The 57,671-nt window shown below is 71.3% G+C and carries 42 protein-coding genes and 1 pseudogene (2 of these 43 running past the window's edge); 12 read left to right on the forward strand and 31 right to left on the reverse strand.

The genetic code is table 11. From position 1 onward, the window contains the following. Positions 1-2,236 carry the 3' portion of a DNA gyrase/topoisomerase IV subunit A gene (locus tag ACZ7N4_RS16965; RefSeq protein WP_471359078.1) on the forward strand. It extends 224 nt beyond the left edge of the window, so only the last 2,236 of its 2,460 coding nucleotides appear in the window; its start codon lies beyond the left edge, outside the window; the stop codon is at positions 2,234-2,236. A 16-nt stretch (positions 2,237-2,252) separates the two neighbouring features. Here the strand turns inward: ACZ7N4_RS16965 and ACZ7N4_RS16970 are convergent, their stop codons facing one another. Continuing rightward, positions 2,253-3,338 (reverse strand): CobW family GTP-binding protein, encoded by a 1,086-nt coding sequence (locus ACZ7N4_RS16970; protein WP_471359170.1) that lies wholly within the window; start codon positions 3,336-3,338, stop codon positions 2,253-2,255. A 181-nt stretch (positions 3,339-3,519) separates the two neighbouring features. Between ACZ7N4_RS16970 and ACZ7N4_RS16975 the strand changes: the two genes are divergently transcribed. From ACZ7N4_RS16975 to ACZ7N4_RS16990, 4 genes are all read left to right on the forward strand, one after another. Then, on the forward strand, positions 3,520-4,776 hold the full coding sequence (locus ACZ7N4_RS16975) for a citrate/2-methylcitrate synthase (RefSeq protein WP_471359080.1): 1,257 nt from the start codon (positions 3,520-3,522) through the stop codon (positions 4,774-4,776). Positions 4,777-4,830: 54 nt separating this feature from the next. Further along, positions 4,831-5,772, forward strand: a complete 942-nt coding sequence (locus tag ACZ7N4_RS16980) for a sucrase ferredoxin (protein ID WP_471359082.1) — start codon at positions 4,831-4,833, stop codon at positions 5,770-5,772. Between the two features lie 101 nt (positions 5,773-5,873). Beyond that, positions 5,874-7,553: an ATP-binding protein gene (locus tag ACZ7N4_RS16985; protein ID WP_471359084.1), complete on the forward strand. Its 1,680-nt coding sequence runs from the start codon at positions 5,874-5,876 to the stop codon at positions 7,551-7,553. Then, positions 7,550-8,230 (forward strand): response regulator, encoded by a 681-nt coding sequence (locus ACZ7N4_RS16990; protein ID WP_471359085.1) that lies wholly within the window; start codon positions 7,550-7,552, stop codon positions 8,228-8,230. The genes ACZ7N4_RS16985 and ACZ7N4_RS16990 overlap by 4 nt, the downstream gene beginning before the upstream one ends. Positions 8,231-8,296: 66 nt before the next feature. Here the strand turns inward: ACZ7N4_RS16990 and ACZ7N4_RS16995 are convergent, their stop codons facing one another. From ACZ7N4_RS16995 to ACZ7N4_RS17005, 3 genes are read right to left on the reverse strand one after another with little or no spacing between them, the layout of a single operon-like run. Further along, entirely contained in the window at positions 8,297-9,349 is a 1,053-nt protein-coding gene (locus tag ACZ7N4_RS16995) for an ABC transporter substrate-binding protein (RefSeq protein WP_471359086.1), read from the reverse strand. A 59-nt stretch (positions 9,350-9,408) separates the two neighbouring features. Then, on the reverse strand, positions 9,409-10,272 hold the full coding sequence (locus ACZ7N4_RS17000) for an ABC transporter permease (RefSeq protein ID WP_471359087.1): 864 nt from the start codon (positions 10,270-10,272) through the stop codon (positions 9,409-9,411). After that, positions 10,262-11,077, reverse strand: a complete 816-nt coding sequence (locus tag ACZ7N4_RS17005; protein ID WP_471359088.1) for an ABC transporter ATP-binding protein — start codon at positions 11,075-11,077, stop codon at positions 10,262-10,264. The genes ACZ7N4_RS17000 and ACZ7N4_RS17005 overlap by 11 nt, the downstream gene beginning before the upstream one ends. A 157-nt stretch (positions 11,078-11,234) precedes the next feature. On the opposite strand from ACZ7N4_RS17005, the gene ACZ7N4_RS17010 reads away from it, so the two are divergent. Next, the gene (locus ACZ7N4_RS17010) at positions 11,235-11,927 is read left to right on the forward strand and encodes a response regulator (RefSeq protein WP_471359089.1); all 693 of its coding nucleotides are present in this window, start codon (positions 11,235-11,237) and stop codon (positions 11,925-11,927) included. Between the two features lie 18 nt (positions 11,928-11,945). On the opposite strand, the gene ACZ7N4_RS17015 is transcribed toward ACZ7N4_RS17010, so the two are convergent. From ACZ7N4_RS17015 to ACZ7N4_RS17040, 6 genes are all read right to left on the reverse strand, one after another. Beyond that, positions 11,946-13,538, reverse strand: coding sequence for a solute symporter family protein (locus tag ACZ7N4_RS17015; RefSeq protein WP_471359090.1), 1,593 nt, complete (start codon positions 13,536-13,538; stop codon positions 11,946-11,948). Further along, positions 13,535-14,080, reverse strand: a complete 546-nt coding sequence (locus tag ACZ7N4_RS17020; protein WP_471359091.1) for a DUF485 domain-containing protein — start codon at positions 14,078-14,080, stop codon at positions 13,535-13,537. Before ACZ7N4_RS17020 ends, ACZ7N4_RS17015 begins: the two co-directional genes overlap by 4 nt. A 69-nt stretch (positions 14,081-14,149) precedes the next feature. Then, positions 14,150-14,839, reverse strand: a complete 690-nt coding sequence (locus tag ACZ7N4_RS17025) for a response regulator transcription factor (RefSeq protein WP_471359092.1) — start codon at positions 14,837-14,839, stop codon at positions 14,150-14,152. Further along, the gene (locus ACZ7N4_RS17030; protein WP_471359093.1) at positions 14,836-15,987 is read right to left on the reverse strand and encodes a sensor histidine kinase; all 1,152 of its coding nucleotides are present in this window, start codon (positions 15,985-15,987) and stop codon (positions 14,836-14,838) included. The genes ACZ7N4_RS17025 and ACZ7N4_RS17030 overlap by 4 nt, the downstream gene beginning before the upstream one ends. Beyond that, complete coding sequence (locus ACZ7N4_RS17035) at positions 15,984-16,505, reverse strand: DUF1453 domain-containing protein (RefSeq protein ID WP_471359094.1); 522 nt, start codon at positions 16,503-16,505, stop codon at positions 15,984-15,986. Before ACZ7N4_RS17035 ends, ACZ7N4_RS17030 begins: the two co-directional genes overlap by 4 nt. 853 nt (positions 16,506-17,358) lie before the next feature. Next, entirely contained in the window at positions 17,359-19,482 is a 2,124-nt protein-coding gene (locus tag ACZ7N4_RS17040) for a DNA gyrase/topoisomerase IV subunit B (RefSeq protein WP_471359095.1), read from the reverse strand. A 441-nt stretch (positions 19,483-19,923) separates the two neighbouring features. Here ACZ7N4_RS17040 and ACZ7N4_RS17045 point away from each other — a divergent pair, with 441 nt between their 5' ends. Then, on the forward strand, positions 19,924-20,154 hold the full coding sequence (locus tag ACZ7N4_RS17045) for a DUF7455 domain-containing protein (RefSeq protein ID WP_471359096.1): 231 nt from the start codon (positions 19,924-19,926) through the stop codon (positions 20,152-20,154). Between the two features lie 98 nt (positions 20,155-20,252). Here ACZ7N4_RS17045 and ACZ7N4_RS17050 read toward each other — a convergent pair whose 3' ends face one another. The 7 genes and pseudogenes from ACZ7N4_RS17050 to ACZ7N4_RS17080 form a co-directional block, all read right to left on the reverse strand. Continuing rightward, positions 20,253-21,113 (reverse strand): S1 family peptidase, encoded by an 861-nt coding sequence (locus ACZ7N4_RS17050; protein WP_471359097.1) that lies wholly within the window; start codon positions 21,111-21,113, stop codon positions 20,253-20,255. Positions 21,114-21,233: 120 nt separating this feature from the next. Then, complete coding sequence (locus ACZ7N4_RS17055; protein ID WP_471359098.1) at positions 21,234-22,775, reverse strand: RNA polymerase sigma factor; 1,542 nt, start codon at positions 22,773-22,775, stop codon at positions 21,234-21,236. A gap of 435 nt (positions 22,776-23,210) precedes the next feature. Next, a complete protein-coding gene (locus ACZ7N4_RS17060; protein ID WP_471359099.1) occupies positions 23,211-24,098 on the reverse strand; it encodes a FadR/GntR family transcriptional regulator in 888 nt (295 codons plus the stop codon). Positions 24,099-24,260: 162 nt separating this feature from the next. After that, positions 24,261-26,963: an ABC transporter ATP-binding protein gene (locus tag ACZ7N4_RS17065; RefSeq protein WP_471359100.1), complete on the reverse strand. Its 2,703-nt coding sequence runs from the start codon at positions 26,961-26,963 to the stop codon at positions 24,261-24,263. 153 nt (positions 26,964-27,116) lie between these two features. Continuing rightward, entirely contained in the window at positions 27,117-27,875 is a 759-nt protein-coding gene (locus ACZ7N4_RS17070) for an NUDIX hydrolase (RefSeq protein ID WP_471359101.1), read from the reverse strand. A 153-nt stretch (positions 27,876-28,028) separates the two neighbouring features. After that, positions 28,029-28,558 (reverse strand): annotated as a pseudogene (locus tag ACZ7N4_RS17075) (glycogen debranching N-terminal domain-containing protein); the annotation flags it as partial. A 304-nt stretch (positions 28,559-28,862) separates the two neighbouring features. Then, positions 28,863-30,515 carry a DUF4192 domain-containing protein gene (locus tag ACZ7N4_RS17080; protein WP_471359102.1) on the reverse strand — a complete coding sequence of 551 codons (1,653 nt, stop codon included), beginning with the start codon at positions 30,513-30,515 and terminating at the stop codon, positions 28,863-28,865. A 140-nt stretch (positions 30,516-30,655) separates the two neighbouring features. Here ACZ7N4_RS17080 and ACZ7N4_RS17085 point away from each other — a divergent pair, with 140 nt between their 5' ends. Together ACZ7N4_RS17085 and ACZ7N4_RS17090 are read left to right on the forward strand one after the other, a co-directional pair. Then, complete coding sequence (locus ACZ7N4_RS17085) at positions 30,656-32,821, forward strand: RecQ family ATP-dependent DNA helicase (RefSeq protein ID WP_471359103.1); 2,166 nt, start codon at positions 30,656-30,658, stop codon at positions 32,819-32,821. Between the two features lie 391 nt (positions 32,822-33,212). Next, positions 33,213-33,833, forward strand: a complete 621-nt coding sequence (locus ACZ7N4_RS17090) for a hypothetical protein (protein ID WP_471359104.1) — start codon at positions 33,213-33,215, stop codon at positions 33,831-33,833. Positions 33,834-34,281: 448 nt separating this feature from the next. On the opposite strand, the gene ACZ7N4_RS17095 is transcribed toward ACZ7N4_RS17090, so the two are convergent. The 5 genes from ACZ7N4_RS17095 to ACZ7N4_RS17115 form a co-directional block, all read right to left on the reverse strand. After that, positions 34,282-34,911, reverse strand: a complete 630-nt coding sequence (locus tag ACZ7N4_RS17095) for a hypothetical protein (RefSeq protein WP_471359105.1) — start codon at positions 34,909-34,911, stop codon at positions 34,282-34,284. A 68-nt stretch (positions 34,912-34,979) separates the two neighbouring features. After that, complete coding sequence (locus tag ACZ7N4_RS17100; RefSeq protein WP_471359106.1) at positions 34,980-35,681, reverse strand: ribonuclease HII; 702 nt, start codon at positions 35,679-35,681, stop codon at positions 34,980-34,982. A 1,156-nt stretch (positions 35,682-36,837) separates the two neighbouring features. Further along, complete coding sequence (locus ACZ7N4_RS17105; protein ID WP_471359107.1) at positions 36,838-37,743, reverse strand: ADP-ribosylglycohydrolase family protein; 906 nt, start codon at positions 37,741-37,743, stop codon at positions 36,838-36,840. 12 nt (positions 37,744-37,755) lie between these two features. After that, entirely contained in the window at positions 37,756-38,415 is a 660-nt protein-coding gene (locus ACZ7N4_RS17110; protein WP_467923659.1) for a histidine phosphatase family protein, read from the reverse strand. A 183-nt stretch (positions 38,416-38,598) separates the two neighbouring features. Further along, positions 38,599-39,204: a YdbC family protein gene (locus tag ACZ7N4_RS17115; protein ID WP_471359108.1), complete on the reverse strand. Its 606-nt coding sequence runs from the start codon at positions 39,202-39,204 to the stop codon at positions 38,599-38,601. A 152-nt stretch (positions 39,205-39,356) separates the two neighbouring features. Between ACZ7N4_RS17115 and ACZ7N4_RS17120 the strand changes: the two genes are divergently transcribed. Beyond that, positions 39,357-39,890 carry a TerD family protein gene (locus tag ACZ7N4_RS17120; protein ID WP_471359109.1) on the forward strand — a complete coding sequence of 178 codons (534 nt, stop codon included), beginning with the start codon at positions 39,357-39,359 and terminating at the stop codon, positions 39,888-39,890. 252 nt (positions 39,891-40,142) lie between these two features. On the opposite strand, the gene ACZ7N4_RS17125 is transcribed toward ACZ7N4_RS17120, so the two are convergent. Both ACZ7N4_RS17125 and nrdR read right to left on the reverse strand, forming a co-directional pair. Continuing rightward, positions 40,143-43,031, reverse strand: a complete 2,889-nt coding sequence (locus ACZ7N4_RS17125; RefSeq protein ID WP_471359110.1) for a vitamin B12-dependent ribonucleotide reductase — start codon at positions 43,029-43,031, stop codon at positions 40,143-40,145. 165 nt (positions 43,032-43,196) lie between these two features. Continuing rightward, positions 43,197-43,748: a transcriptional regulator NrdR gene (gene nrdR / locus ACZ7N4_RS17130; protein ID WP_471359111.1), complete on the reverse strand. Its 552-nt coding sequence runs from the start codon at positions 43,746-43,748 to the stop codon at positions 43,197-43,199. 585 nt (positions 43,749-44,333) lie between these two features. Between nrdR and lexA the strand changes: the two genes are divergently transcribed. Next, entirely contained in the window at positions 44,334-45,113 is a 780-nt protein-coding gene (lexA, locus tag ACZ7N4_RS17135) for a transcriptional repressor LexA (RefSeq protein ID WP_471359112.1), read from the forward strand. A 283-nt stretch (positions 45,114-45,396) separates the two neighbouring features. Here the strand turns inward: lexA and ACZ7N4_RS17140 are convergent, their stop codons facing one another. The 4 genes from ACZ7N4_RS17140 to ACZ7N4_RS17155 form a co-directional block, all read right to left on the reverse strand. Then, a complete protein-coding gene (locus tag ACZ7N4_RS17140; RefSeq protein WP_471359113.1) occupies positions 45,397-47,388 on the reverse strand; it encodes an ATP-dependent DNA helicase in 1,992 nt (663 codons plus the stop codon). A gap of 448 nt (positions 47,389-47,836) precedes the next feature. Next, positions 47,837-48,613: a GNAT family N-acetyltransferase gene (locus ACZ7N4_RS17145; protein WP_471359114.1), complete on the reverse strand. Its 777-nt coding sequence runs from the start codon at positions 48,611-48,613 to the stop codon at positions 47,837-47,839. Positions 48,614-48,735: 122 nt separating this feature from the next. Then, on the reverse strand, positions 48,736-50,877 hold the full coding sequence (locus ACZ7N4_RS17150; protein WP_471359115.1) for an IucA/IucC family protein: 2,142 nt from the start codon (positions 50,875-50,877) through the stop codon (positions 48,736-48,738). Between the two features lie 273 nt (positions 50,878-51,150). Beyond that, a complete protein-coding gene (locus tag ACZ7N4_RS17155) occupies positions 51,151-52,608 on the reverse strand; it encodes a diaminobutyrate--2-oxoglutarate transaminase family protein (protein WP_471359116.1) in 1,458 nt (485 codons plus the stop codon). Between the two features lie 354 nt (positions 52,609-52,962). On the opposite strand from ACZ7N4_RS17155, the gene ACZ7N4_RS17160 reads away from it, so the two are divergent. Then, positions 52,963-54,192: a trypsin-like serine peptidase gene (locus ACZ7N4_RS17160; RefSeq protein ID WP_471359117.1), complete on the forward strand. Its 1,230-nt coding sequence runs from the start codon at positions 52,963-52,965 to the stop codon at positions 54,190-54,192. Between the two features lie 66 nt (positions 54,193-54,258). On the opposite strand, the gene hflX is transcribed toward ACZ7N4_RS17160, so the two are convergent. The 3 genes from hflX to ACZ7N4_RS17175 form a co-directional block, all read right to left on the reverse strand. Further along, on the reverse strand, positions 54,259-55,749 hold the full coding sequence (gene hflX, locus ACZ7N4_RS17165) for a GTPase HflX (protein ID WP_471359118.1): 1,491 nt from the start codon (positions 55,747-55,749) through the stop codon (positions 54,259-54,261). Between the two features lie 204 nt (positions 55,750-55,953). Continuing rightward, the gene (locus ACZ7N4_RS17170) at positions 55,954-57,480 is read right to left on the reverse strand and encodes a M1 family metallopeptidase (RefSeq protein WP_471359119.1); all 1,527 of its coding nucleotides are present in this window, start codon (positions 57,478-57,480) and stop codon (positions 55,954-55,956) included. An 82-nt stretch (positions 57,481-57,562) separates the two neighbouring features. Beyond that, positions 57,563-57,671: the 3' portion of a RelA/SpoT family protein gene (locus ACZ7N4_RS17175; RefSeq protein ID WP_471359120.1), read on the reverse strand. 2,240 nt of this gene lie beyond the right edge of the window; 109 of the gene's 2,349 nt are visible here — the last part of the coding sequence; the start codon falls outside the window, past its right edge — the gene reads right to left on this strand; its stop codon occupies positions 57,563-57,565.

Consider the following 57,671-nt stretch of genomic DNA (forward strand, 5'->3'; position numbering starts at 1 on the left):
GAAGTGCGCGCGTGTCGTCGGCGAGGTCATGGGCAAGCTGCACCCGCACGGCGACTCGTCGATCTACGACGCCCTGGTGCGCATGGCGCAGCCGTTCTCCATGCGCGTGCCGCTGGTCGACGGCCACGGCAACTTCGGCTCGCTGGGCAACGACGACCCGCCCGCCGCCATGCGGTACACCGAATGCCGGATGGCCGAGGCGACGAGCCTGATGACCGAGTCGATCGACGAGGACACGGTCGACTTCGCACCGAACTACGACGGCCAGGAGCAGGAGCCGGTGGCGCTGCCCGCCGCCTTCCCGAACCTGCTGGTCAACGGCTCCTCCGGCATCGCGGTCGGCATGGCGACGAACATGCCGCCGCACAACCTGCGCGAGGTGATCAACGCCGCGCGCCACCTCATCCGGTTCCCGAACGCCGACCTGGACGCGCTGATGAAGCACGTCCCGGGCCCCGACCTGCCCACGGGCGGCCGGGTCGTCGGCCTGGACGGCATCCGGGACGCGTACGCGACCGGTCGCGGCACCTTCAAGATGCGCGCGACGGTCTCGATCGAGACGGTCACGGCCCGTCGCAAGGGTCTGGTCGTCACCGAACTGCCGTTCACGGTCGGCCCCGAGAAGGTCATCGCGAAGATCAAGGATCTGGTCAACGCGAAGAAGGTCCAGGGCATCGCCGACGTCAAGGACCTCACCGACCGCGAGCACGGCCTGCGTCTGGTCATCGAGATCAAGAACGGCTTCGTGCCGGAGGCGATCCTGGAGCAGCTGTACAAGCTGACCCCCATGGAGGAGTCCTTCGGCATCAACAACGTCGCCCTGGTCGACGGCCAGCCGCTCACCCTGGGTCTGAAGGAGCTGCTGGAGGTCTACCTGGACCACCGCTTCGAGGTGGTCCGGCGCCGCAGCGAGTTCCGCCGGGGCAAGAAGCGGGACCGGCTGCACCTGGTCGAGGGCCTGCTGACCGCGCTGGTCGACATCGACGAGGTCATCCGGATCATCCGGTCCAGCGAGAACTCCGCGCAGGCCAAGGAACGCCTGATGGAGCGCTTCTCGCTGAGCGAGGTGCAGACGCAGTACATCCTCGACACGCCGCTGCGCCGGCTCACCAAGTACGACCGGATCGAGCTGGAGGCGGAGAAGGACAGGCTCACCGCGGAGATCGAGGAGCTGACCCGGATCCTGGAGTCGGACACGGAGCTGCGCAAGCTGGTCTCGGCCGAACTGGCCGCGGTGGCGAAGAAGTTCGGCACCGACCGGCGCACGGTCCTGCTGGAGTCCGGAGCCGCCCCGGTGGCCGCCGTGCCGCTGCAGGTGGCCGACGACCCGTGCCGGGTGCTGCTGTCCTCGACGGGGCTGCTGGCCCGTACGGCGACCGCCGGCCCGTTCCCGGAGGCGACGTCCGCCCAGCGCGTCAAGCACGACGTGATCGTCTCGGCGGTGCCGACGACCGCGCGCGGGGTGATCGGCGCGGTGACCTCGGCGGGCCGGCTGCTGCGGATCAACGTGGTCGATCTGCCGCAGCTGCCCGAGTCGGCGACGGCCCCGAACCTCTCCGGAGGCGCCCCGCTGGCGGAGTTCGTCTCCCTGGAGGACGACGAGACGGTGGTCTGCCTGACCACGCTGGACGAGTCGTCCCCGGGTCTGGCGCTCGGCACCGAGCAGGGTGTCGTCAAGCGGGTGGTACCCGACTACCCGTCCAACAAGGACGAGTTGGAGGTCATCACCCTCAAGGAGGGTGACCGGATCGTCGGCGCGGTGGAGCTGCGCACCGGCGAGGAGGACCTGGTGTTCGTCACGGACGACGCGCAGCTGCTGCGTTTCCAGGCCTCGATCGTCCGTCCGCAGGGCCGCCCGGCGGGCGGTATGGCGGGCGTCAAGCTCACCGAGGGCGCGAAGGTGATCTCCTTCACGGCGGTCGATCCGGCCGTTGACGCGGTGGTGTTCACGGTGGCGGGCTCACGCGGCACGCTGGACGACTCGGTGCAGACGACGGCCAAGCTGACCCCGTTCGACCAGTACCCCCGCAAGGGCCGCGCCACGGGCGGTGTGCGCTGCCAGCGGTTCCTGAAGGGCGAGGACTGCCTGTCGCTGGCCTGGGCGGGCCCGACGCCCGCGCTCGCCGCGCAGAAGAACGGCACTCCGGTGGAGCTGCCGGAGGTGGACCCGCGCCGGGACGGCTCGGGCACGTCGCTGCCGAAGACGGTGTCCGTGGTGGCGGGCCCGGTCCTCTAGGCGGGCGGCCCGTGTCCTAGGCGGGCGGATCCTCCAGGTCGGCTTCCGCCTCGTCGGGACCCTGTACGTAGCGCAGGACGCCCCACATGCCGTGCTCGTCGGCGTGTGGGGCGCTGTCCCTGCACCCCCGCAGTTCCTTGCCGAGGGTGTCGGCGTCGATGCCGGAGCCGATCAGCACGAGCTGGGTGAGGCGGGCCTCGCGGGCTGTCCAGGGCTCCGGGTAGAAGCGCAGGAACCGGCCGACGGCGTGGACGGCGTACCGGTTGAGCGGGTCGTACGGCCCGAAGTCGACGTACCCCTTGATCCGGTACAGCCCCTCGGGCCGGCTGTCCAGGAAACGCATGAGCCGACGGGGCTCCAGCGGCACGTCCGAGGTGAAGGACAGGCTGTCGTAGCCGGTGTGCAGGTGCCCGGCGTGGTCGTGTCCCTCCCGCCCGTGCTCGTGCAGGTCGTCGAAGGACAGCTGCCCGACGCGTTCCTCGCTCGGGCGGCAGTCGAAGAGGAATTCGGGGTCGATGCGGCCGTAGGTGGCGGGGACGACGGCGGCGCGGTCGGTGAGCGAGCGGACGATCCCCAGGGTCCGGTCGGCGTCGTCGGCGCGGTCGACCTTGTTGACGACCACCAGGTCGGCGAGGGCGAGGTGCCGGTCGATCTCGGGGTGCTTCGCCCGCGTCTCGTCGAACTCGGCGGCGTCGACCACCTCGACCAGGCCGCCGTAGACGATGCCGGGGTGCTCGCTGGCGAGGACCATCCGCACGAGTTCCTGCGGTTCGGCCAGCCCGCTCGCCTCGATGACGATCACGTCGATGCCGGCGGCGGGTGCGGCGAGCCGGTCCAGGTAGAGGTCGAGTTCGCTCGCGTCGACGGCACAGCACAGGCAGCCGTTGCCGAGGGAGACGGTCGAGTCGCCGAGGGCGCCCGCGACGGCCATCGCGTCGATCTCGATGGCCCCGAAGTCGTTGACGATGGCCCCGATCCTGCTGCCTCCGCTGCGGTGCAGCAGATGGTTGAGCAGTGTGGTCTTCCCGGAACCCAGGAATCCGGCGAGCACGATCACCGGGACCTGCCGCGGACTGCCGCTGCCTCCCGTGCTGTTCCCCAACGTGACGACCTCTTCCCTCTCTCCCACGGTGTCCGGGGACCAGGATAGGAGCGGGAGAAACGCGGCGGAGTGACCCTCTCCGCACGATTGATCATGCCGTCCATGAGCGACTCGCTCACATCAACATTGACTGCGTCAAGACAGACGCGTCCATGTATGCAGGGCGACTACGGTGACCTCCATGCGCGATCACGACACCGCTCCCCACCGTCCCGGGCGCCGGCTGACCACCAAGGAGACCGCCGAACTCCTCGGCGTGAAGCCCGAGACGGTCTACGCGTACGTGAGCCGCGGCCTGCTCAGCAGCAGACGCGAGCCCGGCGGCCGGGCCAGCACCTTCGAGGCGGCCGAGGTCGAGGCCCTCGCCCGCCGCAACCGGCGGGAGGCTGCCGGGACTCCGGGGTCCGGCGGAGACCTGTCCGTCCGCACCCGGATCACGCTGATCGACCAGGACCGGTACTACTACCGGGGAGTCGACGCCGTCGAACTGGCCACCCGTCACTCCTACGAGGAGGTCGCCGAGTGGCTCTGGACGGGCCGGCCGGCCCCCGGGGTGGGTTTCGCCGCGCCCGAGGACACCGTCGAGGTCGCCCGGCGCGCCGTGGGCGCCCTGTCCGAGCACGCCTCCCCCGTCGACCGGCTGAGGGTGGCGGCGATCGCCGCGGCGGCCGAGGACCCGCTGCGCTTCGACCTGTCCGAGGAGGCCGTGCTGAACACGGCGCGCATCCTCATCCCGACCCTCGTCGCCGCGCTGCCGCCGGCCGCGCACCAGCGCCAGGACGACGGCCCGCTGGCCCACCGCCTGTGGTACCGGCTGACCGGCCGCCCGGCCGACGAGGCCTCCCTGCGCGTGCTGGACACCGCGCTCGCGCTGCTCGCCGACCACGACCTGGCCGCCTCCACCCTGGCGGTGCGCGTCGCCGCATCGGCCCGGGCGCACGCGTACGCGGCCGTATCGGCGGGGCTCGGCGTGCTGGAGGGGCCGCTGCACGGCGCCGCCAGCGGCCTGGCCCACCGGATGCTCCTGGACGTGCTCGACCAGGGCACGGCGGTTCCGGTGATCGCCGCCGAGCTGCGCGCGGGCCGTCGCGTGCCCGGCCTCGGCCACCGGCTGTACACGGGCGAGGACCCCCGCGCGCGGGTGCTGTTCGGCCTCCTGGAGCAGATCCCGGGCGCGGAGTCCGCGCTGCTGGCGGCCCGGGACATCGTCGCCACCACCGCCCGGCACACCCCGCTGCACGCCAACGTGGACCTGGCCCTGGCGGTGTTCACCGCGTCCTCCGGCATGCCGGCCACGGCCGGGGAGACGATCTTCGCGGTCGCCCGGACCGCGGGCTGGATCGCCCACGCCCTGGAGGAGTACGGCGAGCGCCCGCTGCGCATGCGCCCCAGTGGCCACTACGTCGGTGCGCGCCCGCCCCAAACCCTCCCGGAGTAGGACACGGCAGGGGCCGGAAGTCGCCCTGGGGGAACTCAGGTTAGGCTCACCTCTGTGAGTAGGTGTGCGACCGTCTCCCGGAGCCTCGACGAGCCGATCTCCGGTACGGCTGCCACGGCGACGACGTGGCTGCTGCTGGAACAGCCCGGCCCGTGGGGTGCCAGGGCGCTGATCTCCAGCCACCTGGACCCCGCGCTGGGCCGGGCCCTGGAGGCCGCCGCCGACGGGACCGGCGTGCGGATCGCGCTCATCCGGCATCCCGGGCGCCATGCGGACCCCGGCACGCCCCCGATCCGGCAGGTGTACGCCGCACACACCGTTCCGGGACGCGTGTGGCTGCACAGCGCCACCACCCGTGATCCGCGGCGGCTGCTCGACCTGGACTTCGCCGGCCTCGGGAGCGGCGACCACCGTTCCTTCGGCGCGGTGCTCGACGGACGACCGCACCAGGGCGACCCGCTGGCGCTCGTGTGCACCAACGGCAAGCGCGACCGCTGCTGTGCCCTGCTCGGCCGCCCCCTCGCCACCGAGCTGGTCTCCTCCGGGGTGCGCGGCGTCTGGGAGGTCACCCATCTGGGTGGACATCGCTTCGCGCCGACGGTGCTCGTGCTGCCGTACGGCTACGCCTACGGCCGTGCCGAGGCGCACACCGTCAAGGAGGCTCTGCAGGGCGTGCGGGAGGGGCGTGTGGTCGTGGAGGGGTGCCGGGGGTGTTCCGCGTGGGAGCGGCCCGGCCAGGCGGCGGAGCTGGCCGTGCGGTCGGCCGCGCAGGAGTACCGGACCGGTGTGCTCAGCGTCGCACGGACCGACGGCGCGGCTCCGCGCTGGGAGGTCACCGTCGGCCACACCGACGGCCGCCGGTGGCGGGTCACCGTGGCGCAGGGGGCGTCGTTGCCGCCCCGCCCGGAGAGCTGTGGCGCGACCGCGCTCGGCGCGCCGGCGCGGATGGACGTGGTCGAGGTACGCGAGCTGAGGCCGACGGCGCTGGCGAGCTAGCCGGACGGCACGCGCCTCCCCTCATCGATCAACAGGTGGATCAAGAGATCCACACCACACCCGCTGGGGCGCCTGCGGACGGCCCACGTACCGTCGTGGGTATGAGCCCCACTCCCCCCGCCCGCCGACTGCGCCTCGGACTGCCCCGGCGGATGTTCTCGCAGGTGCTGCTGATGCAGGTGGCGATCGCGGCGGGAGTCGCGGTGCTCGCGACCGGGCTCTTCCTCGCCCCGCTGAGCAAGCAGCTGGACCAGGAGGCGATGCGCCGCGCGCTGGCCATCGCCGAGACCACCGCCCAGGACCCGCAGATCGCCGAGGGTGTCGCCACCACACCGCCGTCCAGGAACGGCCCGGTGCAGCGGGAGGCCGAACGGATCCGGCGGGCCACCCACGCCGAGTACATCGTGGTGCTGAACCGAGACTGGGTGCGCTGGTCGCACCCCACGCCCTCGGAGATCGGCCGCCGCGTCTCCACCGACCCCACCGACGCCCTCGGCGGCCAGGAGGTCATGGAGATCGACAGGGGCACCCTGGGGCGCTCGGCACGCGGCAAGGTGCCGCTGTACGACGCGGGCCACCACATCGTCGGCGCGGTCTCGGTCGGCATCGCCTACGACAGCGTCCGGGCACGGCTGATCAGCGCGATCCCGGGGCTGTTCGCGTACGCCGGGGGCGCACTCGCGGTGGGCGCGCTGGCCGCCTGGCTGATCTCGCGCCGGGTCCAGCGGCAGACCCGGGACCTGGCCTTCTCCGACATCTCCGCGCTGCTCGCCGAACGCGAGGCGATGCTGCACGGCATCCGGGAGGGCGTGGTCGCGCTCGACCGGACCGGTCGCGTCCGGCTGCTCAACGACGAGGCGCGACGGCTGCTGGGCATCGGCGACGAGGCCGTCGGGCGGAGCCCCGACGAGGCGCTCGGCGCGGGCCGCACGACGGATGTGCTGGCAGGACGGGTGACCGGCACCGACCTGCTCACCGTGCGCGGCCAGCGCGTCCTGGTCGCCAACCGCATGCCCACCGGGGACGGCGGCGCCGTGGCCACCCTGCGCGACCGCACGGAACTGGAGCAGCTGGGGCGCGAACTCGATTCCACACGCGGGCTGATCGACGCCCTGCGCGCCCAGGACCACGAGCACGCCAACCGCATGCACACCCTGCTGGGGCTGCTGGAGCTGGAGATGTACGACGACGCCGTGGAGTTCGTCGGCGAGGTGGTCGGGGACCACCGGGCCACCGCCGAGCAGGTCACCGAGAAGATCCAGGACCCGCTGCTCGCCGCGCTGCTGGTCGGCAAGGCGACGGTGGCGGCCGAGCGCGGGGTCGCCCTGTGGGTGTCGGAGCGGACCCGGCTTCCGGACCGTCTGATCGACCCCCGGGGGCTGGTGACGGTCGTGGGCAACCTCGTGGACAACGCCCTCGACGCGGTCGCGGGCACCCCGCACGCGCGCGTGGAGGTCGAGTTGCGCGCGGAGGGCCGCACGGTCGTCCTGCGGGTGCGCGACACGGGCCCCGGTATCCCGGAGGAGCAGCGGGAGGTGGTCTTCACGGAGGGCTGGTCCACCAAGAAGCCGCCGGCGCACGGCAAGCGGGGTATCGGGCTGTCCCTGGTGCGCCGGCTCGCCGAGCGGCAGGGCGGGCACGCGACCGTGGGCACGGCGGCCGGCGGTGGCGCGGAGTTCACCGTGGTCCTGCCCGAGGCGCTGACCGAGCCGGAACGGGAACCGGCCGTGTCCGACGTGTCCTTGGAGACCGCCGCCGTCGCCGAGGAGGAGGCGCGATGATCGAGGTCCTGGTCGTGGACGACGACACGCGCGTCGCCCGCGTGAACGCCGCCTACGTCGAGAAGGTGCCCGGCTTCCGGGTGGCCGGCGAGGCCCACAACGCGGCCGAGGCGCTGCGCCTGGTGGAGAGCCTGCCGCGGCTCGATCTCGTGCTGATGGACCACTACCTGCCCGACGACACGGGTCTCGCGGTCGTCCAGGAGATGCGCCGGCGCGGCCACCAGACCGATGTGATCATGGTGACGGCGGCACGGGACGTGTCGACCGTGCAGGCGGCCATGCGGCAGGGGGCGTTGCAGTACCTGGTGAAGCCGTTCGCCTTCGCCGGTCTGCGGGCCAAGCTGGAGGCGTACGCCGAGCTGCGGCGCACCCTGGACGGCGGCGGCGAGGCCGAGCAGGCGGAGGTCGACCGCATCTTCGGCGCCCTGTCCGCCTCCTCGGAGCCCGGGCTGCCCAAGGGGCACTCCCCGACGACGGCCGAGCTGGTGCGCCAGGCACTGCTGAGCGCCGACGGCCCCCTGTCCGCCCAGGAGATCGCCGAGCGGACCGGGGTGAGCCGGCAGACCGCCCAGCGGTACCTGAAGCTTCTGGAGCGCACGGGCCGGGCCCGGCTGACCCTCAAGTACGGCGACGCGGGCCGCCCGGAACACCGTTATGTGTGGGCGACCCGCGCTTGAGGACTCACGCTGCGGGGTTCACGCGGCGGACCGTGCAGGGTTGACGCAGCGGGATTCATGTACGGGTCACTTGACCGCCTTGACGAACTCTGTCGTGTACGTCTTGCTCAAGTCGACCTTCGCGTTCTTGATGTTGGGGTTGAACGCCTTGAGCACCTTCTCGACGGTCTCGGGGCCGCCCTGGGGCATCACCCCGTCGTCGGTGAACATCGGAAGGGTGCTCTTGACGGCCTGCGCGTACAGGGCCTTGTTGCCCTGTGAGTAGTCGGCGGGCATCTTGGCGGCGATCTCGTCGGCGCTGTGCGTGGACATCCACTTGAGCGTCTTGACCAATGCGTTGACCAGCTTCTGGACGGTGTCCTTGTGTCCGTTCACCCAGTCCGTCTGCATGTACAGACTTGACGAGGGGTACGGCCCGCCGAGCGCCTCCCGAGAACCCTCGGGGGTCCGCATGTCGAGCAGGATCTTCCCTGCCTTCTTGTCCAGGATCGTCGCCACGGTCGGATCGGTGGTCATGCCGGCGTCTATCGCCCCCTTCTGGAGCGCCGCGATGAACGTCGGCCCCGCGCCCACCGCGACCGGCGTGAACTCGCTGATCGGCACGCCGTTCTCGACCGCCAGGTACTTGGTGAGGAAGTCGGTCGAGGATCCGAGGCCGGTCACGCCGAGTTTGCGGCCCTTGAAGTCCTTGGGCGAGGTGAGGTCGCCGGCGGCCTTGTCCGAGACGACCTCCACCTCGCCGGGAGCGTGCGAGAACTGCACGACCGACTCCACCGCCTTGCCCTTCACCTGCAGGTCGAGCGTGTGGTCGTAGAACCCGACCGCGCCCTGCACCTGGCCGGAGACGAGCGCGGTCTCGGCCTGGACGCCGGCGGGCTCGCTGAGGAGCTGGACGTTCAGCCCCTCGGCCTGGAAGTAGCCGAGGCGCTGGGTGAGCATCGCGGGGAGGTAGATGACCTTGTCCAGGCCGCCGACCATGATCTTGACGCTCTCACCCTTGCCGCCGCCGCTGCCGGTGTCGGCCGTGGAGCTCGCCGCGTCGTTGGCGCAGGCGGTGAGGGAGGAGAGGGCGAGGAGTGCGGCGGCGGCCAGGGAGGCGTGTCTGGCGGTCTTGCGCATGCGGTTCACGTCCTTGTGAGAGGGCGGTACGGGGGTGGGTGAGGAGGCCGGGGGTCCGGTCAGCTGTCGGAACCGGAGGACTTCCAGCGGAAGATGCGGCGCTCGGCGAAGGTCAGCAGCCCCTCGGCGACGAGGGCGACGACGGCGAGGATGACCATCGCGGCGTACACCCCCGCCGCGTTGAAGGTGTTCTGCGACTGCGCGACGAGCAGGCCGATCCCCTTGGTCGCGCCGATGTACTCGCCGACGATGGCGCCGATGAGCGCGAAGCCGAAACTGACGTGGAGGCTGGTGAAGATCCAGGAGGTGGCGGACGGGATGACCACCTGGAGGGTCACCCGGCGGTCGCTCGCGCCCAGGATCCGGGCGTTGGCCACGAGGTTGCGGTCCACTTCGCGGGCGCCCTGGAAGGCGTTGAAGAACACCGGGAAGAAGACGAGCACCACGGCGGAGGCCACCTTGGAGGACGGCCCCAGGCCGAACCAGATCAGGAAGATGGGCGCCAGCACGATCCTGGGGATCGAGTTGAGCACCTTGATGTAGGGACCAAGGACCTCGGCGAGCAATCTGATCCTCCCGAGCGCGATGCCGAGGACCACACCGGCGACCACGCCGATGACCCAGCCGAGCAGCGCCTCGTACAGCGTGTACCAGATCTGTTCGCCCAGGGAGCCGAGCGCTGTCCCGTGGGCGACCCAGGTGTCGATCTGGTCCCAGATCTGTGAGGGCATCGAGAAGTTGAACGGGTCGATGACCTTGGCCCGGGAGAGTGCCTCCCACAGTCCGAGGACGGCGACCAGGACCACCACGCGCGCCGCGTTGACGAACACCTTGCGCCGGCGTGCGGCCTGGGCTCGGGTCTGCGCGCGACCGGGTGCCTTGGCGGTGTCGACGACCGGCGTGCCGAGGACCTCAGGCGACATGGGCGGCACCCCTCTCGCGGGTGATGCGGACCTCTTCGCCGAGGGACTCCCAGATCTCGCGGTAGATCTCGATGAACCGCGGCTCAAGTCGCACCGACTCGACTTTCCGCGGGCGGGGGAGATCGATGGCGAAGACCTGCTTCACGGTCGCGGGTCCGGCGGTCATCACGACGACCTTGTCCGCCAGCGCGATGGACTCCTCCAGGTCGTGGGTGACGAAGACGACGGAGGCGCCGGTGCCCTCCCACAGCTCCAGCAGCTCGTCCGACATCAGTGCCCGGGTCTGCACGTCGAGCGCCGAGAACGGCTCGTCCATCAGCAGGATCTCGGGGTCGTTGACGAAGGTGGCCGCCAGGGCGACGCGCTTGCGCTGACCGCCGGAGAGCTGGTGAGGATAGCGGTCCTCGAAGTCGGCGAGTCCCACCCGGGCCAGCCATTCACGGGCCTTCCGCCTGGCCTCCGCCTTGGACACACCCCTGAAGCGCGGGCCCGCCATGACGTTCGACAGGACCGTCCGCCAGGGGAAGGTGGCGTCCTGCTGGAAGACGAAGCCGACCTTGTCGCCGACGCCGTCGACCGGCTCACCGGCCACCAGCACCTCGCCCTCGGTGGGCTCCTCCAGGCCGCTGACGAGGGTCAGCGTGGTGGACTTCCCGCACCCGGTCGGCCCTACGACGGCCACGAACTCGCCGCGCCCGACGGTGAGGTCCAGACCGCGCACGGCCGTGTGCAGCCCCCCGGACGGGGTTCTGAAAGTCTTGCTCGCGCCCCGTAGCTCGATGGCGGGGCCGGTGTGTGCGCTCATGGGCCGGGACGGTAGGTGTGGCCCCGGCCACAGCAGCAGTCTTGTGAGCACAAGCCGTTCTTTTGCTCGCAAGAACCTGTTGTGCTCGTTTAGCTCGCGCTACAACTGCGGAGCCGAACACGGGCTGCACGCTCGGCGGCCTTGAAGGAGAGGCCTGATGATTGACGTCCTGGTGGTCGACGACGACTTCCGTGTCGCCGAGATCAACGCCAAGTATGTGGGAAAGGTTCCCGGCTTCCGGGTGGCCGCCCGCGCGCACAGCGCCGCGCAGGCCCTGACCGCCGTCGAGCGCGGCACCATCGACCTGGTCCTGCTCGACCACTACCTGCCGGACGGGACCGGCCTCGAGCTGGTGCACCGCATGCGCGAGCAGGGGCACGGCACCGACGTCATCATGATCACCGCGGCCAGTGATGTGACGACCGTCCAGCAGGCGATGCGCCTGGGCGCCCTGCACTACCTGGTCAAACCGTTCACCTTCGCCGCCCTGCGGACCCGCCTGGACTCCTACGCCGCCCTGCGGCGCACGGTCGACCGGGTGGGCGACCGCGGCCTGACGGGTCAGGAGCAGGTCGACCGGATCTTCGGCGCCCTGCGCACCGCTCCCGCGCCCTCCGCACCCGGCCTGCCCACCGGCCACTCCGAGCCCACGACCGACCTCATCTGCGGTGTCCTGCACCGCGCCGACCATCCGCTCTCGGCCCACGAGGTGGCCACCCGGACCGGCCTGAGCCGCTCCACCGCCCAGCGCTACCTCCGCCACCTGGAACAGGCGGGCCGGCTCCGCCTCTCCCTGAAGTACGGCGACACCGGCCGCCCGGAGCACCGGTACGCCTGGGTGACGCCCTGACCCCACCGGCGACCGGTGCTAGACGGCTCCGGCCCCGGTCAGCGAACGCACCTCCGTCTCGGCGAACTTGGCCTCGTCCGCGACCTCGTCCGAGGTGACCGTGCCCAGCCAGCCGGCGAGGAAGCCGAGCGGGATGGAGACGATGCCCGGGTTGTCCAGCGGGAAGTACTGGAAGTCGACGGTCGGGAAGAGGGAGTCCGGGCCACCGGACACCACCGGCGACAGCAGCACCAGCCCGAGCGCCGGAAGCAGCCCGCCGTACACCGCCCACACCGCTCCACGCGTCGTGAAGCCGCGCCAGAAAAGCGAGTAGAGCAGGACCGGCAGGTTCGCCGACGCGGCGACGGCGAAGGCGAGGCCGACCAGGAAGGCGACGTTGAGATCGCGGGCCAGCAGGCCGAGCGCGATCGCCACGACACCGATACCGACCGCCGCCCACCGGGCCACGGCCACCTCACCGCGCGTATCGCCGTGCCGGCGGCGCAGCGAGGCGTACAGATCGTGGGCCACCGAGGCCGAGGAGGCCAGCGTGATGCCCGCGACCACCGCGAGGATCGTGGCGAAGGCCACCGCGGCGACCACCGCGAACAGCACGGTTCCACCGGTGGAACCCGCTCCGCCGCCAAGGTCGAGAGCGAGGAGCGGCACCGCCGTGTTCCCCGCCGCGTTGGATCCGCGTACGGCACCCGGCCCCACCACCGCCGCCGCGCCGAATCCGAGGACGATGATCATCAGATAGAAGCTGCCGATCAGACCGATGGACCACACCACGGAGCGACGGGCGGCCCGTGCGGTGGGCACGGTGTAGAAGCGGGACAGGATGTGCGGCAGTCCGGCCGTGCCCAGCACCAGCGCGAGCCCCAGGCTGATGAAGTCGAACCGGGCGGTCCAGTCTCCGCCGTACTTCAGTCCCGGCGCCAGGAACGCCGTCCCGTGCCCGCTGCGCTCCGCGGCCGTGAGCAGCAGCCGGTCGACGTCTCCGTGGAACCTCAGCAGGACGAGCACGGTCAGCACGACCGTCCCCCCGAGCAGCAGCACCGCCTTCACGATCTGGATCCAGGTGGTGGCCCGCATCCCTCCCAACGACACATAGATCACCATGAGCGCCCCGACGCCGATGACCGTCCAGGCCTGCGCCGCGGCGCTCGTCCGCCCCAGCAGCAGCGCCACCAGACTGCCCGCGCCGACCATCTGCGCCACCAGATAGAGAACGGACACCGTGACCGAGGACGTTCCCGCGGCGATCCGCACCGGCCGCTCGCTCATCCGCGCGGCCACCACGTCGGCCAGCGTGAACCGCCCGCAGTTGCGCACCAGTTCGGCCACCAGGAACAGCACGACCAGCCACGCCACGAGGAATCCCACGCAGTAGAGCAGCCCGTCGTACCCGTACAGCGCGATGAGTCCGGCGATCCCCAGGAAGGAGGCCGCCGACATGTAGTCACCCGCGATGGCAAAACCATTCTCCATAGGGGAGAACAACCGCCCGCCGGCGTAGAACTCCTCCGCCGACCCGTGCCGCCGGCGGCTCACCCAGGTCGTGATCCCGAGGGTGACCGCCACGAACCCGATGAACAGCAGCAGTCCCAGCGTCTGGTGGTCACCGGTCACAGGCCCCCTCCCCGGGCACCACGGGCCAGTTCCTGTGTGTCCCAGCGCAGCTCCAGCGCGGCCCGGTCCCGCCGCAGCCGCGCGTGCCGGGCGTATGCCCAGGTCAGCAGAAACGTGGTGAGGAACTGCCCGAGCCCCGCGAGCATCCCCACGTTCACCGCCCCGGCCACGGGCCGGGCCATGAGTCCGGGCGCCGTCGTCGCGGTGACCACGTACCCCACGTACCAGACCAGGAAGCCGACGACCCCCGGCACCACGAACCGCCGGTACCTTCCCCTCACCTCCTGGAACGCCGCACTGCGCTGCACCTCGACGTACACGTCCCGGGCGCGCGCCGCCGTCGCGCCGGGCTCGCCCCGCGCGGGCGGCACGGCCGGCGCCGGCGTCCCGGTGCCGTCGAGTCCGCTCCAGCCCGGAGCCAGCGCGTCATGCCAGGGGTCCTCGAACGTGACGTCGCGGGAGGGCGTACCGCTGTCGTCCTGGTTTCCGGCCGGTCTCTCGGGACCGTCCCCGGCACCGCGGGGACCGTTGCTTGACTGCATGCCCAAGGATGGACAGACCGGAAGGATCCCTGACTTCCCTTCCTCCGGCTCTTCACCCCATCAGGTGACTCACCCCGTGGGTGGCTGCACCAGCCTCTTGCTATAGGCGTACCGCACGGCCTGCGCCCGGTCCTTGAGACCCGTCTTGGCGAAGAGGTTGTTGATGTGTGTCTTCACGGTCGCGGTCGACACATGCAGTCTGCGGGCGATCTCCTGATTGCTGAGGCCTTCGGCGATCAGCACCAGGACCTCGGTCTCGCGCGCGGTCAGCCCGTCGGGGGTCTCGTCGGCCGCGGGGACCGGTTCGGGCTCGGGCTGTGACAGCCGCTCCAGCAACCGTCGCTGCACACTCGGCGACAGCCCCGCGTCCCCCGAGAGCACGCTGTGCACGGCACGTACGATCTCGTCACCACCCGCGTCCTTGGTCAGGTACCCCCGGGCGCCGGCCCGCAGCGCGGGGAACAGCGACTCGTCGTCCGCGAAGGTCGTGAGCACCACCACCTGGGTTCCCGGGTACCGGGCTCGGATCCGCCGGGTGGCCTCCACACCGTCGCAGCGGGGCATCCTGAGGTCCATCAGGACGACGTCGGGGGCGAGTTCGGCGACCAACTGCACCGCCTCCTCGCCGTCTCCCGCGGCCCCGACGACCTCCACGCCCGGCAGCAGCCCGAGCAGCATCACGATGCCCTCACGAACCACGGTCTGGTCGTCGGCCACCACGACCCGCGCCGGCTTCCTCTCCCCTTCCGTCGCCGTCATCCGGGCACCTTCAGCGTCACCACGAACCCCTCCTCGTCCGGACCCGCGTCCAGCGAGCCGCCCAGCAGTTCGGCGCGCTCGCGCATGCCCAGCAGACCGTACCCGGCTCCGGCTGCGCCCAGGTCGCCCGGCCGTCCGCCCGAGTCCCGGACGTCCAGCGTCACTTCACGCTCGCTGTAGTCGAGCCGTACGGCCACCTTGGCGCCCTGGGCGTGCTTGCGGACGTTCGTCAGTGCCTCTTGTGCGACCCGCCGCACGGCCTGGGACGTCTCGGCCGGCAGGGGCCTGCGTTCACCTGTGACGGTGACCTCGGCCCCGTCGGCCGTGCTGACGAGTTCGGTCAGGAAGTCCTCCAGCGGGGTCAGCTCGCCCCGGAGTGCGGAGAGCGCCTGCCGGGTCTCGGCGAGCCCGTCGCGGGCCATTCCCCGGGCGGCCACCACCCGCTCCAGGATCCGTTCGCGCTCCGCGCCGTTCTCGATCAGCAGCCGGGCCGCCTCCAGGTGCACGAGCTGTGCCGAGAGACTGTGCGCCAGCAGGTCGTGGATCTCCCGTGCGATGCGGGCCCGCTCGGCCAGTGCCGCGGACTCGGCCTCGGCCGCTCGGGCGGCACGCTCCTGGGCGAGCAGCCGCTGCGCACTGCCCCGGGCCTCCGCGTCCAGCCGCAGGACGTACCCGGCGAGGGCCATACCGGCCACGGTCGCGGCCGTGGTCAGCCAGACGTCGTTGTTGAACGCGGAGTACGAGGCCAGCGCCACCGACGTCACGGGCACCGCGGCGCCGAGCGGCAGCCGCTCCAGCGCTGCGACTCCGCAGCCGCACCAGATCAGGAGCGCGGGGCCGGTGAATCCGCCGGCCTCGGCCGCGACCGCGATGGCCAGGAGGGCCGCTATGAGCAGGAGGGACGGCACCAGCCGGTGCTCGTAGGTGGTGCGGAAGAAGGCCCAGGCGACGAGTCCGGCGGCGATCACTCCCGCCGCTGCCGCGAGCGTTCCCCACAGGCCGACGTGCCGCTGGGTGAAGGCGCCCCACAGGAGCAGGGCCAGCGCGAGCAGTCGCACGATCCAGGCGAGCAGTCGGCGGGGCCGGGGCGTTCCCGTCCGGCCGAGCGCTTCGCGGGACGGCCAGCGTGTCCAGGCGTTCTCGGTCACACGCGCTCCTTCCAGGCCGGCTGCACGCCGCCACCGTACGCGGGGGCGGGGACACTCATGGTGCCGAGGGCCTGGGCCCGCCAGACCAGGATCCCGCCTCGGACCAGCAGGGTGCAGGCGAGCCCGAGCAGCAACGCCGAGCTGTCCTGGTGGATGCCGAGTGCCAAGCCGAGGGCGAAGGTGCCGACGCGCAGGGCCACGCCCACACCCCACACGGCGATGCTCGCCTTGGTGCTCTTGGTCCATATGACGCCGTCCGACGCCGTCCAGATGCGGGTGGTCCAGCCCCAGCCGGCGCCGGTGGCCAGACCGATGAGCAACTCGACCGTGAGCAGTGCGGCGGATTCGATGCGGTGGTGGGCGTCGAGCACGCCGGGCTCGCGCAGCGCGACGACGGCGAGCACCACGGGCAGAAGCCACCAGCGCCGGTCCGTGTCGATCGCCCGGGCGCGGAACTGTCGGGCGATCACTACGGCGACGACGGCCACGATCACCAGTGCGTTGACGAGCCCGGGCATCGGATCCTCCGTGAGCGAAAGGTGGTGCCGGCAGCGAGCGCTGCCGACGCCTTCGAAACTACGGAAATCCGCAGGCCGGGAGATCGGAGCCGGGGTGGATCAAGGGTGGAACCTCGCAACGGCTCGCCTCCACCCAGGGGTGGAGAGATCGTGCGGACCGGGCCGATGCCGGAGTGGGCGATGGGGTAGCGGGTGGGTGGAGCGGGCGGTGCGGCAGGGCCCCCACGTGAGCGGTGATCAATCGCGGCAGGTCCGACAGCGGCCCTGCCCAGCCCCACTGCGGGCCGCCCGTCACCCGTCTCGTCGCCGCCGGAGCGGGAGCCGGTCTGCCCTCGCTCAGCTATCGGGTACCGGGCAGCGGCTCGTCCCCACGACGACGGCCCACCGTCATGGTGCGACGCCCACTCGGCCAGGCGTCTGTTGGGGCTCGCCTGACGGACAGGTCCGTCGGTGCCTTTCCGTGACCCCAGGGTGACCCGTCGGCCGGCAGCGGGCCGTGGGGTCCGGGCGGGCCCCTCTCCGGTGCCAGGAGTGCAGCCGCGGACGTCCGACCGCAGGCGTCCGGCCCCCAGAGTGCTGACCGCGGGGATCTGGCGCCGACGGACAGGGAAGCCCGCTCACCAGGGCCGGACGGGTTGAGGGTCGGTGCGGAGGGCAGGCGCATGCCGCTGCCAGGCCGGCCGACGCACAGGCTCCCGTACGCGTCGTCCGGCCACCCGGCAGGGCCCGCTCTCGGCGAGGAGCCCGCCTCCGGCGCCGGACGTCCGCAAACCGCACCGTCCCGGGACGGCACCCCCACCCGCAGCAGGCCCTCAGCGGCCACAGCCCCGCCGACGAAGACCCAGCGCAGCGGTCAGGCGTCGATGCGAGAACGGTCCAGCGTCGCCGCCGAGCTGGAGATGAACTCCTTGCGGGGAGCCACCTCGTTGCCCATCAGCAGGTCGAAGACCTGTTCCGCCGCCTCCAGGTCGGAGAGGTTGATGCGGCGCAGGGTGCGGTGGCGCGGGTCCATCGTGGTCTCGGCCAGCTGGTCGGCGTCCATCTCGCCCAGACCCTTGTAGCGCTGGATGGAGTCCTTGTACCGGATGCCCTTGCTCTGGAACTCCATGAGCTTGTCGCGCAGCTCGCGGTCCGAGTACGTGTAGACGTACTTTTCCTGGCCCTTCTTCGGCTGGATCAGCTCGATGCGGTGCAGCGGCGGCACGGCGGCGAAGACCCGGCCGGCCTCGACCATGGGCCGCATGTAGCGCTGGAACAGGGTGAGCAGCAGACAGCGGATGTGCGAGCCGTCCACATCGGCGTCGGTCATCATGATGATCTTGCCGTAGCGGGCCTGGTCGATGTCGAAGGTGCGGCCCGAGCCCGCCCCTATGACCTGGATGATCGCGCCGCACTCGACGTTCTTGAGCATGTCGGTCACCGATGACCGCTGCACGTTGAGGATCTTGCCCCGGATCGGCAGCAGGGCCTGGAACTCGGAGTTCCGCGCCAGCTTGGCCGTGCCGAGCGCGGAGTCGCCCTCGACGATGAACAGCTCGCTGCGGTCGACGTCGTCGCTGCGGCAGTCGGCCAGTTTGGCGGGCAGGGACGAGGACTCCAGGGCCGTCTTCCGGCGCTGGGCGTCCTTGTGCTGACGGGCAGCGACCCGGGTGCGGGCGGCCGCGACCACCTTTTCCATGACGACTCGCGCCTGCGCGGCGGCGTCCCGCTTGGTGGAGGTCAGGAACGCCTTCAGTTCCTTGGAGATCACGTTGAAGACGATCCGGCGAGCCGCGGAGGTGCCCAGCACCTCCTTGGTCTGGCCCTCGAACTGCGGCTCGGCCAGACGCACGGTGACGACCGCGGTCAGGCCCTCCAGGGCGTCGTCCTTGACGATGTCGTCCTCGGCCACACGCAGCAGCTTCTTGGCCCGGAGCATCTCGTTCATGGTCTTGGTGACGGCCTGCTCGAAGCCGGCCACGTGCGTGCCGCCCTTGGGGGTGGCGATGATGTTCACGAACGACCGGAGGGTCGTGTCGTAGCCGGTGCCCCAGCGCATCGCGACGTCGACGCCCAGCTCACGGGTGACCTCGGTGGGGGTCATCTGGCCATGCTCGTCGAGGACCGGGACCGTCTCCTTGAAGGTGCCCTTGCCCGAGAAGCGGAGGACGTCGCAGATCGCCTTGTCCCTGCCCAGGTACTCGCAGAACTCGCTGATGCCGCCGTCGAAGCGGAAGGACTCCTCGCCCTTGCTGCCGCCCTCGCCGAGACCGAACTCGTCACGGACGACGATGGTCAGGCCCGGCACCAGGAACGCGGTCTGCCGGGCGCGCTGGTGCAGGTTCTCCAGGGAGAGCTTGGCGTCCTTGAGGAAGATCTGCCGGTCGGCCCAGTAGCGCACGCGCGTGCCGGTACGCGTCTTGGGGATCTTCCTGGCCTTGCGCAGGCCGCTCTTGGCCTCGAACTTCGCGTCGGGGTTGGCGGAGGAGAAGACGCCGGGCACGCCGCGCCGGAAGCTGATGGCATGGGTGTGGCCGCTGCGGTCCACCTCGACGTCGAGACGGGCGGAGAGGGCGTTGACCACGGAGGCGCCGACGCCGTGCAGACCGCCGGAAGCGGCGTAGGAGCCGCCCCCGAACTTGCCGCCCGCGTGGAGCTTGGTCATGACGACCTCGACGCCGGACAGGCCGGTCTTCGGCTCCACGTCCACGGGGATGCCGCGGCCGTTGTCGCGCACCTCGACGGAGCCGTCGTCGTGGAGGACGACCTCGATGTGGTCGCAGTAGCCGCCGAGGGCCTCGTCGACCGAGTTGTCGATGATCTCCCACAGGCAGTGCATCAGACCGCGACTGTCCGTCGAGCCGATGTACATACCGGGGCGCTTGCGCACGGCCTCAAGGCCCTCAAGGACGAGCAGGTGCCGCGCGGTGTAGTTGGAACCGTCCCGGTCTGCTCCTGCCAGCAGCGCTGTGGACGGCACGGACGTATCGGCGGTCACGCGGTTCGCTCCTCGCTGAATTTCAGGTGGCCCCCCTTTGGGTAAGGGGGCGGCTTCGGTCGCCGCTCAGAGGGTACCGAGCCCTGGTAGAGCCGGTGTAACGCCACCCTCGTCGGAAACTCACACTAGTCCAGACTCGTATGCGTGTTCGATCCCTCGATGGAGTGAAGTCCACATCACGTTCCCTTCGAGGCATGAACCATTTAGGCTCCGGGCACGTCCTCATGAACAACCGGCAACCCGGCCGGGAGGACCAAGACAGCAAGACAGCGCGAACCCGTACGCATACAAGAGACGCAATACGGCACATTCGCCGCCAACCGGCAGCAGACAGCCGCCCCGGAAAGATTTTTTCGAGGAAAAGCCACGAGCGGGAACGTTTTCGGGCTGGTTGGATGTTGACCCTGGTACGACAGCTCGTCGAGCTAGAGAAGAGGCGACGTGACTACTGTTCTGACCCCCGCGAGCCCGCTGACGGCCGCCGATCGCTGCGACCGCTGCGGCGCCCAGGCATACCTGCGCGTGGTCCTGCTCAGCGGCGGAGAACTGCTCTTCTGCGCCCACCACGGTCGCAAGTTCGAGCCGGAACTCAAGAAGATCGCCGCTGAGATACAGGACGAGACGGAGCGACTCACGTCCGCTCCTAACAACGCTTCCGACGAAGAGCGCTGAATCTCGCACCACGACGAGCCAGCCCCGGCACAGGCCGGTGAACGGGCGGCCGTTCCTCCCAGGAGCGTCCGCCCGTGCTCATGCCCCCGCACCCGCGCTCACGAGCGCGTGACGGATCCTCCCTGAGTCCCCTCGGCCGCCTCCAGGACCCGTACGACCTGGGAGACGCGCGTGTAGACGCCGGGGAGCCCCGGCCGCCCGCAGCCGCTCCCCCATGACACGAGGCCGATCAGCCGCCCCTTGGCCACCAGCGGCCCACCGCTGTCCCCCTGGCAGCCGTCGGGCCCACCGGCGGCCTCGCCGGCGCACAGCATGGTGCCGGCCTGGTAGGTGCCGTCGGGGCCACCGGGGTAGGCGCGGGCACACAGCTCGTCGGGCAGTACACGCACGCGTGCGGCGCGCAGCCGCCGCGCGTACGTTCCTCCGCCGGTCGTGTCGCCCCATCCGGACACCATGGCCTCCGTGCCCGGCGTGTAGGCGGGATCGCCCGCGCCCGCCATGGCGACGACCGCGCTCTGCGGCAGCTCTCCGGCGAGTCCGAGGACCGCGAAGTCGCCGGAGTTGGTGGTGATGTCGTACGCGGGATTGACCCGGATGTCCCGTACGGGGATCTCCTGGCCCTTCCCGGACAGCAGGTCCGTGCGCCCCGCGATGACCTTGAGGTCACGCAGACGGTTGGGCGCTACCCCGAGGACGTCCTGGGCCAGGCAGTGGGCCGCGGTGAGCACCGTGCTGCGCCCGATGGCCACAGCCCCGCAGAACTGCCCCGCCCGCATACCGCCGAACAGGTCACGGCTGGCCAGTGCGACCGTCCACGGAGCCTGGGAGACGTCAATCGGAAACCCGCCTACCACCACGCTGTCGGCGACCGCGGGAGGGGCGCTCGCGAGGGGTATCGCGGTGACGGTGGCCGCCAGGGCCAACGGCCGGATCAGTGCCCGGGCAACGGAACGGTGCATGCATGCTCCTCACTCTGCGGTCCTCCTGGACACCCAGGGTGATCCACCCGTCGCACGTGCGCAGCGCGAAGGCCCGGCTCCCGTGAGGGAGCCGGGCCTTCGTCGTCCTGGCAGCGGGACCTAGTCGAGGTAGTCGCGCAGCACCTGCGAACGCGACGGGTGGCGCAGCTTCGACATGGTCTTGGACTCGATCTGGCGGATGCGCTCTCGGGTCACGCCGTACACCTTGCCGATCTCGTCGAGGGTCTTCGGCTGACCGTCGGTGAGACCGAAGCGCATGGAGACGACGCCCGCCTCGCGCTCGGACAGGGTGTCGAGGACCGAGTGCAGCTGCTCCTGCAGGAGCGTGAAGCTGACCGCGTCGGCCGGGACGACGGCCTCGGAGTCCTCGATGAGGTCACCGAACTCGCTGTCACCGTCCTCGCCCAGCGGGGTGTGCAGCGAGATGGGCTCGCGGCCGTACTTCTGGACCTCGATGACCTTCTCCGGGGTCATGTCCAGCTCCTTGGCCAGCTCCTCCGGGGTGGGCTCGCGGCCCAGGTCCTGGAGCATCTGGCGCTGCACGCGCGCGAGCTTGTTGATGACCTCGACCATGTGCACCGGGATACGGATGGTGCGGGCCTGGTCGGCCATGGCGCGGGTGATCGCCTGACGGATCCACCAGGTGGCGTACGTGGAGAACTTGTAGCCCTTGGTGTAGTCGAACTTCTCGACCGCGCGGATCAGACCGAGGTTGCCCTCCTGGATGAGGTCCAGGAAGAGCATGCCGCGGCCGGTGTAGCGCTTGGCCAGGGAGACCACGAGTCGGAGGTTGGCCTCCAGCAGGTGGTTCTTGGCGCGGCGGCCGTCCTCGGCGATGATCTCCAGCTCGCGCTTGAGCTTCGGGGCGAGCTTGTCGGCGTTGGCCAGCTTGTCCTCGGCGAACAGGCCCGCCTCGATGCGCTTGGCCAGCTCGACCTCCTGCTCGGCGTTGAGCAGGGGAACCTTGCCGATCTGCTTCAGGTAGTCCTTGACCGGGTCGGCGGTGGCACCGGCCGCGGCGACCTGCTGCGCGGGCGCGTCGTCCTCGTCCTCGTCGGACAGGACGAAGCCGGCGCTCTCGGCACCCTCGGGCTCGTCGGCGACCTTGGTGTCCTCCAGGACCTCCTCGTCGAGAAGCTCGACGTCGTCCTTCTTGGCCGTGGTCTTCTTCGCGGCCGTCTTCTTCGCGACGGCCTTCTTGGCGACCGTCTTCTTCGCGGTCGTCTTCTTGGCGGCGGCCTTCTTGGCGGGGGCGGTTTCCTCGGCGGAATCAGCTGCGGCCGGGGCGGCCGGCGCCGCGGGGGCGGCCGTGGTGGCGGTGGCCTTCCTGGTGGTCACCGTCTTCGCGGCGACCGTCTTGGTGGCGGTGCGCTTAGCCGGGCTCTTCGCTGCGACGCTCTTGCGGGTGCGCTTGGGCTCTGCGGCACTGACCATCAGCGTCACACCCTCTTCCTCAAGAATCTGGTTGAGGCTGCGCAGTACGTTCTTCCACTGAGTGGCCGGAATCTGGTCAGCTTCGAAGGCCCGACGCACATCGTCGCCGGCGATCTGCCCCTCAGCCTTTCCCCGCTCAATGAGCGCCATGACAGAGACGGACTCGGCGATCTCCGGCGGGAGCGTACGGGATGTGCTGGCCGACACGAACAACCTCTCGGAACGTTGGAAAACGGCTTCCGGCACCGTCCACTGCGGACAGGAGCCGACCACCGGCCTGGGGATGGGCCGACGGCGCGGGCGGGGGCCGGGAAGATGCACAGCGCCTGATGTGGCGTCCGTATTCCCTCCGCGGCTGTCACCTCTTAGGTCATCGCGCTGTCTCCACGAGCGTTACGCCCAATCTACGTGGCCCGAGTCACACCCCGTAAGCGGTCAAAAGCGGTCAGACATGCCCAAATGAGATCAACAACGCCCTTCGTCCCGGTCGCACCGAAGAGAGGGGGCGTCCGTCGCACCGCCGGACCCCGCCGGACCCCCATGGCCCGACGGGGTCCGGCGACGGCCGGCACCCGGGCCGGCGTCGTCACGAGCACCACCAGCACGCCGCACACCGACGACCGCACACACCCCCTCGCGGGGTCAGTGCTCGCGGGGGGCGGGTACCACGCGCTCCACTTCGGGGTGGACCGTCAGCAGCTGACGCATGGCCGCCTCCGCCGCCATACCGTCGCCGGTGCCGAGTGCGTCGACGATCCGCGCGTGCTGGGCGAGGGATGCCTCGTTCGGCCGGTCACAGCCGGTGACCGGGCCGCCGGAGACCTGGAGGGCCGCCGAGACGATGCCGGAGAGGTGCTCCAGCATGCGGTTGCCCGCGATCTGGATGAGCAGCGCGTGGAACTCCGTGTCGGCGCGCGAGTAGGTGAGCGCGTCACCCTGCGCCATGGCGTGGCTCATGATCTCGACCATGTCGCACAGGCGCTGCTGCACCTCCTCGCGCCCGTGCCCGGCGGCGAGGCGGGCGGCGAGCGGCTCGATCGTCCACCGCAGCTCGCTCAGCTCCCGGCGCTGGTCGTCGCGCTGCGGCCCGAAGGCCCGCCACTCGATGATGTCCGGGTCGAGGAGGTTCCAGTCGCTCACGGGACGCACGCGCGTGCCGACGTTCGGGCGGGCGCTGACCAGGCCCTTGGCCTCCAGGACGCGGAGGGACTCGCGGACGACGGTGCGGGACACCTCGAACCGCTGGCCGATCTCCTCCGGCACCAGCGGGCGGTCGGCCCCCAGGTCGCCGGAGACGATCATCTGTCCCAGCTGCTGGACGAGTTGGCCGTGCAGTCCGCGCCCGCGGCTGCCCGCGGCGCGCCGGCCTACCCGGCCCAGCTCGGGATCCCCGGTGTCCCAGGCCGGCGCGCCGACGCGGTCGGCCACCGGGGCCTCGGCGTAGGGGTAGCGGTCGAGTTCGCCCGGGCCGGCCAGACCTGAGTCTGCGGGGCGGGCGGCGGTCATCATGGTGTGCGCAAGGGTACTCACGGATCCTTTGTCGGCGCCGGTTCCAACTCCCTTGAGGTCTTTGGTGAAAAGCACACGAAAGGGTGATCGCTCACCCCGTCGCAATTGACGCCTTATCGGAAAGAAATGGGCTTTCTTCGGGGAGTTGTGGGCATAGGGGAACCATAAGGGTACGGAGCGTAGTCATCGGAGTCGGGTGCGCAGCGCGGTGAACAGGTACGCGCAGAGCAGCCCCCCGATCGACAACGCCAGTGCGCCGCCCACCGGTTGAGCGAGGACCCGCGCGGCCGCGAGCAGGTACCGCTCCCCTCCGAACGGCCACTGCAGCAGGAGAACCTGCCGCATCCGCACCGGGAAACCGGCGGCCAGACGCACGGCCGGGCCTTGCAGGGCCTGGTGCAGGAGGGGTGCGACGAGGACGGGGACGGCGAGGACGGCGGCCAGTCCCGCCGTCGTGGACCGGAACACCCCGGCCGCCAGCACCCCTGCCCAGGCGCAGCCGACGACCAGTCCGAACCAACTCGCGGTGAGCGAGAGCCAGTCCGCGGGAACTTGCGTGAGCTCCCGTCCGTAGACGATGTAGAGCACCTCGGCGTCGCACCCCACGGTCAGGAAGGCGAGCAGGACCGCGGCGGCTCCGGCGACGAGCAGTTTCGCGGTGAGCAGCCCCAGTCGGCGGGGGACGGTGCCGCGGTCCGCCGCCAGGGCGGGGTGGCGGAACTCGTCCCCGAAGGCCAGCGCACCGAGCAGTCCCGCCGCGAGCGCCGCGGGCGGCAGCGGCAGCTGCCCCGGCCAGGCCGCGAACAACCGCGCCCGCGGGGTGTGACCGATGCGCGCCAGGAGTACGGCGGTGAGCGCGGACACCACCAGTACGGCACCGCAGATGAGGAAGCCGGTGCCGATCCCGGTGGCGCGGCGGATCTCGTAACGGAGGGGGCGCAGGGGGCTGGGAGCGGGGCGGACGGAGATGGGGGGCGGGAGGGGGGAGGGGGCGGCGAGAGGGCTGACACCGTCGGGGCCGGCGGCGCGGTCGGCCTGCGGGTGCCGGGCGCCGGGCGTCCTGGCGCCGGGGAGGAGGGTACGCGTGCCGGTCAGAGTCGTCGCGGAAGTGCGAGGGCCGTTGGTCTGCGGCCCGGACGCCGTCGTCACCGTGCCGAGGCCGGCGCCGGGGGTGGCTGTCGGGTCGGCGGACCGGCCATCGGCGGCTCCGGCAGTCGCCTCGCCGGCGCCGGCGCCGGGAGTGGCCGTGTCACCGGAGGCGGAGACGCCGTTCATCCTGGCGTCGGCCGCGGCGGCAGTCGGCGGGGCATGGCGGGTGGGCACGGTGGAGACGGGCAGCGGGCGATCCTGAGCGATCCCTTGATCAGCAGCCTGGCCGCGTGCGGACCACTCGCTGTCGGCGGTCGCCATCGGCGCCGAGAGGTCGGCTTCCGGTTGCCGTTCTCCGGCCGGGGAGAGGCCGGTGGCAGCCCGCTCCGTCCCCGTCGCCGACGGGTCGGCCGGTGTGCGTTCCCATCGGCTCGACGGAGTCCCGGAGGCGGTGGCGTTCGCGGACGGAAGATCCGGTTCCGGCGTGTCCGCGTCGGGCGCCGGCCGGTCAAGGGCGAGGACGCGGGGTTCGGCCGCTTCGGAGTCGGGCGTCGCGACGCCCGGTGTCACCGTCGGCTCCTGAGCGCGCCGCTCCCACCCGGGAGAGCCCGCCGTCGTGCTCTCCCGCGAGCCCTCGTGACTCGCGTGCTCGGGCGCCGGCGGCCGCGCGCCCGTGGCCCGGCCGGGCTCCTCGGATGAGCCGCCGACTGGGGAGAAACCGAACACCGGACGTCCGCGACCCGCCCACCCGCGACGGGTCGAGACCCGCTTCCGTTCCCCGTCCAGGGCGTCGGGTGCCGCCGTGCGCCGCTCCGCCGGACGGTGATCCGGATAGGGCTCCCGGTTCACCGCAGCTGCGTCCGGCACCACCTTCCGGGGCTCGGCGGAGCACTCGCCCTCGCCGCCCCCGGTACCGGTCCCCGGCCCCATGTCCCCGACCTCGTCAGCGAGTTGATGGACGAGGATGCCGTTGCGGAAGGCGATCTCGCCGACGTCGGCGGTCGTCGTGCCGTACACCGACAGGCGGTTGCCGTCCTCACGTACGACTTCGACGGAGCGGCGGGCGATGCGGGCGTCCTTGGCGAGCAGGGCCGCGAGGCGTGCGGCGTGGGGACTGCGGACGGCGACACGCGGGCGCAGCCGGGTGCGGGCGAAGGCCTTGGCCTCCTGGTCGGCGACGAGTCGACCACCGTCGAGGGCGACGACCCGGTCGGCGCTGCGTGCGGCCTCCTTGGTGTCGGCCGTGGTGAAGAGCACGGTGCCGCCCTGGGCGGCGTGGGCCCGCAACATGCCGTGCAGCCACTGGGCCTCCCGGACGGAGAGACCGTCGGTGGGTTCGTCCAGGACGAGCGTGTGCGGGTCGGGCAGCAGGGCGCAGGCCAGACCGAGCCTGCGGTCCATACCGCGGGACAGGGTGCCGAGGCGCTCCTCGCGAAGGCTGACGAGACCGACCACTTCGAGGACTTCGTCGGCCCGGCGGGCGGGAACTCCCGATGCCGCGGACAGCATGCGCAGATGGCCGCGGACCGAGCGGGCCGGGTGACCCGGTACGTCACCGAGGAGAACGCCGACTTCCCAGGAAGGGTGGGCGGTCAGATGGAGGGGGCGGCCCCTGAAGTACGTGATGCCGCGCCCCTGTTGGAGCTCAAGCATCAGTTTGAGCACCGTCGTCTTGCCCGCGCCGGCGCTCCCGAGGAGCGCGGTGACATGCCCGGCGCGCGCTTCGAAGGAGATGTCGTCGACGGCGGGCGGATGCGCCTTGCGGGGATTGCTGGTCAGTCCGAAGGCCTGGATCACCTGCAGCAAGATAGCGCGACATGTCTGGTTTTTCGGGCATAAGCCGCTTTGCGTGAAGATGCCGCGTGGCCCGGTGTCCTCCCTGTCCGCCGTTCGATGGAGTCGGAGCTCGGCACGGGCGGCCGGTGCACCGACCGTCCGGTGGCCCGCCGGTCAGACCTCGGGACGCAGCATCGGTGGGTTGAGCAGGGTGGCGCCGCCGGCGCGGAAGAGCTGGGCCGGCCTGCCGCCCTGGCGTGTGGTCGTACCTCCCGTCGGGACGAGGAAGCCGGGGGTTCCGGTGACCTTGCGGTGGAAGTTGCGCGGGTCGAGTGCCACGCCCCACACCGCCTCGTACACCCGGCGCAGCTCTCCGACGGTGAACTCGGGCGGGCAGAAGGCCGTGGCCAGCGACGAGTACTCGATCTTCGAGCGGGCGCGCTCCACTCCGTCGGCGAGGATCTGGGCGTGATCGAACGCGAGCGGTGCCACGGGTTCGCCGTCCCGGCCGTAACCGCCCCGCTGGAGCAGTTCCTCGACCGGGGCCCAGCGGGCGTTGCTGGCGTCGCCGCCGGCACGCGGTGCGGGCAGGTCGGGCGCGAGTGCGAGATGCGCGACACTGACCACGCGCATGCGCGGGTCCCGCTTGGGGTCGCCATAGGTGGCGAGCTGCTCCAGATGTGCTCCGTTGTCCTGGACCGGGACCGAGGGGTCGTGAGCGCTCAGCCCCGTTTCCTCGGCCAGCTCGCGCGCCGCCGCCTGGGACAGGTCCTCGTCGGCCCGTACGAAGCCGCCGGGCAGCGCCCAGCGCCCCTGGAAGGGAGGCTCGCCCCTGCGGACCGCCAGCGCGCACAGGGCATGGCGGCGCACGGTCAGCACGACCAGGTCCACGGTGACGGCGAAGGGCGGAAAGGCTGACGGGTCGTAGGGCATGCGGCGATCATAGTCGTCTTCCTGACGATAAACACTCCCTCCATCGGGCGCATCGGTGGTGGTTCCGCTTCGTTCCGGTTAATGCGGGCAGGGCCCGCTCGCAGTTCGTCGGTCCGGTCGTGTCGGACGAGGTCACCCTCCTTTCCCGGAATGTCATGGGCCCAGTTGCAGGCCGTCCGCCGCCGCCTCCACCGTGGCGAGTCCCAGTCGGCTGATCCGGACGGCGAAGGGGGCACCCGTGACGCGTAGGCCGGTGAGGCCGAGTTCGCCGAGCGGGGCGCTCCGCACGGGGCGCAGCGTGACCGTGCGGGCCGGGGCGTCGGGACGGATGCCGGCGAGGGCGGTGAACAAATCGATCACGAAGGCCGCTGTGGTGACCGCCGGGGGGCAGGCCGCGGGTGTGAAAGGGGCGCGGCGGTGGCGGAGCGCTGTTCGCCGGCGAACATCTCGGGGATCCGGCGGCCGAAGTGTTCCGCCGCTTCCATCAGCCCTTTCAGCAGGCCGGCCGCTGCTCTCTCGTAGCCGGCCGCCGCCAGCCCGGCGACTGCTGGTGCGGTCTCATGGACCCGCATCGCTCCGGTGCGGTGGCCGAACGGGTTGTGTCCCGCCTCCTTGGTCCCCAGACCACGCAGTCCCCATCCCGTGTCCATGACGGGGGTGGCGAGCAGCCGGGCGAGGAGTTCGGCCGCCCCGGAGGACAGGGAGGGTACGGCGGCAGGGCCTGTCCAGGCGCTCCGCCACTCAGGTGAACGCGAGGCGTCTCGGCCGGGTCACGGCCCGGTGGGAGGAAGCCGACCGAATCGTGGTGTGACCGGCCGACGGGCGTGGCGCTCGACGTGCTCCGCGCCGGTCGACCTCCGCACTGCATCGGGAGGGCGCGGCGGCGGTGGGTGGTGACGCCTCCGCTGTCCGCCGTGGACCCGCCCGCCGTTCCGGCGAGAGCCGTACCGGTCAGGGCCGACGGCGCGGACCGGCTCCGGCCGACGCTCATCCTTCCCCCTCGGTCTGCCGGCTCCGGCCGTCCCGCAGGGCGTCACCGGACGTCGCGTCACTCGAAGCCGCCGCACGCGTGCGCGTGGTGCTCGCCGCACGGGTGCCAGGACCGGTGACGTCGGTGGCGGACGATCCGGGGCGGGAGTCGGCCGGCCGCTGCCGGCGTCCCTTCGGCCGCCCCGTGTGCCCGCCGCCGTCGTCCTGGGTCCGTGCACGGCGTCGCCTCTGCACACGCGTCGGGGAGCCGGGTTCGGCGTCCTGGTCCCTCTCGCGCGAGTCCACCCCGCCTGGCAGAGCCGGGGTCTGCCGCGATTCGGCGAGAGCGGTCCGGGGTCCCGGGGCCGCAGTCTCCGTCGAGCACGTGCGGGGTGCGTGCGCTTGTTCCGTCTTGTCCGCCGAGTTCACTGGCTCGCCCGTGGTGCCCCGCTCCCCCGAAGCGGCGTTCTCCGAACCGGGCGCCGGTGTGCGCCGCGCGCCCTCCCCCCGCAGGCAGCGGCGGACCGCCTCGGGGTCGAGCCCTTCGTTGCAGGCCTGATGCAGCAGGCGGGCGAAGAGGTAGTCGGGATCCGCGGCCAGCGCCATGGCCAGTGCCTCACGCGCCTCCAGTTCGTCGCCCATGGACCAGGCGACCCAGCCCGCGAGGGTCAGCGGTGCCGCGGCGTGCTCCCCATAGGGTCCGACGCAGCGGCGGGCCAGGGCACGCCACAGCCGGAGTGCCGGACCGGCCTCGTCCCCTTCCATCCAGGCGGCGGCCCTGTCACGGGTCGTGCGGTCCTGGAGTCCGAGGATCAGGGTCGCCGCCTCGTCGTGGGCGAGGAGGTCGTCGTCGCGTACGTCGGCCGGGTGGGTGCCGGAGACGGGTGCCACCGCGGCGTAGCGGCGGATGATCCGATCGGCGAGAGCGAGCGTCTCCTCCGCCACTTCCTGGCGGGCGTTCTCGTCCAGGATGCGGGGCACGAGGCTCATGCCGGCCGCGTCCAGGGCGATCTCCTGCTCCAGTGCCGCGGTGGTCTCCCAGGGCTGCAGCCGGGCGCGCAGTTCCCTCAGGGTGCCGCGGACCTGGATGCCGGCGTAGGTGGCCGCCGCGGCGAGCACGGAGGTTCCGGGCAGGCCCATCGGCGAGCCCTCCTCGGGGCAGCAGTCCGCGATCGGGCAGCAGTACGACCAGAAGCGGCCGTCCGAGACGCACAGGGCCTCGATGACCGGCACGTCGAGGTTGCCGCACTCGATGCGCATCAGCTGGGCCAGCCTCTCCAGCCGTCGTTTGACGTCCCGGCCGGACTCTCCGGGGCGGGGCTCCTGGCAGACGTAGGCCACCATCCGCTCGGGCCGGGAGCCTCGCCGCTCGCTGCCGGTGACCAGCCCGCGGGCCAGCTGCCGGGCGGCGGCCTCCCAGTCCTCGTCGTTCGCGGGGATGCCGAGCCGGGCCCGGCCCCCGAACCTGCCGCGGCCTCCGTGGTCGTGCAGGGCGACGAGGACCATGCTGTCCTCCGGGCGGTAGCCGAGCAGGTAGGGCAGGGCGTCGGCCAGTTCGGCCGGGGTGCGCAGAGTGACCTGCGCGGCGTGTTCGACCGGGCCGGTCGCGGGCGCCTGCCCCGGGATGTCGTCGTTTCCGTGGGATCCGGTGGTTCCGCCGTGATTCGTCATGCGCCGACGATCTCGCGGATCACGGCATTCCGGTTGAGCCTGTGGATAAGTCGGATCAGGGACACGACAAGACGGTCCGTTCGTCCACAGCCCTGCCTCGGCCTCGCCCGGATGTCGGTCCCGTCCTGTTGTATGGACGCATGGAGCACACGAGCAGCGCGGATCTCCGCGCACAGGCCGATGCCGTCCTCGCCCGGCTCGTCGGGGACGCCACGGGCACCGCCAGGCTGCGCGAGGACCAGTGGCGGGCGATCGAGGCACTGGTGGCCGACCGGCGCCGGGCCTTGGTCGTGCAGCGCACGGGATGGGGCAAGTCCGCGGTGTACTTCGTGGCGACCTCGCTGCTGCGGGCCAGAGGCAGCGGTCCCACGGTGATCGTCTCACCGCTGCTCGCGCTCATGCGGAACCAGGTGGAGGCCGCGAGCCGGGCCGGTATCCACGCCCGGACCATCAACTCCGCCAACACCGAGGAGTGGGAGGTCGTGCAAACGGAGATCGCGGCGGGCGACGTCGACGTGCTGCTCGTCTCGCCGGAGCGGCTGAACAACCCCGACTTCCGGGACCAGGTCCTGCCCAAGCTGTCCGCGGCCACCGGCCTGCTGGTCGTGGACGAGGCCCACTGCATCTCCGACTGGGGCCACGACTTCCGCCCCGACTACCGTCGGCTGCGCACCATGCTCGCCGAGCTCCCGCCCGGCGTCCCCGTGCTGGCCACCACCGCCACGGCCAACGCACGGGTGACCGCCGACGTCGCCGAGCAGCTCGGCACCGGCGGCACATCGGACGCGCTGGTGCTGCGCGGGCCACTGGACCGGGAGAGCCTGAGCCTCGGTGTCCTGCGTCTCCCGGACGCCGCCCACCGGATGGCGTGGCTCGCGGACCACCTCGCCGATCTGCCGGGCTCGGGCATCATCTACACGCTCACGGTCGCCGCGGCCGAGGAGGTCACCGCCTTCCTGCGGCAGCGCGGGCATGTCGTCGCCTCGTACACGGGCAAGACGGAGAACGCCGAGCGGCAGCAGGCGGAGGACGACCTGCTCGCCAACCGCGTCAAGGCCCTGGTCGCCACCTCCGCGCTCGGCATGGGATTCGACAAGCCGGATCTCGGTTTCGTGGTCCATCTCGGCTCGCCCTCCTCCCCCATCGCCTACTACCAGCAGGTCGGCCGGGCCGGCCGCGGCGTAGAGCACGCCGAGGTGCTGCTGCTGCCGGGCAAGGAGGACGAGGCGATCTGGGAGTACTTCGCCTCGCTGGCCTTTCCTGCCGAGGATCTGGTGCGGCGCACGCTGGACGTCCTCGCCCGGGCGGACGGACCCCTGTCGCTGCCGGCCCTGGAACCGCTGGTCGAGCTGCGCCGCTCACGCCTGGAGACCATGCTGAAGGTCCTCGACGTGGACGGAGCGGTGCGCCGAGTGAAGGGCGGCTGGGTCGCGACCGGGCAGCCGTGGTCGTACGACACCGAGCGCTACGCGTGGGTGGCTCGGCAGCGCGCGGCCGAACAGCAGGCGATGCGCGAGTACGCGACCACCACCGAGTGCCGGATGGAGTTCCTGCAGCGCCAGCTGGACGACGAGGGCGCCAAGCCCTGCGGACGCTGCGACAACTGCGCGGGCCCCCGCTTCACTTCCGGTCTGTCCACCGCGGCCCTGGACGCGGCACGCAGCGACCTGGGCCGCGCGGGGGTCGAGGTGGAGCCCCGCCGTATGTGGCCGACGGGCCTCCCGGCAATCGGCATCGATCTCAAGGGACGTATCCCGGCGGGGGAACAGGCCTTGCCGGGGCGGGCTCTGGGACGTCTGTCGGACATCGGCTGGGGCAACCGGCTGCGACCGCTGCTCGCGCCCGGCGCTCCGGACGCCGCGGTGCCGGACGACGTGGCGCGGGCCGTGGTCGACGTCCTGGCCGACTGGGCCCGGGGTCCCGGTGGCTGGGCCTCCGATGCGTCCGGCGCCCCGCCCCGGCCGGTGGGCGTGGTGACCGTGGCCTCGCGCAGCCGGCCGCAGCTGATCCATTCGCTGGGCGCGCGTATCGCCGAGATCGGCCGGCTCCCGCTGCTGGGCTCGGTGGAATACGCCGCGGACGCGCCGCGGTTGCCGCGCAGCAACAGCGCGCAGCGGCTGAAGGCCCTGGACGGCGCGTTGACGGTGCCGGCCGCTTTGGCGGCGGCCCTCGGCCAGGCACACGGTCCGGTGCTGCTGGTCGACGACTTCACGGAGACGGGCTGGACCCTGGCGATCGCGGCACGGCTGCTCCGCAAGTCCGGTGCGCGGGGTGTGCTGCCGCTGGTCCTCGCCGTTCAGGGATGACCGGCGCCCGCCGCTGCACCCGCCTGTGCCTGGCGCGGTCGGCCGCCGGCCCCGGGGAGCCCAAGGCTGGTCCGCGGACCCCTGGTCCCGGCGGACCCGGGGCTGGTCCGCGGGCCCGGAGCCGGTCCGCGCGGCCGCTCGCGGAAACCGTGGGGCGATGACCGGCCGTCGCAGGCGTCACCAGCCGAACCATTGGGTAGGGATATAAGCCACGCACCACCTGATAACAGTCGGTGGCCCCAATTGCTCGTTGCCGCATCCAAGTTCGACAGGAAGAATTGAGGTCCGCTCCCCGCACGGCTCTCTGTGATCCGGTTGGGCTCCGCTGCGGTGCGCGCTCCCCCGAATCCGACCTCGCCCGCAGTATGGGCGCGTAGCCGAAGGGAGGAACGTGACCTTCGGATTCGCCTCGTCCTCGGCGGCCTCGTTGTCGACGTCCGCGTCCGCCGCCTCCGCCAGTCGCCTGCTTGAGCCGGCGGAGTGGGCTGCCGCCGGTATCCCTCTGCTGCGCAACCCCCGTGAGGTCGTGAGCGGGTTGCACGCCCGCCATCACCCGAAGCCGCTCACTGCGATCGTGGCGGTCCTCGATCCGGACGAACGGCTGCGGGCCAGCGCCTCGTTCACCCGCCGTGCGGCCCAGGCCGACGGCTGGATGTTCCGTAACACGCTGCTGGCCCAGCTGCGCCGGGTGATCCCCCACGACCTGCGCCGCCGCACCCCCGTGCGCACGGCCGTGCTCCTCTACTGCCGTGAGGGTGACGGACGTTGGACCGAGGAGGACGGGGCCTGGATGTGGGGACTGCGTGACGCCTGCACCTTGCACGGGCTGCGATGCGGGGCGTACATCACGCTGACGCATGAAGGCTGGCAGGTGCTCGGCGAGGGCCGTGGCGGACGCCGCCCCAACGCGCACTCGGAGCCGGAGCCCTTCGCCACGTCGGAGGCCCCGCCGCTCGTGCCACGCACCGGGGGCCCGGTCTCCGAGGTGCTGCGCCGGGCAGCGGCCCGCTGACCCGCTCGAAGCGAACGGTACGCCGGCCCCCGCTGCCGGCCGACAACGCGAACGGCACCGGGACGGTGCGCGATGACCCGGCGACGAGCCGACGTGCGCCACGAACAGCGCCAACGTGCGCCCCGAACAGCGCCGATGAGCGCCGCCTCGGAGGTCCGGCGACCTGCGAGACCGACTCCGGAAACGCTTCAACGGGGTCGCCTGCGCTACGGCCGCATGGCTGCACGGGCACGGCTGGGCCGCAGGGGGTGCGGCCCCGGCATGCGCCGCCGCGGCAACCCGGATCAGCCCGCCGGACAGGCCGGCGTGCTCTCCGGGCTCGCCATGGGAACAGTCCCACCGGCAGCACTGCGGCCGCCTGGCGTCCGCGCACGTCGCAAGCCGCACCGTGCGGATTCCGCCGGAGCGGCTCCTTCGGCACCCCGGTGCAGGCGGTGCCGGACGTGGCTCAGACGCCGGCGCCCAGCACCGAGTTGATCTGCTGCGGGTCGCCGCAGACGATCAGCAGGGAACCGGCCCGCGCGTGCGCCAGGGGAAGGGCGGTGGCGGCGACGGAGGCGGGGCCCCCGTTGACGGCCACGACGACCACCGGGCGGGACGCGGCACGGGAGACCAGAGCGGCGTCCGCGTAGAAGACGTCGTCACCGGCGTCGTGCTGCGCCCAGTAGGACGCCTCACCGAAGGACAGCTCGTGCTCGGCCCACGGATGCTGCGCACCCGTGGTGACCACGAGCACGTCGCCGGGGGCGCGGCCCGAGTCAAGGAGCAGGTCCACCGCCTCTTCGGCGGCGTCGAGCGCACCCTCGGCGGAGGCCGGGATCAGCTGGATCTGGGGACTCGCCGTGGTGGCGGGAGCGGCCTGACCGGACGGACCAGGCTTGGCCGGAACCACGTCACGCGGCGTGCGCTGCACCGGCGGCGTGGGCCGCAGAGGGCCGGGACGACCGGGGCGGGACGGAGCCGCGGGGCGGGGGCCGGGTACGGGGCGGGGGGTCGGCGCGGTACGGCCACTGGCCGGAGTGGCGCGGGGACCCTGGGCACTCTCGTGAATCTGAGGCTCCTCGGGAATGAGAGGCATGAGCTGATATTTATCAAACGTTGGTGCGGCGCGGATGACCGGGTGGCACATCAGTGCGAGCGGAACCGTCAGAAATCGAAGCCGAGCTGACCCTCAATTTCCGGAACGCTTCCGTCCGCCCAGCTGCGGACCTTCTTGAGGTGCCGCCACTGAGGCAACGCATCAAGATACGCCCACGACAAGCGGTGGTGTGGGGTGGGCCCCCACTCCTCCAGTGCGGCCTTGTGCACGGGCGACGGATACCCGGCGTTGTCCGCAAATCCGAAGTGTGCATGGTCGACACCCAGTTCGGCCATCATTTTGTCGCGCTGAACCTTGGCGATCACCGACGCCGCCGCTACGGCCACGCACGAACGATCGCCCTTGATCACCGTGCGCACCCTCCACGGGGTGCCGAGGTAGTCGTGCTTCCCGTCGAGGATCACGGCTTCGGGGCGGACCGGCAGAGCGTCCAGGGCGCGGGCCGCGGCGAGCCGCAGCGCGGCCGTCATCCCCAGGTGGTCGATCTCCTCGGGGGAAGCATGCCCCAGCGCGTAGGACGTCACCCATCCCTGCAGGGTCGCGGCGAGTTCCGTGCGCCGCTTGACCGTCAGCAGTTTGGAGTCGGTCAGCCCCTCCGGCGGGCGACGAAGACCGGTGATCGCCGCGCAGACGGTGACGGGCCCGGCCCAGGCGCCGCGTCCCACCTCGTCGATACCGGCAATGATCTTCGCTCCGGTCGTGGCGCGCAGGGAGCGCTCGACGGTGTGAGTAGGTGGTTCGTACGGCATGGCGCCCTTAGCCTACGCCGCCGTTGTCGCCGCGCGACACCCCGGTCATGCCGCCGCGCGACACCCCGGCGTACCACCACACGGCAGTTCGGACGCACCAACGGGCAAGGCCCCGCCGCCGGGCCGGCGCGCACAGCTCCGGAGGGGGGTCAGGTGCCGTACGGCAGTAGCAGCGGGAGCATCGGCTGGACGATCACCTCCACGCGATCTTGATCGCTTCATTCGCTCACGCACATCTTCGCCCGTACAGCGCCATGACCGGGACCGCGTCGGCCACATACCCGCTGGCCGTGCCCGAACCAGCCCCTCCCCTGACTATTGCGCGCTCACTTGCCTCACGAAGCAGCTTGACGGTCGCCTGCACCACGCTCCCGGAGATCACACCTTCGAAGCATTCGACTCCCATGTGGTCGCATTCGTGAATGACAAACTCAGGGCTACACCAGGCCGCAAGTACGTGATCTTCCGCACCTGCCGGTACAGGGCCAAGAGGTCTTAGCGCACACTGCCGGGTCCGGTGCCCGCTCGACCCGGACCACGCCGACGAGGCCACGCCGTCCGGGGGGCGCGGCCGTCCAGCGCGAGGCAACCGTCCTTCTTCTTCTCCTGCATACAAGGAGAGCGGGGATTCCGGGGCAATGGCGCCGCAACGCAGCAACAAGGGGACGGGCCGATGGTGACGGCCTATCAGCTCCTCGTGGACGACAAGAAACCGGGCGCCAGCCCGCCGGCAGGGGCACCCCGGCATCGCCCCCTCCGTCACGCGCTCCCGCATATGCAAGATCGCGGCCGCGCGGTGGGCCGGTGGTCCGGTGGGCCGCACAGAAGCGCCCAGGGCGCCTGACAGGGTGAGCAACAGGGCCAGGAGGAGAGCGGGAACCAGGTGCAGCGGCTCCAGCGGCGCCGGCAGCGGGCCCAGCGAGACGAACGCCATCTCCCGACCCTCCCTCTCCCGTCGTCGTGGCTCCGCCGGCACTCACACCGTCGACACGGTGAGCAGCGGATACCGGAACAACGCGCGGCGGTCACGGAGAGTTCCCGGCAATCACGGAGAGTTTTTCGACCGGTCGGCGCGGAAGAACCTCCGACCGGTCGACGGCGTGAAAGAGCGTCTGACCGGCCGGTAGCGGGGGCGGAGCGAGCACCGCGGAAGCCGTCAGGCCCGCGCAGGCACCCAGTCCGGCAGGGTCTCGGTGCGCTGCACCCATTCAGCGGGCGGTGTCCCGGCCTTGCCCGCGGCGAGCACGCCGCCGACGATCGCGCAGGTGGTGTCGACGTCCCCGCCCACCTGGGCGGTCGTCCAGAAGGCCGTCTCGTAGTCGCCGAGGGCCCGTGCGGCGGACCAGAGGGCGAAGGGGACGGTGTCATGGGCCGTCGTACGGCGTCCGCAGCCCAGGACGGCCGCGACGGTGGCCGCGTCGTCGTAGTCGAGCATGTCGCGGGCGCGGCGCAGGCCCTGGCCGACCGCGCTCTTCGGGACGAGCGCGACGACGCCGTCGAGGAGGGTCTCGGGGGCGGGTGGCCCGCCCGGCGAGCCGGCCAGTGCCGCGGCGGCGGCCACGGCCATGGCCCCGACCACGGCCTCCCGGTGCTGGTGGGTGGGATAGGCCGAGATCTCCGCCTGGTGGGTCGCCTGCTCGGGATCGTCCGCGTACCAGGCGCCCAGGGGCGCGATCCGCATGGCGGCGCCGTTGCCCCAGGATCCCTGCCCCTTGAAGAGGCCGGCGGCCAGCTCCCGCCAGTCACCCCCCTCCCGGACCAGGCGCAGCAGCCGGTTGACCGCGGGGCCGTAGCCCCGGTCGAAGTCGTGGTGCTCGGCGAAGGAGCGGGCGAGCGCGTCCTGGTCGATGCGGTGGTGGGCGGCGAGGACGGCCACCACGGAGCAGGCCATCTCGGTGTCGTCCGTCCACTGCCAGGGGGCTGCGGGCAGCTCGCGGCGCTTGAGCAGGGGATAGTTCGCGGGAACGAAGAACTGGGAGCCCAGCGCGTCCCCCACGGCCAGTCCGCGCAGGCTCGCCAGGGCACGCTCCAGGCGCCCGAGGGAAGAGGAGTCAGCGGTCATCGCCCTGCCACTCTATCCGTTCACCCAGTACGGCACAGGCTTCCGCCAGCGCTCGAAGGGCCGGTCGAGCGTGTACTTGCCGTCGTCTCCCAGAACGAGCATCCGCATCTCGGCGTTCCCGGGATTGGCCAGGGACTCGAAATCCGCCACCGTCCAGTGGAACCAGCGCATGCAGAACAGCCGCATCGCGAGCCCGTGGGTCACGAGAAGAACGTTCGGGGGGTGGTCGGGGGCCTCGAAACTGCGGAACAGGCTCTCCAGGAAGCCGCCGACCCGGTCGTACACGTCGGCCCCGGACTCGCCCTGCGGGAACCTGAAGAAGAAGTGGCCGTACGCGTCGCGGTAGGCCTTCTGCAGACGTACGTCGTCGCGGTCCTGCCAGTTGCCCCAGTCCTGCTCGCGCAGTCGGGGTTCCTCCCGGACGCGTATGAGGTCGGGGTCGAGGTGGAACGCGCGGAGGGTCTCGTGGGTGCGTCGGTACGGGGAGACGTAGACGCTCACGCGTTCCCGGCCGAACAGCTCACGGAGCCGCTTGCCGGTCTCCTCGGCCTGCGTCCAGCCGCGCTCGGTCAGCGCGAGGGCGTGGTCGGGCTCGCGTTCGTACACGGAGTCGTCGACGTTGCCCGTTGACTCGCCGTGTCGGACAAGGACGATGCGCCGTGGTCGTGCCATGCCAAAACCCTAGATCGAACGGCGGGGGGACGAGCACTCGTACGGGCTCTATACAGCGTAGGTCACATGTCCCTCATCTTCGCGGGCCGGCTCCCGGACCTGCGCTGCGGCGGTTCGGAGCAGTTCGCTCGGTCCGTGCGACGGTTGGGAGCGGTGCGTTAGGTCATCGAACCAAAGGGTCTTTCAGACCGTCCAGGACGGCTCCAGGTCCACGATGTCGCCGGAGAGTGCCGCTACGTCCGCCTCCGTCTGAGCACGCAGCGCGAGGCGTTCCACACGCTCGGTGCGGTACTTGCCGTGCTCGGCCGCCGACCGCCACATCGAAAGGATCAGGAACTCCTGCTCGGGCGCCTCGCCGAACATGCCGCGGATCATGCCGGGCGAACCGGCCATCGCGGGGTTCCAGACCTTCTCCTGCATGAGCGTGAAGTGCTCGACGCGCTCCTCATGGATGCGGCACAGGGCCACGCGGATCAGGTCGGTGTCGCTGAACCGCGGCTCGAAGCCCGTCTTCACATCGAAGCGGTACTCGAACAGTTTGACCTGGGCATCCTTGAACGTGCCGGACTGGGCGGCGGCCAGGCGGTCGTGGGAACGGGCCATGAAGGAGTCGTAGAAGGCACGGCTCTCCCAGAAGGCGAATATGTGCGCCACCCCCGGCCGCTGCCGGCTCCAGCCCCCGCCCTGTCCCCGAAACCCCGGCTCCCCCAGAAGCCCCGCCCATTTCCGCTGCCCCCGCTCGAAGCCCCGGCGGTCAACCACGGTGCAGCGAATCCACTTGACCAGCACCGCGCCATCGTAAGGCCACCGGGCGTGGCGTCGGTCACGCTCCGGCGGAGATCGCTCGCGCACGCTCGCCCGCGCGCGTGGCACGATGGGCAAGGAACCCCGGCCGATGGGGAGTTGGGGGCGAGCGAGCCACAGGGGGAAGGGAAAGCCTGGTGACCGGCTTCAGCAAGGGAATCCGCAAGGTCGAGGTCGCGCTCAAGTGGGATCCGAGTCCCGCGGGCCGGCCGCCGACGGACCTCGACATCGTCGCCGCGACCTTCCTGTCGGGTGACCCGTACGGGGCTCCGGCCTATCTGGTGCACTTCGACAGCCGCTCTCCGGACGGCACGATCCTGCTCAACCGCGACAGCACGGACGGCAAGGGGTTCGGCTGGGACGAGGTCATGACCGTCGAACTGGACCGCCTCGACGACCGCTACGCGCGCGTGGTGGTCGGTGTCGTCATCCAACAGCGGTCCGGGCGCAAGACGTTCGCCGACGTGCTGAACCCCGCCGCGCGCATCCGTGAGGGCTACACCGTGCTCGCCGAGGACGACTTCGGTTCGGTCCTCGGTGCGACGGCCGCCACCTTCGCCGAGTTCGTCCGGGACGACTCGGGCGAATGGGCCTTCCACGCCGGCGCGCACGGATTCGACGAGGACGCCGCCTCCTTCACGCAGGTGATGGGCCGAATACGTCGGCCATAACGCCCTCGGCACGCATGTGTAAGGGGCGTCGGCCCGAGCGGACGCCCCTTACTTCAGGCACGCCGTTCCGCGGTGACGACGGGCCCCGGGCGTCCCCGGTCGGGACGTTGCGGACGCGTCCGTCGCCGGCGGCAAGAGGCTTTCGGCGGTACGACGAAGGGGACCGCCCGTGGGTCGGTCCCCTTCGTGAGCTGCTGGTCAGCTATGTGCGCCGCTCACGCCGGAGGTGATGTCCGGCGCGATCGGAGCGGTTCAGCTGCAGCCGCTGGTCGAGCCGCAGCCCTCGCAGATGTAGCAGGAGCCGGCCCGCTGCATCTTCGTACCGCAGGAGAAGCACAGCGGGGCGTCGGCCTGGATGCCCAGCTGCATCTCCACCAGCTCGGCGCTGGTGTGGGCCTGCTTGGGGGCGGGCTTGGCCGCCTCGGACTCGGCCTTCGGCGTGGCGACGGCCTTCAGCTCCTGAGCACGCGGCGCCGACTGGGCCAGGCCCTCGACGTCGACCTCGTCCTCGGCCGGCTCGTAGGAGCCGGTCTCCAGGTGCCGCTGACGCTCCTCGGCGGAGTGGATGCCGAGCGCGGAGCGGGTCTCGAAGGGCAGGAAGTCCAGCGCCAGGCGGCGGAAGATGTAGTCGACGATCGACTGCGCCATCCGCACGTCCGGGTCGTCCGTCATACCGGCCGGCTCGAAGCGCATGTTGGTGAACTTCGAGACGTACGTCTCCAGCGGCACGCCGTACTGCAGACCGACGGAGACGGCGATGGAGAAGGCGTCCATCATGCCCGCGAGGGTGGAGCCCTGCTTGGACATCTTCAGGAAGACCTCGCCGAGGCCGTCGTCCGGGTAGGAGTTGGCGGTCATGTAGCCCTCGGCGCCGCCGACCGTGAAGGACGTGGTGATTCCGGGACGTCCCTTCGGGAGGCGCTTGCGGACGGGGCGGTACTCGATGACCTTCTCGACCTTGGGCTCGACGGCCGGGGTCTCCTCGGTCTTCTTCTCCTCGGTCTCCTTCTTCTTGGCGGAGAGCGGCTGACCGACCTTGCAGTTGTCGCGGTAGATCGCCAGCGCCTTGACGCCCAGCTTCCAGGCCTCGAAGTAGATCTCCTCGACCTCCTCGACGGTCGCCGTCTCCGGCATGTTGACCGTCTTGGAGATGGCGCCGGAGATCCACGGCTGGATCGCGGCCATCATGCGGACGTGGCCCATCGGGGAGATGGCGCGCTCGCCCATGGCGCAGTCGAACACCTCGTAGTGCTCGTGCGCGAGGCCGGGGGCGTCGATCACATTGCCGTGCTCGGCGATGTGGGCGACGATCGCCTCGATCTGCTCCTCCTGGTAGCCCAGGCGGCGCAGGGCCTGCGGGACGGTGCCGTTGACGATCTGCATCGAACCGCCGCCGACCAGCTTCTTGAACTTCACCAGCGCCAGGTCGGGCTCGACACCGGTGGTGTCGCAGGACATGGCCAGGCCGATGGTGCCGGTCGGCGCGAGGACGGACGCCTGGGAGTTACGGAAACCGTTCTTCTCGCCGAGGCGGACGACGTCCTGCCAGGCCTCCGTGGCGGCGGCCCACACCGGAGTGTCCAGGTCGTCCATGCGGACGGCCTTGCCGTTGGCGTCGGCGTGCTGCTTCATGACGCGGTTGTGGGCGTCGGCGTTGCGGGCGTAGCCGTCGTAGGCGCCGACGACCGAAGCCAGCTCGGCGGAGCGGCGGTAGGCCGTACCCGTCATCAGGGAGGTGATGGCGCCGGCGAGGGCGCGGCCGCCGTCGGAGTCGTAGGCGTGGCCGGTGGCCATCAGCAGGGCGCCGAGGTTGGCGTAGCCGATGCCGAGCTGGCGGAACGCGCGCGTGTTCTCGCCGATCTTCTGGGTCGGGAAGTCCGCGAAGCAGATCGAGATGTCCATCGCGGTGATGACCAGCTCGACGACCTTCTGGAAGCGCTCGGTCTCGAAGGACTGGTTGCCCTTGCCGTCGTCCTTCAGGAACTTCATCAGGTTCAGCGAGGCCAGGTTGCAGGACGTGTTGTCCAGGTGCATGTACTCGCTGCACGGGTTCGACGCGGTGATCCGGCCGGACTCGGGGCAGGTGTGCCAGGTGTTGATGGTGTCGTCGTACTGGATGCCCGGGTCGGCGCAGGCCCAGGCGGCCTCGGCGATCTTGCGGAAGAGCGCCTTGGCGTCGACCTCCTCGATGACCTCACCGGTCATACGGGCGCGCAGGCCGAACTTGCCGCCGTCCTCGACCGCCTTCATGAACTCGTCGTTCACGCGGACCGAGTTGTTGGCGTTCTGGTACTGGACGGACGCGATGTCGTCGCCGCCCAGGTCCATGTCGAAGCCCGCGTCACGCAGGACGCGGATCTTCTCCTCTTCCTTGACCTTGGTCTCGATGAAGTCCTCGATGTCGGGGTGGTCGACGTCGAGCACGACCATCTTGGCGGCGCGGCGGGTGGCGCCACCGGACTTGATGGTGCCGGCGGAGGCGTCGGCGCCACGCATGAAGGAGACCGGGCCGGAGGCGTTGCCGCCGGAGGAGAGCAGCTCCTTGGAGGAGCGGATGCGGGAGAGGTTCAGGCCGGCGCCGGAGCCGCCCTTGAAGATCATGCCCTCTTCCTTGTACCAGTCGAGGATCGACTCCATGGAGTCGTCGACGGACAGGATGAAGCAGGCGGAGACCTGCTGGGGCTGCGGGGTGCCGACGTTGAACCAGACGGGGCTGTTGAAGCTGAAGATCTGGTGCAGGAGGGCGTACGCCAGCTCGTGCTCGAAGATCTCGGCGTCGGCGGGCGAGGAGAAGTACTTGTAGTCCTCACCGGCCTTCCGGTACGTCTGCACGATGCGGTCGATCAGCTGCCTGAGGCTGGTCTCGCGCTGCGGCGTGCCGACGGCACCGCGGAAGTACTTGCTGGTGACGATGTTGACCGCGTTCACCGACCAGAAGTCGGGGAACTCGACGCCACGCTGCTCGAAGTTGACCGAGCCGTCGCGCCAGTTGGTCATGACGACGTCACGGCGCTCCCACGACACCTCGTCGTACGGGTGTACGCCGGGGGTGGTGTGGATGCGCTCGACACGCAGCCCCTTGGTGGCCTTGGCGCCCTTGGCTCGGGAACCTCGCGCCGGACCGCTCGCCGTCTCTGTCATGCCGCCTCCCTGTACGGGCAAAAACGCCCTGAAGTGCCCATTTGTTCCCGTGGGCACGTGTTTCTGTCTAGCGTCGCGGGCGCCCTCAGCTGCCGCCCGCAACAGGTCTTCGTTCGCCGCCTTCCGGCCGGAACCCAGGCGCTCTCCCGGTTTCCGGCCCGCCGGTCAGTCGGCGGCGCGGGCGGGCTCGGGGACCTGAGTGGTCCCGCCGGGCCCGCGGTCGTCTTCCTGGCTCCCCGCTCGCGCGTCGCCCTCGTCCGCGGCGGAGCCTCCCGTCGCTTCCCTCAGCTCCGCGATGGCGGCCTCGAAGTCATCCAGCGAGTCGAACGCCCGGTAGACGGAGGCGAATCGCAGATAGGCGACGAGGTCGAGCTCCTGCAACGGGCCGAGTATGGCCAGACCCACGTCATGGGTGGTCAGCTCGGCGCTTCCGGTCGCGCGCACCGCCTCCTCGACCCGCTGGCCGAGCTGGGCGAGTGCGTCCTCGGTGACAGGCCGCCCCTGGCATGCCTTGCGCACACCATTGATGACCTTGGTACGACTGAAAGGCTCGGTGACTCCGGACCGCTTCACCACCATGAGCGAGCACGTCTCCACAGTCGTGAACCGACGGGAGCAGTCAGGGCACTGGCGGCGTCTGCGGATGGATGTGCCGTCGTCGGTCGTACGACTGTCGACCACACGGCTGTCGGGGTGCCTGCAGAAGGGGCAGTGCATGTTCTCCAACCCTCCTCACAGCAGACTCGTCAGCCCCGCTGGACCCACAGGTCTCGCGAGGCAGCCCTAAGCATAGGCGATGACCGAGCAGTCGCCGACCGGGGGACCACAACTTCTGGGCCGCTGTAGCCATCCAACCACTACATGTGGGGCTTGAGTCTCACATCACGGGGTATGCGCGTGTCGCCAGGAACGGGGCACGCGCGCGGGACGCGCGCCGACAGCGGCACCGGCATGGCGGCGACCAGCGCGGACACGCGGGCGCCGAGCCGGGCCGTCGGAGCGCTCGCGGGGATACCGTGGGCGCCGCGAGGAGGTGCGTGGCACTCCCGCGCAGAACCGACCCCGGATCCCGGACTGCGGGATTCCGGGTGGCAGACTGGGGCGCGGCCCACAAGGCGAACGACTCCGGCGGTGAAGAGTACAACAATGGGCGCTTTTGCCCGACAGGTGTCGCGTGAGCCATACACCCAGACACATGATCGCGTCGGGTAAAACGCACTTTTTCACTCGAACGTGTGTTTGGCGCAACCTTTCGAAAGCAACTACCGTTGTGCAGCAGGGAGACCATCGAGAGGGGCCGACGTGACCACCACCGCAGACAGTGCCACCATCACCGCCCAGGACCGCTCCCAGGGCCGAGTCGAGCCGGTACACGCGATGAACGAAGCCGCGAATCCCGAGGCACACAAGCGCTCCCTGCCGGGGCGACCTCCAGGCATCCGGGCGGACAGCTCCGGACTCACCGACCGGCAGCGCCGGGTCATCGAGGTCATCAGGGACTCCGTACAGCGGCGCGGCTACCCGCCGTCGATGCGGGAGATCGGCCAGGCCGTAGGCCTTTCCAGCACGTCCTCCGTCGCCCACCAGCTGATGGCGCTGGAGCGCAAGGGCTTCCTGCGCCGTGACCCGCACCGGCCGCGGGCGTACGAGGTACGCGGGTCGGACCAGGCCGTCACCGTGCAGCCCACGGACACCGCCGGCAAGCCCGCCGCGTCCTACGTCCCGCTGGTCGGCCGTATCGCCGCCGGTGGCCCGATCCTCGCGGAGGAGTCCGTCGAGGACGTCTTCCCCCTGCCCCGCCAGCTCGTCGGTGACGGTGAACTCTTCGTCCTCAAGGTCGTCGGCGACTCCATGATCGAGGCCGCCATCTGTGACGGCGACTGGGTCACCGTGCGCCGCCAGCCGGTCGCCGAGAACGGCGACATCGTGGCGGCCATGCTCGACGGCGAGGCCACGGTCAAGCGCTTCAAGCGCGAGGACGGCCACGTGTGGCTCCTCCCCCACAACGCGGCCTACGAGCCGATCCCGGGCGACGACGCGACCATCCTCGGCAAGGTCGTCGCAGTACTGCGCCGCGTGTGACGGCCGCGGCGGGCGGGCGGCCGCTCGCTCCCTGACCGGGCCCCGGAACCCCTGCGCCGGTTCCGGGGCCCTGCGTGTGTTCAGGGCCCGGCTCCAGCGGCCCTGTTGGTGTCCTGCGGTTGTCCGGCGTGTCTTGTGGTTGTACGGCTCGGGCGGGCGTGCGGGGCCGCGTGTGACCGCTTCCCGCTTCTCCAGCGTGGGGGCACATTGCGGCGCGGGCGGCTTAACCGGGGCCGGTACCGGCGCGGGTGGCGTGCCCGGTCCTGGGCACGCCACCCTGTGATCACTCGGCTGCCGCTGCCGACGTCTCCGCCTGCCGGGCCGCCGCGTCGATCGCCGCGAGCGACTTGCGGACCTGGTTACGGTCCGTGGTGTACCAGAAGTCGGGCAGTGATGCCTTGAGATAGCCGCCGTACCGCGCGGTGGCCAGCCGCTGGTCCAGTACGGCCACCACACCACGGTCGCCGGACGCCCGGACGAGACGGCCGGCACCCTGCGCCATGAGCAGGGCCGCGTGCGTGGCGGCCACCGCCATGAAACCGTTGCCGCCGGCGTCCTCCACGGCCTTCTGGCGCGCGCTCATGAGCGGATCGTCGGGCCGCGGGAACGGGATCTTGTCCATGACGACCAGTTGGCAGCTGGGGCCCGGGACGTCGACGCCCTGCCACAGCGACAGTGTGCCGAAGAGACAGGTCTCGGGATCAGCCGCGAAGTTCTTGATCAGTTCGCCGAGCGTCTCCTCGCCCTGGAGCAGGATCGGGAACTCGGGGATCCGGGAGCGCAGCTCCTCTGCGGCGAGCTGGGCGGCCCGCATGGACGAGAACAGGCCGAGGGTGCGCCCGCCGGCTGCCTGGATCAGCTCGGTCAGCTCGTCCAGCATGTCGGCGCGCTCACCGTCACGCGCCGGACGCGCCAGGTGCTTCGCGACGTACAGGATGCCCTGCTTGCGGTAGTCGAAGGGCGAGCCGACATCGACGCCCTTCCACTTCGGCAGGTCCTCACCCTCCGCTCCCTCCGGGCCAAGCCCCAGTGAAGCGCCGACGCCGTTGAAGTCGCCGCCCAGCTTGAGCGTCGCCGAGGTGAGGACGACCGCCCGATCGGCGAAGAGCTTCTCCCTGAGCAGACCGGAGACCGACATGGGGGCGACCCTGAGGGACGCACCGAAGCGGTCGTGCCGCTCGTACCAGACGACGTCCCACTCCGAGCCGTTCAGAACCCGCTCGGCCACGTCGTGCACCGTCTCCACCGAGGCCAGCGCCTGCTTGCGGACCGCGTCCTCGTCCTGGACGGACTTGTCACGGGTCGCGCCGATGGCGGTGATCACCGTACGGGCCGCATCCCGCAGCGCCATCAGCGCGTAACCGAGGTCTTCCGGGATCTCCTCCAAGCGGCCCGGCAGCGCCAGCTCCATGAGCCGCTCGAAGCCCTCGGCGGCGGTCTGGAGCTGATCGGCGGCCTTCTCGTTGACCAGCTTGGCGGCACGGCGCACGGCACGGTTGACCTGGCCAGGCGTGAGTTCGCCGGTGGCGACACCGGTGACGCGGGAGACGAGTTCGTGCGCCTCGTCCACGATCAGCACCTCGTGCTGGGGCAGCACCGGGGCGCCCTCGATCGCGTCGATGGCCAGCAGGGCGTGGTTGGTGACGACGACCTCGGCGAGCTTGGCCCGCTCACGGGCCATCTCGGCGAAGCACTCGGCACCGTAGGCGCACTTCGACGCGCCCAGGCACTCTCGCGACGACACGGACACCTGCGCCCAGGCACGGTCCGAGACACCCGGAGTGAGATCGTCGCGGTCGCCGCTCTCGGTCTCGTCCGCCCAGTCCCGCATCCTCAGGAGGTCCTGGCCCAGCTTGCTGGTGGGTGCGGCGGCCTCGAACTGGTCGAACAGTCCCTCCTCCTCGTCCTGCGGCATGCCCTCGTGCAGGCGGTGGAGGCACAGGTAGTTCGACCGGCCCTTGAGCATCGCGAACTCCGGGCGGCGCCGCAGCAGTGGATGCAGGGCGTCGACCGTGCGCGGCAGGTCCCGCTCGACCAGCTGGCGCTGCAGGGCGAGTGTGGCCGTCGCGACGACCACCCGTTCTCCGTGCGCGAGGGCGGGCACGAGATAGCCGAGCGACTTTCCGGTGCCGGTGCCGGCCTGGACCAGCAGGTGCGATCCGTCGTCGATCGCCTCGGCGACCGCTTCGGCCATGGTCACCTGGCCAGGGCGCTCCGTGCCGCCGACGGCCGAGACAGCGGCATGCAGGAGTTCGGGGAGTGAGGGCTTCGTCATAGCCTGACCACCCTACGACCCTGCACTGACAAACGGGTGGTCACGGCGGAGGCCGGAGGTGGAATCACGGGCTGGGGCTCCTGGGGGCGGTGGGCTGCCGGGGCGGGCGGAACGGGATCGACGGGGACTGTCCGGCACTCGGCGGGATTGCCGGGTCGGATTGCCGGGTGGGGAGCGCCGCGGTGGGACACCGGCGGGGCGGGACGGATGTCGGAAGCGGGTAGGCGGAGACCCGGACGTCGGCGGCCCGGCGACTCTGCGACTGGCCGACTCCGCGACCGGGCGACTGACCCACTCGGGCCTCTGCGACTGGCCGGTTCTGCGGCCGAGCGACTCTGCGGGCCGGAACGCCTCCGGCATACGGACACCGCTCGAAATTCTTTCCCGGGGCTGGGAACACTACGGACCCGCCGCTCGTCTCTCTTTGTGAGCGATTGGTCACGTGACGCTACAGCACATTGCGCAGGAACCGGTCCCGGATCATGAGGGCGGCTCGCTTGCCGGGCAGGTCGATCTCGTCCGCGTACCGGAAGCCGGCGCTCAGGAACGCGGCGACGGAGGGGGTGTTACGAAGATCGGGTTCTGACACGACCCGTGCGCAGGTGGGACACCGGTCGAGGATCAGGTCGGCCACGGCTCGGAGCAGGACGGATCCCAGCCGTCGTCTCCGGTCCGCGGGATCACCGACGAGAAGGTGGATCCCGGTGTCATGCGGACGGGCCGGGTAGTGGCGGGCCAGCGGATCCAGGTCTGCCCGGTAGATCTCCCAGTAGCTCATCGGGGTGCCGTCGAGTACGCCGAGGCACGGCACGCTGCGCCCGTCGCCGTGGAGCTGAGTGCGCAGGTGGCCCTCGGTCCGGTCGCGCGGGCCGGCCAGTTCCCAGAACTCCGCGACGGCGGGGTCGTTCATCCAGCGGTGGACGAGCGGCAGGTCCTGGTCGATGCGTACGGGCACAAGCCTGAAGGAACCGACGGGGGTCGTGACCGGGCCCCACGCGGCGACTCGGGCGAGGAGGCCGACCGTCACCCCGGCGCAGAGGGCGGCGAACTGGGCCGGCAGGCACAGCTCCAGCGTGTCCTCGCTGTCGGGGTCGTCGTCCTCGACGGTGAACCGGCCGAACGGAGAGTTCAGGGGGCCCGCAGTGTCCGCTCCTGCTCGGCGGCCGGCGCTGTCCGGGTGGGCGGAGGCGGGACCGGTTCCGGCGTTCGCGTCGGTGGGAGGCACGGTGCGCTCCTCTCAGGAGACGAGGTGGGTCGTGTTCCTCGGATGTGCGGAGGTGGTGCGGCTCGCCGGCGGGTGCGGTCCGCTCAGGTGGTGCGGATCGCCCGCCGGCTCAGAAACCGGGCTCAGGAATGAAGGGGGTTGGCGATGGTGACGTAGACGGACTGGGTGTCGACCGGGCCGACGAGTTCGTCGCGACCGTGCAGCCGGGTCAGCAGGTTGGCCTTGCAGCGCAGGACGGGTGAGTCGAGCAGGAGGCCGGGCAGGGGGGTGCGCAAGGGGTCGGGTCCTGAGGCGAGGTCGGTGAGGAACCGGCGGAAGGCGGCGAGGAGCAGTCGCTCGTCGGCGAGGCGTTGGGAGCCGAAGGCGCCGATGAGGCCGAGCACGTTGTTGACGGCGAGGTAGTAGGCGAAGCGTTCGTCGGCGACCTCGTCCGGCACAAAGGTGTCGCTGCGCTCACCGATTCCGGGGAGCCGGGCCTCCAGTTCGGCTCGCCGGGACTCGCGGAAGTAGTACCCCTGGTTGTCCCGGTAGCGGCCGCCGGCGGGCCAGCCGTCGCCGTCCAGGAGGAGCAGTGTGTTCTGCTGGTGGGCTTCGAGGGCGATGCCGGCCTCGCTGTCCAGCCAGAGGACGGGCCGGACCACGTGCTCCAGATAGCGGAGGAACCACTCCGCGGAGACGGCGCCGACGGGTCGCCCGGTGCGAGTGGCGAGGCGGGCGACGAGTTGGGCCAGGCGGGACCGCAGCGACCAAGTCACGGCATGTGTCGCGGCGTGCGGCTCGGTGTACGTCCCGGTGTTGGCGGACGGCTCGGCGCGGGGGCGGGGTGAGACGAGCCCGGCGACGCAGCCGACGTCTTCGGTCGGGGCGAACGGGTTGTGCCGGATCACCACGTCGATCCCCCGCACGGGCTGGCCGTCCGGGTCGTCGACGGCCAGCCAGGCCGGGTCGCGGACGATGTCGAAGCCGGGGTGGGCCGCCTGCCACTGGCCGGCCAGGCCGGTGCGCAGCAGCCGGTGCACCTCGACTCCACGGTGGAGTTCCTTGCGGAGGTTGTCGCGGCGGGAGTTGGTGATGTGCAGGGCCAGCGAGAGCTTGAGCATCGCGGGCGCACCGGATCGGTGGACGGTTCGTACGGAGGAGGTGGGATGCCAGGGAGTGCCCAGGGGGCCGAGGTCGCGGAGGAGCCCGGAGTCGAGCAGTGCGGTGACGGAAGGGCGGTGGCGTACCTCGCGCGCCTGCCAGGGATGCAGGGGCAGGGCGGTGTATCCCTCGGGCAGCGGCAGTTCGAGTCCGGCGCCGGCCAGCCGTCGGATGAGGTGTCCTGCGGGAACGGGACGGCCGCGCTCGGTCCAGGCCGAGTCGGTCGCGAGGAGAGAGGGGGCGACAGCCAGCCAGTGCAGGGGGAAGGAGCCGCGCGACTCCGGTGAGTAGCGGAGAGATTCGGCCTCGGTCAGGCCTTCCCGGCTCTTCGGGGTCGGGTGCAGGGGATGTCCGAGGAGAAGGGCCTGTTCGGAGGTGAGGAAGAGGTCCGGTGGGTCGGAGGGGTGCCGGCGCCGGTGTTGGATGAAGGTCGCGGTACGACGGACGGAGTCGGCCACCCTGGCCACGAGGTCGGCACCGTCGCCTGGACCGGGCCCGGCACCGGGACTGTGCCTCGCGCCGTCGCGGTGCCCGGGGGCCCTGGGTTCACCACCACCCGGACCGAAGCTGTAACCACCACCTGACCCGAAGCCGTCACCACCACCCGAACCGACCCCGTCACCACCCCGTTCGGCCTCACCGGAGCCGGCGGCAGTCGGGGCGGCGGGGCCCTGCGCCCTCGCGCTCCCGTCGATGGCTTCCCTGGTGAGCAAGGCCGCGAGGGTGACGGCGTCGACCGGGGGCGCGGTGTCGGGTGCGTCGGCCAGGCGGGGGAGGACGAAGCGGTGCCATCCCGTCGGGGACCAGTGGCGGACCGGTGCGATCAGGGCCGTGCCGCTGGCGGGCAGCGGGATACGGAGGCTGCCCGTCGTCGGAGCGGCGAGGCCGGTCTCGCGGACCCAGCACCGCAGGAGGTTCTCGACGGCGGCGGCCTGGGCCACGGAGCCGGGATCGGGGTGCTCCAGCGGATCGGCGCCGGCGGCTGTCCGCCGGGAGGGATGCGCTTCCCGCTTCCTCTGCGGCGGGACCGACTCGGGGGGCGGTACCGCGGAGGACGGGGCGCCGGAGGCTCCCTGGTCGTCGGGGGTGCCGGAGCGGCCGTCGGATGTGGGGGTGGCGTTCATGACGGCTCCTCTGGGGCTGGAGTGGGGTGGTGCGGTCTCTTTCCGTGATCCGCTCCTCCTCCCCCTCCCACTCCCCCTCCGCCCCCCTTCTCCGCCCACTCCGTCGCCGTAGTGCGTGGGAAGCGGGACCGGAGGGAGAGCGGTACGTGCAGGGGGTGTTGGGCGAGGGACGCCGTGGTCGGTGTCGGACTGGATGCGGGGGGTGCTGGGAGTGCCCGGAGTACCGGAAGGAGCGGAGCGGAAATGAGGGGACGGGAGGGGCTTGTGGGGTGGTCAGCCCGTGGGTTGGGCCGAGCCGGGGTGTCTTGGCTGGTGTGGGTCGTGGGGCTCGTGCTGGCGGGCGGCCGCCGCCGCGACCGCGTCGGCCAGGCGGTCGAGTACGGCCGTCGCCTGTTCGTCGCTGATCGTCAGGGGTGGAAGCAGCCGGACCACGGACGCGTGACGGCCGCCGAGTTCGACGATCAGGCCGCGCTGGAGACATTCCCGTTGTACGGCGGCGGCCAGGTGGGGGGCGGCCGGGGGCGGGGTGCGGGTGGGTTCCAGGCCGGTCGGTGCGGTGCCGGGGTGGCCCGGAGGGGGTGCCGTGTGAGAGGGGGTGTGGTCGGCGTCCGGGTCCACCAGTTCGACGCCGATCATCAGTCCGCGTCCCCGCACGTCTCCCACGCAGGGGAACTGGTGGGTGAGTTCCGTCAGTTGGGTCAGCATGCGGGTGCCGAGGGCGGCGGCGCGTTCGGCGAGGGCGTTCTCGCGGACGTAGGCGAGGGTGGCGGTGCCCGCGGCCATGGCGAGCTGGTTGCCGCGGAAGGTGCCGGCGTGTGCGCCGGGTTGCCAGACGTCGAGATCGTCACGGTAGACGATCACGGCGAGCGGGAGGCTGCCGCCGATGGCCTTCGACAGGACCATGACGTCGGGGGTGATACCGCTGTGGTCGACGGCCCAGAAGGCACCGGTGCGGCCGACTCCGGTCTGGATCTCGTCGGCGATGAGCGGGATGGCCCGGTCGGTCGTGAGCCGGCGCATGCGGCGCAACCAGTGGTCCGGTGCGGGGATCACTCCGCCCTCGCCCTGGACGGGTTCGAGGATCAGGCCGGCCGGCAGGGGGACGCCGGACTTCGGGTCGTCGAGGAGGGACTCGGTCCAGCGGGCGGCGAGTTCGGCGCCGGGCCGGCCGCCGATGCCGAAGGCACAGCGGTAGTCCTGGGGGTAGGGCAGGCGGGCGACCTGGATTTCGCGGGCGCTGCCGGAGGCGGCCAGGGCGCCGGCGGTCATGCCGTGGTAGGCGCCGGTGAAGGCGAGGATGCCGGTGCGGCCGGTCGCGGCCCGGACCAGTTTGAGAGCGGCCTCGACGGCGTCGGTACCGGCCGGTCCGCAGAACTGGACCCGGGCCCGGTCGGTGAGGCCGGGCGGGAGGGTGCGGAACAGCTCGGTGGTGAAGGCGTCCTTGACGGGGGTCGCGAGGTCGAGGACGGAGAGGGGGGCGCCGGAGTCGAGGACCTTGCGGATGGCTTCGAGCACGACCGGGTGGTTGTGGCCGAGGGCGAGGGTGCCGGCGCCGGAGAGGCAGTCCAGGTAGCGGCGACCGTCGGCGCCCTCGATGGTGAGCCCGCGCGCCCGGACCGGCACGATGGGCAGGGCGCGGGCGTAGGTGCGCGCCGAGGACTCACGCGCCGACTGGCGCCTCAGGATCCCCTCGTGCACGGCCCGCGCATCCCCGGGCGTGCCTCCAGCCATCGACTCCGTAACGGCCACTGCGCGTTGTCCTCCCCGCTGTCCAAGGACGAGTTGATCGTCGGGGACCGCACGGACGGCTGGCCCCACCGGCTACAACCGCGGACCGTTCGGGCGGTTACGGGGTCACCCGGAGTTCGTTGGCACGCGCCCTGTTCAGGCGGTATCCGCGCAGGGCCTGTTCGGGCAGCCTGTGACGGAACCGTTGCCCTGCCGTCGGAACTCCCCCGTGGCGACGGCATAGTGTGTGATGCCGTTCCCAGAAGGTCGTGAGGCCGGCGTGAACCGTCCATGAGTTCACCGCCGGTGTCGGGGCCGAAGCGCCGAGTTCCTTTCACAGCAGGGGGAGTCAAGAACATGCGATCCATACGGCCGTCGTTCACCGCTCGGCGAGGGAGGGGCCGTCGCCGCGCCTCCACCTCGCTGACGGCGGTCGCTCTCGTGTCGGCGCTGGCGCTGACCGCCACCGCCTGCAACGACGACGGTGACGACAACGCGAACGGTGAGCCGACCGCCACCGCGTCGGCGGCGGGCACCGGCGACGGCAAGATCACGATCCCGGACGACCTGAAGCGCAGACTCAAGCAGCACGGGTTCGACGTCGACAAGTGGAAGAACGGCGCCTGGAAGAACTGGAACAAGGACGACTGGCTGCGCGAGGCCAACGACTTCATCAACCCGGTCATCAAGGGCCTGTGGGACCCGGACCGGATGCGGGACGCCGACGATCCGGACCAGGGCGTCGACGACAACGACATCTCCGGTGACCAGGGGGTGACGGACCCGGCGCCGCAGCCGGTGAAGGCGCAGGCGGTCACGCCGCCGTACCACGCCGGCGCGGCCACCTCGGGCAAGCTGCTCTTCGACTCCCCCGAGGGCACCATGGTCTGCTCAGCGACGGTCGTGCAGGACCCGGCGCACCCGGGCAAGTCGAACCTGGTGTGGACGGCGGGTCACTGCGTGCACGCCGGCAAGAAGGGCGGCTGGTACCGCAACATCGCGTTCGTGCCGTCGTACAACAACCAGGGCAGGTCGGCGGCCGAGCTGGAGAACGCCGGCCGGTCCGACATCGCCCCGCTGGGCGTGTGGTGGGCCGACGCGGCGAAGACCTCGCAGCAGTGGATCAGCGAGGGCGGCCAGACGGGCGGTGACGGCGCCTCGTACGACTTCGCCGTCATCCATGTGACGCCGGAGCAGGGCAGCGGCGGCAAGTCGCTGGAGGAGACCGTCGGCGGGGCGCTGCCGGTGGACTTCGACGCTCCGGCCGTGGCGAACGTGCAGAGCATCACGGCGACCGGCTACCCGGCGGCGGCGCCGTACGACGGTCAGCTGATGTACCAGTGCCAGGACAAGCCGGGCCGGCTCTCCATCGAGCAGGCCGACCCGACGATGTACCGGATCGGGTGCACGATGACCGGTGGCTCCTCCGGTGGCGGCTGGGTGGAGACGGGCGCGGACGGCAAGCCCGCGCTGGTGTCGAACACCTCCATCGGCCCGGTGAGCGCGGGCTGGCTGGCCGGTCCCCGGCTGGGTGCGGTGGCGAAGGGCGTGTACGAGTCGGTGAGCAAGCAGTTCGCCGGGCGGTGAGCGGGCCGCGGGCATGACGGAGGCCCGTCACCCGGGCGGGTGGCGGGCCTTCGCGTCGGGGGTGGTTCAGGCCGCGGAGACCGCGGCGTAGGGCGCCAGGTCCGCCGCCAGCTCCTCGTGCACCCGGACCTTGAGCAGGGTGCCCTCCGCGGTGTGCTCCTCGGAGATCACCTCGCCCTCGGTGTGGGCGCGGGCGACGAGCTTGCCGTGGGTGTACGGCACGAGCGCCTCGACCTCGACCGAGGGGCGGGGCAGCTCGTTGTCGATCAGGGCGAGGAGTTCCTCGATGCCCTGGCCGGTGCGGGCCGAGACGGCGAGCGAACGCTTCTCGACACGCAGGAGCCGCTGGAGGGTCAGCGGGTCGGCCGCGTCCGCCTTGTTGATCACGACGATCTCGGGCACGTCGGTGGCGCCGACGTCCCGGATCACCTCGCGTACGGCGGCGAGCTGCTCCTCCGGGTCCGGGTGCGAGCCGTCCACCACGTGGAGGATCAGGTCGGAGTCGCCGACCTCCTCCATCGTGGAGCGGAACGCCTCGACCAGGTGGTGGGGCAGGTGCCGGACGAAGCCGACGGTGTCCGCCAGCGTGTACAGCCTGCCGCTCGGGGTCTCGGCCCGGCGGACGGTCGGGTCCAGGGTCGCGAACAGGGCGTTCTCGACCAGGACGCCGGCGCCCGTGAGGCGGTTGAGCAGGGAGGACTTGCCGGCGTTGGTGTAGCCGGCGATGGCGACGGACGGCACCTTGTTGCGCCGGCGCTCCTGTCGCTTGACCTCGCGGCCGGTCTTCATGTCCGCGATCTCGCGGCGCATCTTCGCCATCTTCTCGCGGATCCGGCGCCGGTCCGTCTCGATCTTGGTCTCACCGGGACCACGCGTGGCGAGGCCGCCGCGACCGCCACCCATCTGCCGGGACAGCGACTGACCCCAGCCGCGCAGCCGCGGCAGCATGTACTGCATCTGCGCGAGCGCGACCTGCGCCTTGCCCTCGCGGGACTTGGCGTGCTGGGCGAAGATGTCCAGGATCAGGGCCGTACGGTCGATGACCTTGACCTTGACGACGTCCTCCAGCTGGATCAGCTGGCCGGGGCTCAGCTCACCGTCGCAGATGACGGTGTCCGCGCCCGTCTCGATGACGATGTCACGCAGCTCGGCGGCCTTGCCGGAGCCGATGTAGGTGGCCGCGTCGGGCTTGTCACGGCGCTGGATCACGCCGTCGAGCACGAGCGCGCCCGCGGTCTCCGCGAGGGCCGCAAGCTCCGCGAGGGAGTTGTCGGCGTCCTGTGCGGTGCCGGTGGTCCACACGCCGACGAGCACGACCCGCTCCAGGCGGAGCTGTCGGTACTCGACCTCGGTGACGTCTTCCAGCTCGGTGGACAGGCCCACGACGCGGCGCAGGGCCGCGCGCTCGGAGCGGTCGAACTGGTCGCCGTCCCGCTCGCCGTCGATCTCGTGGCTCCAGGCGACGTCCTCTTCCATCAGGGCATCGGCCCGAAGACCCTCGGGATAGGCGTGCGCGAGGCGCTTGGTGTCCTGGGAAGGGGAAGAAGAGGAGGTCATTGGATCCTTACGTCGATGAGATACGTCGATGGGGTGACGCGGGTGCGTCACGGCACCGGTACGGCGGTCGGTGACCCGGGCCGCACGTGAGGTACAACGCATGAGTACCCCAGGAGATTCCCGTGACCCGTGCGCGTGCCGACCCGACCCGTGCGCGTGCCGACCCGTAGATGGTCGCACGGTACGGCCCGTCTCGTCACCGGGTTATCGCCGCACGCGGGGCTCGGCTGCCTGCGTGCGCGGCCGCGGCTTCCAGTCCGGGTGGCCGGGCATCGGCGGGGTCTTCTCGCCGTAGAGCCAGGCCTGGAAGAAGCCCCTCAGGTCGCGGCCGGAGACGGCCGCGGCCAGCCGCGCGAAGTCGCTGGTGGTGGCGGTGGTGTCCCGGTGTTCCTGGACCCAGATGCGCTCCAGCCGCTCGAAGGCGGGCGCGCCGATCTCCTGCCGCAGGGCGTAGAGGACGAGCGCGGCGCCGTCGTAGATGTTGGGGCGGAAGATGCTGATCTTCTGGCCGGGTACGGGCGGCTTGGGCCGGGCGGGCGGGCCGCCGGCCTCCCGCCAGCGGTCGGAGGCGCCGTAGGCGGCCTTCATCCGCTCCTCCATGGGCCGGTGCGCGGTCTCCTCGGCGTACAGGGCTTCGTACCAGGTCGCGTGGCCCTCGTTCAGCCAGACGTCGGACCAGCTGCGCGGGGTGACGCTGTCCCCGAACCACTGGTGGGACAGCTCGTGCACCATGACCGACTCGATGTACCACTTGGGGTAGGCGGGCTCGGTGAACAGGCCCTTCTCGAAGAGCGAGAGGGTCTGTGTCTCCAGTTCGAAGCCGGTGTCGGCCTGTGCCATGAGCACGCCGTAGGTCTCAAAGGGGTACCGGCCGACCTTGCTCTCCATCCAGGCGATCTGGTCGGGGGTCTTGGCGAGCCAGGGTTCGAGGGCCTTGCGGTCGCTCGCGGGTACGACGTCGCGCAGGGGCAGCCCGTGCGGACCCTCGCGGTGCACCACGGCGGAGCGGCCGATGGACACCTGGGCGAGTTCGGTGGCCATGGGGTGCCGGGTGCGGTAGGTCCAGGTGGTGGTGCGGCCGGCCCGGTCGGCTCCGGCGCGCAGGCCGTTGGCGACGGCGGTGTAGCCGTTCGGCGCGGTGATGCGGAAGGTGAACATCGCCTTGTCGGACGGGTGGTCGTTGCACGGGAACACCAGGTGGGCGGCGTCGGCCTGGTTCGCCATGGCGAGGCCGTCGGAGGTGCGTACCCAGCCGCCCTGCTCCTCGTCGTACACGGGGTCGCTGGTGTGCCGCACGGTGATCCGGGTCCAGCTGCCCTCGGCCAGGGGGTGCTCGGGGGTGACGACCAGGTCCTCGCCGGCGCGGGTGAAGCCGGCGGGACGTCCGTCGACCTCGACCGAGCGGACGGTGCCGTGCGCGAAGTCGAGGTTGAGCCGCTCCAGGTCGGCGGTGGTCCAGGCGTCGATGGTGGTGACGGCCTGCAGCGGCTTGTCGTTGGTGCCGGGATAGGTGAGGGACAGGTCGTACGAGGCGACGTCGTAGCCGGGGTTGCCCAGGTACGGGTAGAGCCGGTCACCGACGCCGAGCGGTTCGGCCGGGGCCGCGGCGGCGACGAGACAGACGGAGACGGCGGAGGCGAGCAGGGCCGCCTTGCGGCGTCGGCGGAGTGTGTGCCGGATCCCGCGGCGGGAGAGTCTCGGCCGGGTCCGGGGGCGGGGGGTGAGCGGCATGGACCATCGCTACCAGGGCGTGATCGCTCCGCGGCGGCGACGCGCGTCCGGCTTACCCGATCGGGTGGGCCGGACGCCGTCGTCAGGAGGCCGGTGCCTGGTGCTGGGCGCGGCTCACGTCGTACACCCCGGGGACGTCCCGCATGGCGCGCATCAGGGTGGGGAGGTGGGCGGCGTCGGGCAGCTGGAGG

The sequence above is a fragment of the Streptomyces sp. NPDC107654 genome (assembly GCF_055639035.1).

What these genes read in the sequence shown, in the direction of transcription:
- ACZ7N4_RS16975 (WP_471359080.1), top strand. Translation starts at nt 3,520, where the DNA reads ATGCGCGATCACGACACCGCTCCCCACCGTCCCGGGCGCCGGCTGACC.
- ACZ7N4_RS16985 (WP_471359084.1), top strand. Translation starts at nt 5,874, where the DNA reads ATGAGCCCCACTCCCCCCGCCCGCCGACTGCGCCTCGGACTGCCCCGG.
- ACZ7N4_RS16990 (WP_471359085.1), top strand. Translation starts at nt 7,550, where the DNA reads ATGATCGAGGTCCTGGTCGTGGACGACGACACGCGCGTCGCCCGCGTG.
- ACZ7N4_RS16995 (WP_471359086.1), bottom strand. Translation starts at nt 9,349, where the DNA reads ATGCGCAAGACCGCCAGACACGCCTCCCTGGCCGCCGCCGCACTCCTC.
- ACZ7N4_RS17000 (WP_471359087.1), bottom strand. Translation starts at nt 10,272, where the DNA reads ATGTCGCCTGAGGTCCTCGGCACGCCGGTCGTCGACACCGCCAAGGCA.
- ACZ7N4_RS17005 (WP_471359088.1), bottom strand. Translation starts at nt 11,077, where the DNA reads ATGAGCGCACACACCGGCCCCGCCATCGAGCTACGGGGCGCGAGCAAG.
- ACZ7N4_RS17010 (WP_471359089.1), top strand. Translation starts at nt 11,235, where the DNA reads ATGATTGACGTCCTGGTGGTCGACGACGACTTCCGTGTCGCCGAGATC.
- ACZ7N4_RS17020 (WP_471359091.1), bottom strand. Translation starts at nt 14,080, where the DNA reads ATGCAGTCAAGCAACGGTCCCCGCGGTGCCGGGGACGGTCCCGAGAGA.
- ACZ7N4_RS17025 (WP_471359092.1), bottom strand. Translation starts at nt 14,839, where the DNA reads ATGACGGCGACGGAAGGGGAGAGGAAGCCGGCGCGGGTCGTGGTGGCC.
- ACZ7N4_RS17035 (WP_471359094.1), bottom strand. Translation starts at nt 16,505, where the DNA reads ATGCCCGGGCTCGTCAACGCACTGGTGATCGTGGCCGTCGTCGCCGTA.
- ACZ7N4_RS17050 (WP_471359097.1), bottom strand. Translation starts at nt 21,113, where the DNA reads ATGCACCGTTCCGTTGCCCGGGCACTGATCCGGCCGTTGGCCCTGGCG.
- ACZ7N4_RS17070 (WP_471359101.1), bottom strand. Translation starts at nt 27,875, where the DNA reads ATGCCCTACGACCCGTCAGCCTTTCCGCCCTTCGCCGTCACCGTGGAC.
- ACZ7N4_RS17080 (WP_471359102.1), bottom strand. Translation starts at nt 30,515, where the DNA reads ATGACGAATCACGGCGGAACCACCGGATCCCACGGAAACGACGACATC.
- ACZ7N4_RS17085 (WP_471359103.1), top strand. Translation starts at nt 30,656, where the DNA reads ATGGAGCACACGAGCAGCGCGGATCTCCGCGCACAGGCCGATGCCGTC.
- ACZ7N4_RS17095 (WP_471359105.1), bottom strand. Translation starts at nt 34,911, where the DNA reads ATGCCTCTCATTCCCGAGGAGCCTCAGATTCACGAGAGTGCCCAGGGT.
- ACZ7N4_RS17100 (WP_471359106.1), bottom strand. Translation starts at nt 35,681, where the DNA reads ATGCCGTACGAACCACCTACTCACACCGTCGAGCGCTCCCTGCGCGCC.
- ACZ7N4_RS17105 (WP_471359107.1), bottom strand. Translation starts at nt 37,743, where the DNA reads ATGACCGCTGACTCCTCTTCCCTCGGGCGCCTGGAGCGTGCCCTGGCG.
- ACZ7N4_RS17110 (WP_467923659.1), bottom strand. Translation starts at nt 38,415, where the DNA reads ATGGCACGACCACGGCGCATCGTCCTTGTCCGACACGGCGAGTCAACG.
- ACZ7N4_RS17125 (WP_471359110.1), bottom strand. Translation starts at nt 43,031, where the DNA reads ATGACAGAGACGGCGAGCGGTCCGGCGCGAGGTTCCCGAGCCAAGGGC.
- nrdR (WP_471359111.1), bottom strand. Translation starts at nt 43,748, where the DNA reads ATGCACTGCCCCTTCTGCAGGCACCCCGACAGCCGTGTGGTCGACAGT.
- ACZ7N4_RS17140 (WP_471359113.1), bottom strand. Translation starts at nt 47,388, where the DNA reads ATGACGAAGCCCTCACTCCCCGAACTCCTGCATGCCGCTGTCTCGGCC.
- ACZ7N4_RS17150 (WP_471359115.1), bottom strand. Translation starts at nt 50,877, where the DNA reads ATGAACGCCACCCCCACATCCGACGGCCGCTCCGGCACCCCCGACGAC.
- ACZ7N4_RS17155 (WP_471359116.1), bottom strand. Translation starts at nt 52,608, where the DNA reads ATGGCTGGAGGCACGCCCGGGGATGCGCGGGCCGTGCACGAGGGGATC.
- ACZ7N4_RS17160 (WP_471359117.1), top strand. Translation starts at nt 52,963, where the DNA reads ATGCGATCCATACGGCCGTCGTTCACCGCTCGGCGAGGGAGGGGCCGT.
- hflX (WP_471359118.1), bottom strand. Translation starts at nt 55,749, where the DNA reads ATGACCTCCTCTTCTTCCCCTTCCCAGGACACCAAGCGCCTCGCGCAC.
- ACZ7N4_RS17170 (WP_471359119.1), bottom strand. Translation starts at nt 57,480, where the DNA reads ATGCCGCTCACCCCCCGCCCCCGGACCCGGCCGAGACTCTCCCGCCGC.